Here is a 57,671-nt window from a genome sequence, read left to right as displayed (position 1 = left end):
GATCCGCTGCTCGATGCGCGGGGTGCGTCGATCACCTTTACCCAGCTTGTCGGCCAGGTCGAGCAATATCGTTCCGAGGCGCTGTTCGCTGTCGACGGTCAGCAGGTCCGTTATCGCCTGCTGCTGTTCGGACAGCCGGTGGGACAGGTAGGCGACAAAATCGTCGATCAATCCCACTTCGGTGATGGTGCTGATGAAGCGCGAGTACGGCACCCGGTACATGACGCAGTCCTGCATCGCAATGGTCGACTCCTCGCGCGCCATCCCCCATGCGCCCTGTTCCCCGAACATTTCACCCGGAGAACATATGCGCAGCAGGCACTCTTTTCCGCTGCGTGAGAACGTGACCGTCTTGAGCCGTCCACTCTCGAGGAAGTAGATGTTCTGATCGATGTCGCCGCAGCTGTAGGCGTAGTCGTTCTTCTCGAGTGTGAGGCGCGTGCCGACCAGAGGTCCGTCCACCAGGAGATCTCTCAGTCCGCTCATGAACTCGGCGGACGTCGGGAGGGCATGCGCGGTGCTCATCGGTCGTGTACTCCCCGTGCAACTCAAAGCAGTTGGATGAGCCGACTGCGTTCTGTGAATCATGTCCGCGCCGGGTCGGCGGCTCCGCGTGCCGAGAAGTCCGGATGTGCCGGATCTTTTCGTGATGCAACGGCGGGAGCCGCCGTGCCGCAGTGGCGGGAGTATTTACTCACGGGGTTTAGCTTAGCCAACTCGGCAACTGATGTGTAGTCGCCATCTATGTGCCTTCCGGGAGGGCGGACGAGCGCCTGTTCCTGGTCGGTCACTCACTGCGCGGAATGGGAATGCGGAAGGATTCGATGCCGTCAGGGTTTCACCATGCGATCGACAGCTGCTGGGGGCCGCGGAACAACATGCCCGTCTTCCACGGGATCTCCTGAGCCGGCACGCTCAGGTGTACATCCGGGAAGCGTTCGAGCAGCGTGCCGATCGCCACCTGCAGCTCCATGCGCGCGAGCTGGGCGCCGAGGCAGTAATGCGCTCCATGGCCGAGTGTCAGGTGCGGGTTCTTCTCCCGGGTGATGTCCAGCCGGTCCGGATCGGTGAACACCCGGGGGTCACGGTTGGCGTGGGACACGGGTGCCAGGACCCCCTCACCGGCACGCACCGTGCCGCCGCTCAGCTCGACGTCCTCCGTCGCGATACGGGCATTGACGATGCCGATGCCGAGCGGAACGAAGCGCAACAGCTCCTCCACCGCGCGCGGCAGCAGCTCGGGCTGCTCGCGGAGCAGGGTCAGCTGGTCCTCGTGGGTGAGCAGAACGTAGATCATGTTGGCCAGCTGATGAGCCGTCGTCTCGTGCCCGGCGATGAGCAGCGTGACCGCGAAGGTGATCAGCTCCTCCTCGGAGAGGCGGTCCTCGTCGTCCCTGGCCGCCACGAGGACCCCCAGCAGGTCGTCGTGGTGGGCCGCCCGGCGCGCCGCCACCAGGTCCGCCAGGTAGCAGTAGAGGGCGAAGTTGGCCGCCGCCACCTCCTCCTTGCTGTACGTCGTGGAGGACATGATCATCTCGGACCAGTGCTGGAACCTGCCCCGGTCCTCGTAGGGCACGCCCAGCAGCCGGCAGATCACCGCGACGCTGAACGGTTCGGCGAGGTCCTTCACGGCGTCGGCCGGCGGCCCCTTGCGCGCCATGTCGTCGATGAGGCCGGAGGCGAGCTCCTCGAGCCAGGACTGCATCTCGCCGATCCGCCGCGGGGTGAACGCCTTGGACACCAGGCGGCGAAGGCGGGTGTGGTCCGGGGGATCGATGCTGAGGATGTTCTCGCTGCGCAGGCTCAGCGGCGTGGTGCGCGGAGTGTCCTCACCCACCGAGGCCCGGCTGAAACGCGGGTCCGAGTTGACGATCTTGACATCGTCGTGACGAGCGACCAGCCAGCCCTCGGCGCCGTACGGAAGCTGCACCCTGGCGAGAGGTTCCTGCTCCCGGAGTTCGGCGACCCGCGGATGGATCTCCAGCCCGTTCGTCGGTCCCTGGAAGGGGTAGCTGTACACCCGTCCTGTCTCGGTCATGCCGTCCCACTCCTTCTGCTCCTGCCCGCGGCCGGGCCGGACTTCCCCCGTGGGCCGAAGGCCCGCGTGAAGCTCTTTTGCTTCGGAGCCTGATCGAACGGTCCCGCCAGGTCTGCTCACTGTTGAGCAGTGAGCGCTTCTTGCCGGAAGCTCCGGGTCCGTGGGCGGTGTGAGAAGAACGGTGCGGTGCCGAACACCCCGTGGCGCACGGTCCGCCGGTGGTCGGCCGGGGGCACGGATGGGGGAGCGGGCCATCCGTGCCCGTCCCGGCCGGACTCCTCGGCCCGGGCGTGCGCAGCCGGTTCACCCCCCCCGGCAATTTGCCGATCTCCACGTGGTATCCGCGGGGGCCCGGACGGTGCGGACCGCCGCTCGCGGGGAGCGCGCCGCCACCCGCACCGCCGGGCCGCTCCCCTCCCGGGTGCGGCTTCCGTCAGAGCCCCGTCACCCGCGCCACCGTGAACGGCGTCTGCGGTACCCCCGAGCCCATCGGGCCGCCCTTGTCGAACTGGGAGCGGACGACCAACAGGCCTTCGCGGGTGTGGGCCAGGGTGGTCGGAATCTGGAGCGCGGGGTCGGTCAGACGGCGGCGGAGGCGGGCCGTGGTGCCGTCCGGGGACAGCTCCCAGCGGGTGAGGGTGTTGGTGGCGTTGTGCGCGGCCCACAGCGTGCGACGGTGCACTTCCAGGCCGTCGCCGTTGACCAGGTCACCTCCTTCCAGGGTGACTTGACGCACCGAGCCGGTGCCGGTGTGCACGCGGTAGAGGCCGCCGCCCGTCATGTCGACGGCGAACAGCAGGCGTCCGGTGGGGTCCGCGGCGATGCCGTTGAGGGTGTACGCGCCGGACTGGTGCGGGGGCACGGCGCTGCTCAGGTCGTAGCGCTCGGTGAGCGGTGCGCGGCCGCCGCGGGCGCGGGTCACCTCGTCCGGGGTGACGCGGTAGATCACCGGCCGCACGCTGTCGGTGGCGTAGGCCGTGCCGTCCGCGGTGATCACGAGGTCGTTCACGAAGCGCGCGGCGCCGGCCGGGACCTCGAAGCGGGCGGCGAGCGAGCGGTCGCGCAGGTCGTAGACGTCGATCCCGGCGGTCGAGTCGATGACCCACAGGCGGCCCGCCCGGTCGACCTTCAGTCCGTTCGCCGTCGTACGGCCGTCCGCGCCCGCGGGGAGGAAGACCTCTGCCGTGCGGCGTCCGGCGGCGGCACGGTAGACGGCGCCGGTGGTGTAGGAGCCGACGTACGCGTCCCTCGTGCGTGCGTCGAGAGCGATGCCCTCCGGGTAGGCCCGGTCGCCGGGGAGGGCGAAGGCCGTGGAGATGCGGGGGCCGGTGGCCGCGACCGCAGCGGGGGCGGTGGCGGCGACGGCCAGGGCGGCCGCGCCGGTCAGGAAGGTGCGGCGGTGGATCGAACGGGACACGTCAGTGCCTCTCGGTTCGGGTGCTCACTGTATGACGAATTCGAATCTAGATTAGACCTCTAATCATCGCCAACGGATTAACCTGTCGCGGGTGACCTCCATGCCCGCCTCCGAGCGCCTCGGCTCCCACCTCAAGCGGGCCGAGCAGGCCCTCAACGCGACCAAGACCGCGGTCCTGAAGCCGGCGGGCGTGACGGTCGCGCAGTACGGCGCCCTGCTGCACCTCGCCGGCAACCCCGGCATCTCGGCCGCCGCCCTGGCCCGGCTGTGCGGGGTCACCCCGCCCACCATGAACACGGTCCTGAAGAACCTCCAGGACCGCGACTACATCGCCCGCACCCCGCACGAGTGGCACAGGAACGTCCTGGAGACCCGTCTCACCGAGGAGGGGCGCGCGGTCCTCGCCGACGCCGACGCCCGTGCCGTACGCGTCGAGCGGGCTCTGTCCGCCGCGTTCACCGACGAGGAGCGGGACACCCTGACCGGGCTGCTCGCCCGCTGTGTCGGCGTGCTGGAGGAACAGCGCCCCGCGGCCCCCTGACGGCCGTTCATGTCCCTCGCGGCAGCCCCCTCGGGCCCTTTGACGGGCTCATCGGGCCCTTTGACGGGCCGTGGGGCTCGTGACGGCTCCCCGGGCCCCTGACGGGCTCGTCAGCCCCCTGACGGGAGGCCGCCCACCCCCATGGCGGGATACGGTGCCGGGTCCGTCACCCAGCCCGCCATCAGCACCAGCCGCGACTCGCGGTCGACCGCGAGGAAGCCGAAGGGGCGGTCGAAGGCCACGCGGACGACCGTTGTCTCGTAGTGGTACTGCGGGGCGGCGCCGGCCGGCACCGGCATGACCGCGGTCACCGCCGCCGCCCGGAAACCGAGCGCGCCGAACCGGGCGAGGGCGGACTGGCGGGCCGCACCGATGGCCAGCGGGAAGGGGCTGACGCCGGGGAAGTGGGCCTGGCGGACGTCCTGGGCCGCGCCGAGCCCGAAGAGGCCGGGCAGCGCCAGCAGGTCGTGGTCGGCCCGCACCTCGTACGCCACCGTCCGCACGTCCAGCGCGATCGGCTCCGGCGCGGTGGCGGGCTGCTTCTCCACGTGCAGGCCGGGGCCGACGTGCCCGAACGGCAGCGCGCCGCCGCCGGTGACCGCGAACGCGCGGTCCACGACCCCGACCCCGGCGCCGAGCACCTGACCGGGCGTCATCCGCTCCTCGCCGAGCACCAGATGGACGTCGACGCCGTTGTCACCGGGCACCGTCAGCGCGGTGACGAAGCCGTCCGGCGTACCCGCCACGCCGACCCGGTCCGGCCGTACGCTCCTGCGGTGCAGCCCGAGCAGCGAACGGCCCTGCCAGGGCCCGGACTCCGGGCGCAGCACCGTCTCGGTGAACGGCTGGCGCCAGTCCGTGCGCAGGGCGAGGGCACCGGCCAGCACCATGCGCGCGTCCCGGGTCAGCGTCACCGGCATGCGCTCCACGAGCCCGCCGGTCCGCTCGGCCGCCCAGGAGTCCAGCTGCTCCTGTGCGGTGACGAGGTCGTCGCCGAACATCCCGTGCGTCCGGGCCGGCAGCCCGGCCCGCCATTCCTCCCGCAGCTGCAGCGTGTGGTGCGTCCACAGGCCGAGGGCCGAGTCCAGACCGGAGACCGCGTCCAGCGCGGACAGCAAGTCCCGTGCGGCGGCGGCCGCCTGCTCCGCCGGCACGCCGAGCGCCCCGGCCAGCTCCGCCCGCGCGGCCCCCGTCGCGCCGTCGGCCAGGAAGGCCAGCAGGGGCCAGACCCCGGCCGCCGAGAAGGCCGTGCCCTCCGCGGGCGTCTGTGCCGCCCATCGTGCGGTGAGCCCGTTCACTACCCGCACGGTGGCGCCGTCCACCCCGTTCCCCGCCCGGTGTTCCACCCTCATTCCGCCCCCACTCGTGCCCCGCTTACCATGCGGCCAGTCGTACGTCAGTCAGTCGCCGGGCCCTCGCCCGTCCTGTGCTGCCGCCGCCCTACCCAGGAGCACGGTACCGGTGTCCATACCCCCGCCCCCCGGCCCCCATCAGCCAGAAGACCCGTACCGGCCACCTCAGGCTCCCTATCAGCAGGGGCCGTTCGCGCCGCCGGCGTACTCGCAGGGCGGGCAGAACCCGTACGGGCCGCCGGCGTATCCGCAGGGCGGGCAGAACCCGTACGGGCCGCCGGCGTATCCGCAGGGCGGACAGGACCCCTACGGGCCGCCGGCGTACCAGCCGTGGGCGCAGGGCTACAGCCCCTACAACCGGCCGGCGCCCGTCAACGGTCTCGCCGTCGCCTCCCTCGTGCTGGGCGTGCTGTGCTGTGTGCCGGGCGTGGGGCTGGTGCTCGGGCTGGTCGCGCTGCGCCAGATCCGCCGGCGGGGCGAGCGCGGTACGGGGCTGGCGGTCGGCGGCTCGGTGCTCTCCGGGATCGGGCTCGCGCTGTGGGCGCTGATGCTCGCCACGGGCGGCGCGTCCGACTTCTGGGAGGGAGTCAAGGACGGCGCGCACGACGGCGCGAGCATCTCGCTGGCCAAGGGGGAGTGCTTCGATGCACCCGGCGGTTCGCTGAGCGGCACGACGTACGACGTCGACAAGGTGCCCTGCTCCGGGGAGCACGACGGCGAGGTGTTCGCCTCGTTCCGGCTGAAGGGCGGGGTCTACCCCGGCGACGACTCGGTGACCGGCACCGCCGACGAGCGCTGCTACGGCCTGCAGGACAGCTACGCCATGGACGGCTGGGCCGTCCCCGACGACGTCGACGTGTACTACCTCACGCCCACCGGGGGCAGCTGGTCCGCGGGCGACCGTGAGGTCACCTGTGTGTTCGGCAGCGTGTCCGAGGGCGGGAACCTGACCGGTTCCCTGCGCAACGACGAGACCGTCCTCGACGCCGACCAGATCGCCTATCTGAAGGCCGCGCACGTCCTCAACGCGGCCCTGGAGTCCGCCCCGGACGCGCAGTACGTCGAGGAGGACCTGCCCGGGCACAAGGCGTGGGCGGGCCGGGTGTCGACGGCGCTGGCCGAGCAGGCCCGGATGCTGCGGGGGCGCGAGTGGCCGGCCGGCGCCCGCACGCCGGTCACCGCGCTGGAGGCAGACCTGGACCAGGCGCGGGCCCAGTGGGCGAAGGCCGCGAAGGCGAAGGACGCGGACGCCTTCTACCTGTCCTACGGCGCCGGTCTGCGGCTGCTGGACCCGAAGGAGGCGGTGCCCGCGCGCAAGGCCCTGGGCCTGAAGACCACCCCGCCCGCGCGTGACGGCCGTGACAGCGGTGACGGCGGAGCCGGCGGCGGCAGCGGAGGCGACCGTCTGGAGGTGTGATCGCGGCCATAGCGGGGAGAAAGCGCCTGGTAAAGCCCTCCCCGGCCACTTGTCATCACATCGAGTGATTCTCTGGCCTTTGCTTGCATGGCACAACCCACGGTTGCCAGGCTGTTGCTGTCTGTACAACCTGATGGGAGCGGCCAGTGACTTTCGGTGAGCAGCCGGCGTACCTGCGCGTCGCGGGTGATCTCCGCAAGAAGATCGTCGACGGTTCACTGCCTCCGCACACCCGGCTCCCCTCCCAGGCCCGCATCCGCGAGGAGTACGGCGTCTCGGACACGGTCGCGCTGGAGGCCCGCAAGGTGCTGATGGCCGAAGGCCTGGTCGAGGGCCGCTCCGGCTCGGGGACGTATGTGCGCGAGCGGCCGGTGCCCCGGCGCGTGGCCCGTTCCGGGTTCCGTCCGGCCGCGGGCGCCACGCCCTTCCGGCAGGAGCAGGCCGACGCCTCGGTGCGCGGCACCTGGGAATCGAGCAGCGCGCAGGCCGAGGCCGGGGCCGTCATCGCCGAGCGGCTCTCCATCGAGCCCGGCGAGCGGGTCATGTGCACCAAGTACCTGTTCCGGGAGGCGGGGGAGCCGATGATGCTCTCCACCTCCTGGGAGCCCCTCGCCGTCACCGGACGGACCCCCGTGATGCTGCCGGAGGAGGGCCCGCTCGGCGGCATGGGAGTCGTCGAGCGCATGCGGGCCATCGACGTCATCGTGGACAACGTCACCGAGGAGGTCGGAGCCCGCCCCGGCCTTGCGGAGGAACTGCACGTCCTGGGCGGCGTCCCCGGCCATGTGGTCGTGGTCGTCCAGCGCACCTACTTCGCCTCGGGCCGCCCCGTGGAGACCGCCGACGTCGTGATCCCGGCCGACCGCTACCGGGTCGCGTACCACCTCCCCGTGAAGTAGCGCACACCCTGGCACGCCCTCGGGTGGCACCCTCGTTGCGGTACCCCTGCCCCGGCTCCCGGCCGTCCGCCGCAATCCGGCCGTTCTCGCAGGTGATCCCGGGTCCGTCCGATATGCCCCCGGTGCACGACATCGGCCTGGTGGACGGCGCGTTCGCCATCGTGCGCCCCCTGGGTTCTGGCTGGTTGCGTACCTCTTTGTGAAAAGGCGTATTCGCTGCGTGAAGGTAGGGCGTACGCTCGGGCATATGCGGATTGCGGTTTCCTTAGGCGGGGCACGGCGGAGGCCCGGGACGGGTCGGGGGTCCCCCTGCGGCGGAGGTCCCTCCCGTACGAGCGCAGTCGAGCGTGGGGGAGCGGCCGGGAGTGGGGGAGGGCGGGGCAGTGCAAGAAGGAACGGTGGGGGCGATGAGTGAGGGCACGGTCTCCCTGCCCTGGATCGTGATACGGCAGGACGACAACGGCAATCGCTACCGTGTGGGGCGGTACGCGACCCGGGCCGAGGCGCAGAAGATCGCCGACAGCCTCGACGACCGCGGCCACAAACAGCTCTACTGGGTCGAGCGCATCGTCCAGAACGGGGACGGCTCTCAGAACTGACCCTCAAACGGGGACGGCAGCGCCCGGAACTGACCCCTCGTGCGCTCCCGTAGGCTCCGCTCCATGACCGAACGGATCGTGGTGGTGGGAGCCGCTCTGCTCGACGCCGGCCGGCTGCTCGCCGCCCGTCGCAGCGCGCCCCCCGAACTGGCCGGGCGCTGGGAGCTGCCCGGGGGCAAGGTCGAGACCGGAGAGCGGCCCGAGGACGCCCTGGTGCGTGAACTGCGCGAGGAACTCGGCATCGACGCCGAGCCGGTCGAGCGTGTGCCGGGGGAGTGGCCCCTGGGATCCCCGTACGTCCTGCACGTGTGGACCGCCCGCCTGCGCCCCGGTTCGGCCGATCCCCGCCCTCTCCAGGACCATGACGACCTGCGTTGGCTCACCCCCGACCGGCTCTGGGAGGTGCCCTGGCTCGACCAGGACGTCCCGGCGGTCCGTGAACTCGCCGCGCGCCTGGGTGCCGGGGCGCACTGAGCGGGCTCATCGGTGCGGAACTGGAGCGCACCGATGCTTCCGTACGCCGTTCGTGCCACAGTGCGCCGCCGTTTACGGTAATGCACCACTGATACCGGGTATGTCCCCATTAACCCCATGAAACCGGACATGGGTGGGCTCACCGGCCTGGGAAGTGATCGGCGTGATCGACACCGAAGGCGACTGCGCCGAGTGGACCTTTCCCGCGGAACCCGGCGCCGTGCGCAGGGCCCGCACCGCGGTCCGGGAGCAGTTGCGCGGCTGGGGCCTCGACTCTCTCTGCGATCTGGCGGCCTTGCTGGTCAGCGAGTTGGTGACCAATTCGCTGCGGCACGCCACCGGCCCCATCGGTCTGCGGCTGGTACGCCCCGCCGGGCTCGACGACGTGCTACTGGTCGAGGTGTCCGACCCGCTGCCCGACCCGCCGCGCGAACGCGTCGCCCACCCCGAGGACGAGAGCGGCCGTGGCCTGCAACTGGTCGCCGACTCCTCGCGCCGCTGGGGCACCCGGCCCGGACGCTCCGGAAAGACCGTCTGGTTCGAGCTTGCGGTGCCCGGGTGAGCCCGCTGTACATCCCGCCCCATGGCGTCCACCGTGCGCCCCTGACCGCCGACCGGGGCGAGGGTGTGTGATTCGCGGGCGTGTTCCCTGGTTAGAAGACTGGATGTGTTCTCGCGGCTCGGTCCGAAAAACGCCTGGACCGAGCTGTGATCGTGAACACCGTGTCGTGCGGCGCCGTAGTGCTGGATACTGCGGGCAGCCGCCCCCGGTGACCGGTGCCGGGCGCGGTGAGCTGGAGGGGACGGTTCGCGTGAGCGAGATACCAGCGAAGGCCACGGAGTCCGCGGACCCGTCGGGCGGCGCGAGGGACCAGGCAGTACCGGCCGCAGACGCGCCCGGTGACGCCATGTGGCAGAGCAGCCCGCCCGGCTCGATCTACGACTACATCAAGGTCGCCTCCTTCTCCATCGGCCCCGGCGGACTGGTCGACCAGTGGAGTCTGCGCGCCGAGCAGCTCTTCGGCATCCCCGCCGAACGGGCCGTCGGCATGGACCCCATAGAGGCCTTCATCGACCCCGACCTGCGCGAGCGCGGCCAGCACAAGATGGCCGAAATCCTCGACGGGCGGGAGTGGACGGGGGTGGTTCCCTTCCGGATGCCGGACGAGCCGGACGGGACACGCGGTGAGGAGGGGCTCGCCGAGGTCTACGTCATGCCCACCCGGACCGCGGAGGGAGAAAAGGCCGCCGTCTGTATCGTCGTGGACGTCCGCACCCTGCGCAGCATCGAGACCGACCTCGCCGCCTCGCAGGCGATTTTCGGTCAATCGCCCTTCGGCTTCCTGCTGATCGACCCCGACCTGCGCGTCCGCCGCGCCAACATGCGATTCGCCTCCACCTTCGGCGGAACCCCGGACGACCATCGGGGCAAGGGAGTTCACGACTATCTGGCCCGCGGCGAGGCCGAGCGGATTTCGGCCACCCTGCGCCGGGTCCTGCAGAGCGGCGACTCGATCACCGACATGCATGTGACGGGCTTCGTCCCCGGCTCCGAGGAACGACGGCACTGGTCCGTCAACCTCTACCGCGTGCACGGCGGCACGGGCCGTCCCATCGGCATCGCCTGGCTCGGCACCGACATCACCGCCCGCCGCGCCGCCGCCCGCGAGGCGGCGGCCGCCCGGCGCAACCTCGCCCTGCTCAACGAGGCCGGTGCCCGCATAGGAAACTCCCTCGACCTGGAGACCACCGCCCGCGAACTGCTCGACGTCGTCGTCCCCGGCTTCTGCGACCTCGCCACCGTCGACCTCTACCAGGGCCTGCTCGCCGGCGACGAGACCCCGCCCGGCCTCGCCGACGGCAGCGCGGAACTGCGCCGCGTCGCCTTCGCCAGCGCCGTCTCGGACGCACCCTTCGCCGCCTCCGGCGAGCCCGTCGCGGTCGGCGCGGTCCACCACTTCCCGTTCAACTCGCCCTGCGCGGACGCCCTGCGCACCGCCCGCCCGCAGCGCGTCCCGGCCGAGGACGGCGGGCTCGTGCAGTCCACGCTGGCCGTGCCGATGGTCGCCCACGACACCGTCGTGGGCCTCGCCCAATTCTCCCGCACCAAGGGCAGCGAGCCCTTCGGCGACCGCGACCGGGACCTCGCGGTCGAGCTGGCCGCACGCGCCGCCGTCTGCATCGACAACGCCCGCCTGTACCGGCGCGAGCACGAGCGCGCCCTCATCCTGCAGCGCTCCCTGCTCCCGCCCGGCGACCCCGAGGCCTCCGGCCTGGACATCGCCTGCCGCTACCTGCCCGGCAACGCGGCCACCGAGGTCGGCGGCGACTGGTTCGACGTCATCGAACTCCCCGGCCACCGCACGGCCCTGGTGGTGGGAGACGTCATGGGCCGCGGCCTGCGCGCCGCCGTCGCGATGGGCGAACTCCGCACCGCCGTGCGCACACTGGCGCTGCTGGACCTCGAACCGGCCGAGGTCCTCTCCGCGCTGGACGAGATCGCCCGTGGCCTCGGCACCCCCGGCGGCGTCCAGCAGGCCACCCGCGCGGCCCGCCAGCCGCGCGACGCCGACCTCTCCGAGGTCTACCTCGCGACCTGTGTGTACGCGGTCTACGACTCCGTGACCAGACGCTGTACGTTCGCCAACGCCGGCCATCTGCCCCCGGTGCTGGTGGAACCCGGCGAGGCGGCCCTGATGCTCGACGTGCCGCCGGGGATGCCACTGGGTGTCGGCGGCGAGCCCTTCGAGGAGGTGGAGGTCGAACTCCCGGAGGGTGCCCTCCTCGCCCTCTACACCGACGGCCTGGTGGAATCCCGCGACCATCCCCTGGACGAGGGCCTGCAGGCCTTCGTGGGCGCGCTGGCGGATCCCTCCAGTCCGCTGGAGGACGTCTGCGACCACGTCCTCAACACCCTTGACACTCATCACGGCGAGGACGACATCGCCCTGCTGATGGCCCGTGTGCAGGGGTTGCCCGCGGACTCCGTCGGTGACTGGACGCTGCCGCGCGAGCCGCGCAGTGTGGGGCGGGCGCGGGAGTACGCACGGGCGCAGCTGGTCAGCTGGGACATGGAGCCGCTGGTCGACACGACGGAGCTGCTCGTCAGCGAGCTGGTGACCAACGCGCTGCGGTACGGCGAGGGCGAGATCAGGCTCCGGCTGCTGCTGGACCGCACGCTGGTGTGCGAGGTGTGGGACGCCGGTCTGGTGCAGCCTCGGCGGCGGCGGGCCCGGGACACGGACGAGGGGGGCCGTGGGCTGCAGCTGGTGGGGCTGCTCAGTGCGGCGTGGGGGTCGCGGCGGACTCCGCGGGGCAAGACGGTGTGGTTCGAGCTTCCGTTGCCCGGCGGCGAGCGTGGTCTGGCGGACCCGGCGGAGGCGTTGCTGAGCCTCTTCTGACCCCTCCCCGGGGGCTCCGCCCCCGGCCCCCGGTTCTTCGCCCACCCGCCCACCCGACTCGGTCGGTTGCGGGGGTGCTGTCGAAGGTGGGTTCTGCCTGTCGGTATGGGTTGGGTGTGGGTGGGTTTCGCGATTTCGCCTGCCTGCCTGCCTGCCTGCCCGCCTGCCTGACTCGGTCGGTTGCGGGGGTGCCGTCGAGTGCGGGGTCTGCCTGCCGGTGTGCGGCGGGTGCGGGTGAGCCCTGTGGGGCGGTGGGGCGCCGCGGGGATGTTGTCGTCGGTGCCGGGGTGCAGTCATGGGTGGTGGCGGCGGGCGTGGGTCGAGGGGCCGCCGAAGCTGGTCGGGGGGCCTCCGTCCGGTTCCTCGGCCAGGAGGATGCCGCCCAGGACGGCGCCCGCGAGGCCGACGGTGGAGCCGTCCGCCGCGGCGTAGGGGTTCCCGTGCGCCCGTACGTCCCGTTCCGCCAGCTCACGGGCCTGGCGGGCCAGCGTGTCCGCCTCGTCGTCGGCGCCGGAGCCGAGCGCCCGGCCCGCCTCCGCCAGCCGTGCCCGTGCCTTCGCACCCACCGCCCCCCGGTGCACGGCGACGAAGTCCTCCGCCCCGCCCACCGCACTGCGCGCCACGAGCAGCGCGCCCGCCTGCACCACCCCGGCACGCCCCGCCTCCAGCCGCTCCACGGCCCCGGCGATGCGCCGCAGCGCGTCCAGCGGGTCGTACGGCCCCCCGGTCAGCTCGGTGCGCACGGCGGCGAACACGCCGTCGGCGTGGGCGAGCCGGGCGTGCAGTTCCCCGGCGGTCAGAGGGGTCCGCCCGCTTCCCTTGCGGGCCTCGGCGATCTTCGCCTCCCCGCCGGTCAGCGCGGCCGGCACCAGTGCGGCCGCCTCCCGCAGCTGTACGGAGAGCCGCTCGACCCCGCCGACGAGCACACCGGCCTGGGCGACGGCACCCTCGGCCGCACGCAGCTGCCGGGCGGTTGCCGCCCCGTCTCCCGAATCGGCGGCCTGGCGCGCTTCGTTGAGCCGTGAGGTGGCGAACACCAGCCGGTCCTTGGCCTGTTCGACATACCCGGTGACCGGGGCCGAGGCCGCGGGCGCGTACCGCCGGTGCAGTTCCTCCGCCGTGGTCTGCGCCGCCGCGGTCCGTGCTGTCAGCTCCCGGAACCGCCCCTCGGCGGCCTCCAGCGCCGCACCCGCGTCCTGCTCCAGCCCTCGCAGCCGGTCCAGCGCCGTCGCCTCGGCGTCCAGCCGCCGCCCCGCCTCCGCACACCGCCCGATCACCCCCACCAGCGCCTGCTGCCGCGCACCCTCGTCCCCCGGAACCCCCTCCTCGTACCGCCGCCAGATGGCGAACGCGGCCGAAAGCTCGGTCTCGGCGGCCTGCAGTGCGTGCACGAAGGGCTCGACCGCCTCCGGCTCGAACAGCTCCTCGACGAAGGAGAGTTCCTCCTTGCTGCCGCGCACGCAGTCGTCGGCCAGCACCAGCGCGGCACGGGCCTGCCGCTCGGACTCCTGCGACGTCGGCACGGGCGGCGCCGCCGACACCCTGCCCGGTGTCGTCCGGGTCCGGGCCCGCCGGGTGCGGCGCAGGTACCCGTACCCGGCCAGAGCCCCGGCCGCGCCGAGCGCGAGGAGGGGCATGACCAGGTCGGTCGCGGACGTCCCGTCGTGCGGTGCCGCGGCGGCACTCGCGACCGGCCCGACCGGGCCGACGGGAACCGGATCCCGGTCACCGACCGTCATCACGGGCAACATCAGCCACCCGGCCCCCACGAGGAAACCCAGCACGGCATGCGCCACCCGCACCCGTATGTGGGCCGTGGCGCGCCGGGGCCGGCCCCGAATCAGGGAGGACGTCACATTTTGGAGCGTATGGGCAGGTAGGCGCCTTCGCGAGCGGGGTGGATACGGGTGGGGGAACAGACGGACAGGGGGACAGAAATGGACGAGAAGACCAGTCAACAGCAACCGAACCCGACACCCCCCGAGACCGAAGAGCCCTCACACGGCCGTCCCGCACCGTCCGGGACCGAGGAGCCGACGTGCGACCGTTCCGCACTGTCCGGGACCGAGGAGCCGACGTGCGACCGTTCCGCACCGTCCGGGACCGAGGGCGACAGGTCGCCGGGCGACTGCCTCGTGGCCGCCGACGGCGAGGACGCGGCACAGGGGCCGCCCGCACCCGACGACGAGAGCCGCACGGGTGGTGCGGGTGGGAGCACGACGGCCGACGGCGAAGCCGGGGCGAAGCGCCCCCGCCCCGGCACCCGCCCCCGCCGACGCCTGCGCCGCCGTACGATCCTCGCCACCGCCCTGATCCTCCTCCTGCTCCTTCCCCTCCTCACCGCCGAGGCGGCCCTCCGCCTCAACTACACCGGCACCCCGAAACCCGGCACCCTCACCCGCCACAAGGACGCCCTCTGGCTGGGCCACGCCTGGGTGGACGGCCGTAAGACGGCCGAGGACGTCCGGTCTCTCGCCCGCCGCCTGAACGACACCGGCGTCCGCGACCTGTACGTCCACGCGGGCCCCCTGGAGGACGACGGCACCCTCCCGAAGTCCGCGTACCCCAAGGCGCGTTGGCTCATATCGGCCCTGCACGACGCGGCACCCCGCGTCCGCGTCCAGGCCTGGCTCGGCGACAAGCTCGCCAGTGAGAGCCCCCACGGCCTGCACCTGGAGCGCGGCGCCACCCGCACCGCGATCGTCACCTCGGCCGGCCGGATCCTCGCCGCCGGCTTCCAGGGCACCCACTTCGACCTGGAGCCCCTCCACTCCGGCGACCGCGACTACCTCTCCCTCCTGGACGACCTGCGCACCCTCACCCGCGCCCACCACGCCCTGCTGTCCGTGGCCGCCCACCAGATCGACCCGCTGCCGGCCTTCCATTCCTTCTGGGGCGCGACCACCGGCCACCCCAAGTGGTGGTCCCAGGCGTACTTCGGACAGGTGGCCCGCCGTGTGGACCAGATCGCCGTCATGTCGTACGACACGATGCAGCCGCTGGAGAGCCTGTACGGCGGCTATGTCGCCCAGCAGACGAGTCTGGCCCTGGAGGTCACCCCGGAGACCACCGACCTCCTGATGGGCCTGCCCTTCTACCACGACGACACCGTCGGCCACTGGGCCCGCGCCGAGACCGTCCCGGCCGCCGTGCGCGGCGTCCGCCTGGGGCTGTCCCGCACCGACGCCGACCGGTCCCGCTTCGGCGTCGCCCTGTACGTCGACTTCGCGGCGACGGAGGCGGACTGGCGCGCCTACCAGAAGGACTGGGTCAATCAGGTGGCGCGAACCCGACGCCGGTGACACCATCCCCGTCATGCACATGTTCATGGTGGTGGCGGCCTGGCTGGCCGTGGCGCTGTTCGCGGCGGGAGGCATCGCGGGGATCCGGGCGGACTGGGTGCCGCCGTGGCTCCGCCACCGGGTGGTGCGGCCACGGCTGTGGGGCTACGGCGCCCTCCTGATGACGCTCGGCCTGAGCCTGCTCCTGCTCACGGGGCCGCTCCACGTCACCCGGTTCGGCGGGTTCGGATTCTTCGCGTGGTCCGTGGTCTTCCTGGCCGGGGCGCTCCTCCAGGTCCTCTCCCAGAGCCCCGGCCGGAACACTACGAAGACCTCCTCCTGATCTTCGCACCCAGCCACACCAGCGGGTCGTACTTGCGGTCCACCGCGCGTTCCTTCAGGGGGATCAGCGCGTTGTCCGTGATCCGGATGTCCTCCGGACAGACCTCCGTACAGCACTTGGTGATGTTGCAGTAGCCGAGGCCGTGTTCGTCCTGGGCCGTGCTCTTGCGGTCCAGGCCGCTCTCGGCGGCCGCGTCCAGCGGATGCATGTCCAGCTCCGCCACCCGCATGAGGAAGCGCGGGCCGGCGAACGCCTTCTTGTTCTCCTCGTGGTCGCGCACGACATGGCAGGTGTTCTGGCACAGGAAGCACTCGATGCACTTGCGGAACTCCTGCGAGCGGTCCACGTCCTCCTGGAACATGCGGTACTCGCCGGGGCCGAGCCCGGGAGGCGGGACGAAGGCCGGGACCTCCCTGGCCTTCTGGTAGTTGAAGCCGACGTCCGTCACCAGGTCGCGGATCACCGGGAACGCGCGCAGGGGTGTGACCGTGATGGTCTCGTCGCGCGTGAACACCGACATGCGGGTCATGCACATCAGCCGCGGGTGCCCGTTGATCTCCGCCGAGCACGAACCGCACTTGCCCGCCTTGCAGTTCCAGCGGACGGCCAGGTCGGGCGCCTGGGTGGCCTGGAGGCGGTGGATGATGTCCAGCACCACCTCGCCGTCGTTGACTTCGACCGTGAAGTCCTCCAGGCCGCCGCCCTCGACGTCACCCCGCCACACCTTGAAGCGGGCCTCGTAGCTGCTCACTCGTAGAGCTCCTCTTCGGCGAGGTACTTGACCAGCTCCTCCTTCTCGAAGAGGGCGAGCAGGTCCGGGCGGATGGGATCGGTGGTCTCGCGGGTGAGACGGATCTGGCCGCGGCCCGGGTCGGTCGCCGCGAGGCCTCCGGTGGGGTCGGCCAGTGCGCACAGCAGGTTCACGTTGCGCCAGGTGCGGTCCATCGGCGGGTGGTCCTCGCGGGTGTGCCCGCCGCGCGACTCCGTGCGCTCCAGGGCCGCCCGGGCCACGCACTCGCTGACCAGCAGCATGTTGCGCAGATCCAGGGCGAGGTGCCAGCCCGGGTTGAACTGGCGGTGCCCCTCGATGCCGGCCCGGCGGGCGCGCACCCGCAGCTCGGCCAGCTTCTGCAGGGCCTGCTCCATCTCGCCCTCGCGGCGGATGATGCCGACCAGGTCGTTCATGGTCTGCTGGAGTTCCTGGTGGAGGGTGTACGGGTTCTCCGGCGGGCCCGCCTCGCCCTCCGTCCCCGCGGAGAAGGGCCGCAGGGCCTCCGCGGCGGCCGTGTCGATCTGGGCGTCGGCGACCCCGGGGCGCTCACCCCCGCCCGCCGCGAACTCGGCCGCGTGCCAGCCCGCGCGGCGTCCGAACACCAGCAGGTCGGAGAGCGAGTTGCCGCCGAGCCGGTTGGAGCCGTGCATGCCGCCCGCGACCTCACCGGCCGCGAACAGCCCCGGCACCCCGCGCGCCGCCGCCGTGTCGGAGTCGACCGCGATGCCGCCCATCACGTAGTGACAGGTCGGCCCGACCTCCATGGCCTCCGCCGTGATGTCGACGTCCGCCAGCTCCTTGAACTGGTGGTACATGGAGGGCAGGCGGCGCCGGATGACCTCCGCGGGCATCCGGGTCGACACGTCCAGGAAGACCCCGCCGTGCGGCGAGCCGCGGCCCGCCTTCACCTCGGAGTTGATCGCCCGGGCCACCTCGTCGCGCGGCAGCAGTTCGGGAGGCCGCCGGTTGTGGTCCGGGTCCTCGTACCACCGGTCGCCCTCCTCCTCCGACTCGGCGTACTTCTCCTTGAAGACGTCCGGGACGTAGTCGAACATGAACCGCTTGCCCTCGGAGTTCCTGAGCACCCCGCCGTCCCCGCGGACCGACTCGGTGACGAGGATGCCCTTGACCGACGGCGGCCAGACCATGCCCGTCGGATGGAACTGCACGAACTCCATGTTCAGCAGCGGCGCCCCGGCCAGCAGCGCGAGGGCGTGCCCGTCGCCGGTGTACTCCCACGAGTTCGAGGTGACCTTGAAGGACTTGCCGATCCCGCCGGTCGCGAGGACCACCGCGGGGGCTTCGAGGACGAAGAAGCGGCCGGACTCGCGGTCGTAGGCGAAGACTCCCGAGACGCGCTCGCCCGCTCCGGAGCCGCCGTCGGGCCCGGTCTTCAGGATCCGGGTGACCGTGCACTCCTGGAACACCTTCAGCCGGGACTCGTAGTCCCCGGTCTCCCTCTTGTCCTCCTGCTGGAGGGCCACGATCTTCTGCTGGAGGGTCCGGATCAGCTCAAGGCCCGTACGGTCGCCGACATGGGCGAGGCGCGGGTACTCGTGGCCGCCGAAGTTGCGCTGCGAGATCCGGCCGTCCTTGGTCCGGTCGAACAGCGCGCCCCAGGTCTCCAGCTCCCACACCCGGTCCGGGGCCTCCTGCGCGTGCAGCTCGGCCATCCGCCACTGGTTGAGGAACTTGCCGCCGCGCAGGGTGTCGCGGAAGTGGACCTGCCAGTTGTCGTGCTCGTTGGCGTTGGCCATGGCGGCCGCGATGCCGCCCTCCGCCATCACGGTGTGCGCCTTGCCGAACAGCGACTTGCAGATCACCGCCGTACGGGCGCCCCGCTCCCGTGCCTCGATCGCGGCCCGCAGCCCGGCGCCGCCCGCACCGACCACGACGACGTCCCACTCCTGCCGGTCCACCACGGACATCAATCAGTTCCTCACTAGAAGAAGCGCGGATCGTCGAAGACCCCGGATGCGACGAGATAGACGTAGAAGTCGGCGAGCGCCACGCTCAGCAGGGACGCCCAGGCCAGCTGCATGTGGCGGGCGTTCAGCCTCCCGACGAACTGCCATGCCCTGTAGCGCAGGGGATGCTTCGAGAAGTGCTTGAGCTTGCCGCCGACGATGTGCCGGCAGGAGTGGCAGGAGATCGTGTAGGCCCAGATCAGGACGATGTTGACCAGGAAGACGACCGTGCCGAGGCCCATGTGGCCCCAGCGGTAGTGCGTGTCACGGAAGGACAGCACGGTGTCGTAGGTCAGCACGCCGGCGACCAGCAGGGCGGCGTAGAAGAAGTACCGGTGGATGTTCTGCAGGATCAGCGGGAAGCGGGACTCGCCGGTGTACTTCCCGTGCGGCTCGGCGACCGCACAGGCCGGCGGGGAGGCCCAGAAGCTGCGGTAGTACGCCTTGCGGTAGTAGTAGCAGGTCAGCCGGAAGCCGAGCGGGAAGATCAGGATGATGATCGCGGGGGAGATGCCCCACCAGCTGCCGAAGAGGTCGGCGTTCGGCCCGCTGTGCATGGTCCTGCAGTTCTGGGCCAGGCACGGCGAGTAGAACGGGGAGACGTACGGCGCCGCGTAGTAGTGCGCGTTGGCGAAGGCCCGCCACGTCGAGTAGACGACGAAGGCGAACAGACCGGCCGCGGTGACGGCGGGCGCCAGCCACCAGCGGTCGGTCCGCAGATGTGGGGCGGAGATCGCGGCGCGCGTACGGCTGTGTACGCCGCCGCTGTTCTGTTGATGTTCCGTACCAGTGGCCAAGGGAGCACTCCGGTCGGTTCAGGGTTCGGGGGCGTGCCGGTCGCACGCGCCCTTCAGGGGGCGTGCCGGTCGCGGGCGCCCAGTCCCTCGTCGTCCGAGTCCGTCCACAGGCTGATGTCGTAGGGCGTGTCGGAGATGGTGACGAGGTCGGGCCGGTGCGGGGCGGCTCCGGTGGCCGCTGCTTCCCGCAGCAGCGCCACGCTCTCGCGCAGATGGTCGGAGTCCGTCCGGACCCGGCGCATCTCCAGGCCGCCGCTGCCCAGCTGGCTCTCCAGGCGTCCGAGCGACCGGTGGAGGTCGTCGAGACAACGCTGGACCGATGTCAGTTCGTCGTGCACGGACATGACTTGCCCTCACTTCCACGGGTCTTGCGGGCCCTGGGCGGCAACGTTCATGCGCCTTGGAGTGTTGCGCCTCACACCTGCTGCTGTGAAGAGATGTGCACCGATTGGCCGAGGCGTACGGATGCACATTCGGGTGTATTGCGCCGCACGGGTGGCTTACCGTCCGTCGTCGCCGTGTCGCCCGCTCTCGCCGGATCCTTTCCTCTTCAGTGGGCGCATAGATCTGATCAGCTCCATATACCGCCAAAAGTGATCATAACGCCCGCGGCTCCCCGGAGGTAGCAGAGATGTCCCACGACGGCGTCGGACTGCGCGCGGTGATGCGCTCGGTCGCCTTCCTGACCGCGGGGGCCCTCGCGGTGCCCTTCCTCGCGGGCTGCGGTTCCGACGACGACGCAGCGGGACACCCTCTGGCCAAGCAGGACATCGCCCCCGTCGCCCGCGACCAGGTCGCCGCGGGCGGCACCCTGAAGTGGGCCGTGGACGCCGTACCGGAGACCCTGAACACCTTCCAGGCGGACGCCGACGCGGGCAGCAGCCGCGTCGCCCAGGCCGTACTGCCGTCGATGTTCCGCCAGGACGCCGCGGGACGGCCGGTGGCCAACCCCGCCTATCTGGAGTCCGCCGAGGTCATCGAGACCGAGCCGCGCCAGGTGGTGCTGTACAAGCTGAACCAGCAGGCCGTCTGGAGCGACGGCCGGGAGATCGGCGCCGCCGACTTCGTCGCCCAGTGGCGCGCCCTGTCCGGCCGGGACAGCGCCTACTGGACCGCCCGCAACGCCGGCTACGACCGCATCGAGAAGATCGAGCGCGGCGCGAACGACCTCCAGGTCCGGGTCACCTTCTCCCGCCCCTACGCCGACTGGAAGTCGCTGTTCTCCCCGCTGTACCCGAAGGACGTCATGGGCACCCCGGACGCCTTCAACGACGGTGCCCGCCGCAAGCTGAAGGTCACCGCGGGCCCCTTCAACCTGGCGAAGGTCGACACGGCCGCGAAGGACGTCGTCCTCACCCGCAACCCGCGCTGGTGGGGCAAGCCCGCCAAGCTCGACGAGATCGTGCTGCAGGCCGTACCCCGCGAGAAGCGGGTGGCGGCGCTCGCCGACGGCAGCGTGGACCTGGCCGAGATCGACGCGTCCGACGCCGAGCGGATCAACCTCGCCGCCCACCAGCAAAGCAACGGCGCCCCGCTGCAGGGCGCCGGAAAGACCTCCGCCAGGAGGCTGCGCACCTGGGCGATCGCGCACGGCCTCGACTCCGACGAGGTGCACGCAGGCAGGAAGAAGCTGCGCAAGGCCATCACCCGGTACCTGGAGCAGCAGCAGGAGCTGCGCGCCTTCGACGTCCGCAAGTCGCTGGAGCCCGCCTACACCCAGCTGGCCCTCAACGGCGCCGGTGGCCCCCTCGCCGACGACCGGGTCCGCCGGGCGGTCGCCCGCGCCCTGAACCGCGAGGAGCTGGCCAAGGTCGTGCTGACCCCGCTGGGCCTGCCCGCGGCCCCGGTCGGCAGCCACCTGGCCCTGTCCGGGCAGGCCGCCTACGCCGACGGCAGCGGCGCGCTGGGCGGCCAGGACACCCAGGAGGCCGCGTCGCTGCTCGCGGACGCCGGCTGGGTGGCCGGGGGACCGGTGAAGGAGGAGAAGAAGAAGGGCGAGAAGGCGGCCGGCGCGCAGCGCGGCAAGCGGGACAAGGACAAGGAGGAGGAGTCCGAGGGCGGCCAGGACGGCGAGTACATCGTCGGTGAGGACGACAGCAAGGGCAAACACCACGAGTCCGCCGAGGAGAAGCGGGAGAAGAGCGACGAGGGGGGCAAACATCTCGCGCAGGACGGCAGGCAGGACCTGAAGCGGGGAAGCGCGCCGGGCGCGTACGCGCCGAAGGGCACGGCGGCCCCGGCCGGCGCCGTGAACGGGCAGCTCGCCAAGGACGGCAAGGCGCTCGCGCTGCGCTTCGTGCTGCCGTCGGGGCCCGGGTCCGAGACGCTCAACACGGTGGCCGAGCAGATCTCCGGGATGCTGGAGAAGGTCGGGATCCGCACGACGATCATCAAGGTCTCCGACGAGAGCTACTTCAAGGACCACATCGCCGCCGGCGACTACGACCTCGCCCTGTACTCGTGGCCGTCCACCGCCTTCCCGGCGACCGACGCGCGGCCGATCTACGCCAAGCCGGTGCCGGCGGCGGACGGGTCGGTGAGCGTCGAGCAGAACTACACGCGGGTCGGTACCGACCAGGTCGACCAGCTCTTCGACCAGGCCGCGGGGGAGCTGGACGAGGACGAGGCCCATGACCTGATCCGGAAGGCGGACTCGCGGATCTGGGCGGAGGCGGGGTCGATTCCGCTGTATCAGCGGCCCCAGCTGGTGGGAGTGCGGAAGGATCTCGTCAACGCCGGGGCGTTCGGGTTCCAGACGCCGATCTACGAGGACATGGGCTTCCTGAAGAAGGGGGCGAAGGTCGCGCCGGGTCCGAGCAAGGGGTAGGAGCGCGCCGGCTTCGTGGTCCGGCACGGGTGAGCGGGGGCTTCGTGGCCGGGCGCGCATGAGCGGGGTCTCGTCGAGCCCGTGCGGCGGAGCGGCACGCCCCCCGGCCGGCCCCCGTTTGCAAGCCCATGAGCCCCCTGAACTGCGCAGACCCATCCCGGCGAGCCGCATCCGCAGCGGCCACGTACCATGGGGTGAGGCCGTGGCGTGTCAAGCCCGGCAGGCCCGCGTCACCCGGACGTACGCAGCAGGGCCTTCTCACCACTCTGGGAGTTCGCCGCACTATGGCCACGCGCCACGACATCCGCAACGTCGCCATCGTCGCCCACGTCGACCACGGCAAGACCACCATCGTCGACGGCATGCTGAAGCAGGCCGGTGCCTTCGCCGCCCACCAGCTCGAAGGCGTCGACGACCGCATGATGGACTCGAACGACCTGGAGCGTGAGAAGGGCATCACGATCCTCGCCAAGAACACGGCGGTGAAGTACCACCCCAAGGATGGCGGCGACCCGATCACCATCAACATCATCGACACCCCCGGCCACGCCGACTTCGGCGGCGAGGTCGAGCGCGGTCTGTCGATGGTGGACGGCGTGGTGCTCCTCGTCGACGCCTCCGAGGGCCCGCTGCCGCAGACCCGCTTCGTGCTGCGCAAGGCGCTCCAGCAGCGTCTGCCCGTCATCCTGTGCATCAACAAGACGGACCGTCCGGACTCCCGGATCGACGAGGTCGTCAACGAGACCTACGACCTCTTCCTCGACCTGGACGCGGACGAGGAGCAGATCGAGTTCCCGATCGTCTACGCGTGCGGCCGTGACGGCGTCGCCTCGCTGACCAAGCCGGACAACGGCACGGTCCCGTCCGACTCCACCAGCCTGGAGCCGTTCTTCTCCACGATCCTGGAGCACATCCCGGCCCCGACCTACGACGAGGCCGCCCCGCTCCAGGCCCACGTCACCAACCTCGACGCGGACAACTTCCTCGGCCGTATCGCGCTGCTCCGCGTCGAGCAGGGCGAGCTGCGCAAGGGCCAGACGGTCGCCTGGATCAAGCGCGACGGGTCCATCAGCAACGTGCGCATCAGCGAGCTGATGATGACCGAGGCCCTCACCCGCAAGCCCGCCGAGAAGGCCGGCCCGGGTGACATCTGCGCCGTCGCCGGTATCGCGGACATCATGATCGGCGAGACCCTCGCCGACACCGAGAACCCGATCCCGCTGCCGCTGATCACGGTCGACGAGCCCGCGATCTCCATGACCATCGGCACCAACACCTCGCCGCTGGTCGGCCGTGGCGGCACCGGCAAGGGCGCCGACAACAAGGCGGCCGTCAAGGACCGCAAGGTCACCGCCCGCCAGGTCAAGGACCGCCTGGACCGCGAGCTGATCGGTAACGTCAGCCTCCGGGTCCTGGACACCGAGCGCCCCGACGCCTGGGAGGTGCAGGGTCGTGGCGAGCTGGCGCTGGCCATCCTGGTCGAGCAGATGCGCCGCGAGGGCTTCGAGCTGACCATCGGCAAGCCCCAGGTGGTCACCAAGGATGTCGACGGCAAGACGTACGAGCCCGTCGAGCGCATGACGATCGACGTGCCCGAGGAGCACATGGGCGCGGTCACGCAGCTCATGGGCGTCCGCAAGGGCCGGATGGACAACATGTCGAACCACGGCTCCGGCTGGGTCCGCATGGAGTTCGTCGTGCCGTCCCGCGGTCTGATCGGCTTCCGGACCGAGTTCCTGACCCAGACCCGCGGCACCGGTATCGGCCACTCGATCCACGAGGGCTTCGAGCCCTGGTTCGGCACCCTGCAGACGCGTAACAACGGCTCGCTGGTCGCCGACCGCTCCGGTGCCGTCACCGCCTTCGCGATGACGAACCTCCAGGAGCGCGGCGTGCTGTTCACGGACCCGGGCACCGAGGTGTACGAGGGCATGATCGTCGGCGAGAACTCCCGCTCCGACGACATGGACGTCAACATCACCAAGGAGAAGAAGCTCACGAACATGCGGTCTTCCTCGGCCGACTCGTTCGAGGCGATCGTGCCGCCGCGTAAGCTCTCGCTGGAGCAGTCGCTGGAGTTCTGCCGTGACGACGAGTGCGTCGAGGTGACCCCGGAGGCCGTTCGCATCCGCAAGGTGAACCTGGACGCCCGTGAGCGCGCCCGCGCCGCGAGCCGCGCCAAGCACGGCTGAGCGAGGGCCGGATCCGGGCCCATAACACGGCCGGACCCGGCCCCATAGCACCTCACTTGAGCCCGGGTGCCCCCACGTTGGGGGCACCCGGGCTTTGTGCAACCCATTTTCCGGCGGCGGGTGTCCGTAATGCGGAGATCCCGGACCGATACCTATGTAACACGTCCGTTTCGCGGCCTTCACCCAGCGAACAGTTTGTCCAGTTTTTGGAAGTTGTCTGCGTCAGCTGTGACTGAATTGAGATTTACAGACGGTGGTCGGCACCTTGCTCATGGCAGATAGTTAGCCGCGTAGCGCTCGGGTCAATGGGTCTCGCGCTGTGGGGACAGCGCCGACTCGCGAGCACCAGGGGGTGTCTGACCCTCCGTCAGGGGTGTCGGAGGGAAGACGGAAACCCTCTCCTGTTGGTGAACACGTGAAGTCATGAGGAGGAACCCCCATGCGCGGTGTCACGAACACCAGATGGGTCAGTTCGTCGCTTCCAGCGGTGTGATTCGGCCGTAGAACTACGCGCGTCCGGCTGCGGCCACGCGCGTTCTCGGAGTACCCGGACACCTCTCACACCCATATCTGTGAAACGGACGAACCGTGACAAGTCCTATCGACATCGAGGGCGGCGGGACTTCGGTCGTCGTCGACGGCGAACCAGGGCCGGAGACGCACCCCGAGGCCAGGAAGCTCCAGGGCCGGTCACCCGGCCAGCTGATGTGGATCCGCTTCAAACGTGACCGTACCGGCGTCATCTGTGCCGTCGTGGTCATCGGCTACTTCGTCGTCGCCCTGCTCGCCCCGCTGCTGGTGAAGCTCCCGGGCACCGATCCGTACACGCTGTACGGCCAGGATCCCACCTACGCCGACAAGCCCGTGCTGGACCAATTCGGCCTGCCGCTCGGCTACTTGGGCGGTGTCTCGGGCGACCACTGGTTCGGCGTCGAGCCGCAGTACGGCCGCGACCTGTACGCCATGCTGCTGTACGGCATGCGGACCTCGCTGTACATGGCGCTCGGCATCACCGTCCTGGTCATGGTCACGGGTGTCGTGGTCGGCCTGATCGGCGGCTACTTCGGCGGCCGCACGGACTACTGGATCGGCCGCGCCACCGACTTCTTCCTCTCCTTTCCGCAACAGCTGTTCTTCATCGCCTTCATGCCCGTGGTGACCTCGTTCTTCGTGGACCCGCGGGAGGAGACCCCGACATACTTCCGTGCCCTGGCCATGCTGATCGTCCTGTGGCTGCTGGGCTGGATGGGCATGGCCCGGCTGGTCAGATCCACCGTACTGTCCCTGCGCGAACGGGAGTTCGTCGAGGCGGCCAGGGTCTCGGGCGCCTCGCCCTGGCGGATCGTGCGCAAGGAGATCCTGCCGAACGTCGTGACCCCGATCCTGGTGCAGTTCACCTACACACTGCCCAGCACGATCCTCAGCATCGCCTTCCTCTCCTTCGCGGGCGTCGGGTTCGTCGAGCCGACGCCGGACTGGGGACGCCTCTTCGCCGCCGGCGCCCGGTACGCCGAGCAGGACCCGGCGTTCATGTTCTTCCCCGGAATGGCACTGGTGATCTTCGTCCTGAGCTTCAACCTCCTCGGGGACTCCGTACGGGACGCGTTCGACCCCAAGTCCGGGCGATAGGCCGTCCGTTGGGTGGGGGTGGCTGCCGCCCCCCGGCCGGCCCGACCGGCCGGCGCCCGGCAGAACTCACGGATAACAACACCGACAGGTAGGTGGATTCGCCACATGTTGTCTCACAGCTCACGCAGAGCGCGCGCCGTCGTGATAGCCCTCGCGGCCGGCTCCCTGGTCCTGACGGCGGCCTGCTCGAAGAACACGGGCGGGAAGTCCGGCACGGACTCCAAGAAGGACCAGAAGCAGGCGGCGGTCCAGTCGAAGGCGGTCACCTATGTCGACGCCGCCGGTTCGACCGGCCCCGCCAAGGACGTCCCCGGCGCCCGGAGCGGCGGCACCATCACGATCTACCAGGAGGCCGGCCTCTCCCACCTGGACCCGGGCCAGATCTACGTCTCCGACGCCGGCCAGGTCGCCAACCTGCTCTTCCGCCGCCTGACCCAGTTCCAGGAGGACGACAAGGGCAACGTCTCGGTCGCCGGTGACCTCGCCACCGACTCCGGCAAGTCCTCCGACGGCGGCAAGACCTGGACCTTCACCCTGAAGGACGGCATCAAGGACGAGAACGGAAACCCCATCACCTCGGCCGACGTCCGCCACAGCATCGAGCGCCTGTACGCGAAGTTCATCTTCGACGGCCCGACCTATCTGCAGACCTGGCTGAGCGGCGCCGACTACCGCAAGGCGCTGCCCGGCGGCGGCTTCGACGGCAAGCACCTGCCGGCCAAGGTGCTGGACACCCCGGACGACAAGACGATCGTCTTCCACTTCGACACACCGCGTCAGGACCTGCCGCAGACGCTCGCGATGGCCGGTTACGCCATCGTCCCGGCGAAGGCCGACACCAAGGAGAAGTACGAGAAGAAGCCGGACGCCACCGGCCCGTACAAGATCGCCGAGAACAAGGCCGGCAAGCTGCTGAAGCTGGTCAAGAACCCCAACTGGGACCCGAAGACCGACTCCGTGCGCCACCAGTACGTCGACGGCTTCAACATCCAGTTCGGCGTCACCGAGTCGACCCAGACCAAGCGTCTGATCGCCGACGAGGGCGACAACAAGAACGCCATCCAGCTCACCAACGGCGTCGAGGCCACCCAGATCCAGGACGTCATCAACAACCCCGAGGCCAGCAAGCGCACGGTCAAGGGCTACCAGCCCTACGTCATGCAGCTGACCTTCAACCTCGACCGGGTCAAGGACATCAAGGTCCGCAAGGCCGTCGCCTACGCGGTCAACTCCAAGTCCCTCATCGCCGGCGAGGGCGGTGCCTACGGCGGCGACGTCGCCCCGAACTACTTCGCCCCGACGCTGCCCGGCTACGAGCCGGCCTACGACCCGTACGGCAGGCTGAAGACCCCGCAGGGCAACATCGCCAAGGCCAAGGAGATCCTCAAGGACGTCCCGGCGTCCGAGAAGAAGCTCGTCTTCGCCTACGGCAACAGCGAGAACGGCCAGAAGCGCAAGGTGGCCATCGAGGACGCGCTCACCAAGGTCGGCTTCAACGTGGTCTCCAAGGAGATCGACGCCGCGAGCTACTACGAGCAGATCGGCAAGCTCAAGAACCCGTACGACATCTACATCAGCGGCTGGGGCCAGGACTGGCCGTCCCCGGCCACGGTCGTCACGCCGATCTACGACGGCTCGCAGGTCTTCGACGGCTCCGCGAACTACTCGCACGTCAAGGACCCGAAGGTCGACGCCCTCATCAAGAAGGCGCTGACCGAGCAGCCGACCGAGGCCGCCAAGACCTGGAAGGAAGCGGAGCACTACCTGCTGGAGAACGTCGTCCCGTCGGCTCCGCTGTGGTACACGAAGCAGTTCCAGATCTCCGGTTCCAACGTGGGCGGTGCCCGCTACGGCTCGGTGTCCAGCCTCATCGACGTCACCCGGCTGTACCTGAAGTCGTGACCCGGGGCTGACCACGGGGGCACGCACCAGGCGAGCGTGCCCCCGAGTCCGGGCCCTGTCACCGGCCCCGTCTCCGGGCTCCGCGCCCGGGCCCCGCGTCCGGCGCACCCTCCCCACCGTCCGACCAGAGAGCAGCCAGCCCGCCATGCTTCAGTTCATCATCCGGCGCACGGTCGGCGCCTTCGTCACGCTCTTCCTCATCGGGGCGGCGACGTTCTTCCTGTTCGTGGCCGCACCGTCCGACTACGCGTCCCTGGCCTGCGGCAAGGACTGTACGCCCCAGCGGCTGGCGGACATCCGGGACGCCCTGGGCCTCAACCTGCCGCTGGCCCAGCAGTTCTGGGACTTCATGTCCGGCATCGTGACGGGCCGCGACTTCCCGACCGGTCACTGCTCGGCCCCGTGTCTGGGCGTGTCGTTCTACTCGGGGGACATGGTCTGGAGCACCATCATGGACCGGTTCCCGCTGACCCTCACCCTGACCGTCGGCGGGGCGATCGTCTTCCTGGTCCTCGGCATCGGCGCGGGCATGATCGCCGCCTACCGGCGAGGGACCGTGGTGGACAAGGTCGCCACGGGCGCGTCCATGGTGCTCAGTTCGTTCCAGATCTACTTCCTCGGGCCCATCGTGCTGACCGTCCTCGTCTACAGCACGGGCTGGATGGAGGACCCGAAGTACGTCCCCATCACGCAGGACCCGGTCGGCTGGTTCGTCGGCATGTCGATCCCGGTGTGCGTGATGGCGACCATCTTCACCGCGCAGTACACCCGTATGGCCCGCTCCTCGATGATCGAGCAGCTGGCCGAGGACCATGTGCGCACCGCCCGCGCCAAGGGCATGTCACGCAAGTACGTGTTCTTCCGTTACGCCTGGCGCGGCTCGCTCATCCCGATCGTCACCGTGCTCGGCATCGACCTCAGCGCGCTGCTCGGCGGTGCCGTCGTCACCGAACTGACCTTCTCCCTGCAGGGAATCGGCCGGCTCGCGGTGGACGGCGCGGTCAACAAGGACCTGCCGCTGACGATGGGCGTCATGCTCTTCGGCGCCTTCTTCATCCTGATCCTGAACATCCTGACCGACATCACCTACGCGTGGATCGACCCGCGCATCCGGCTCTCCTAGGAAGAACGAGCATTGTGACCACCATGACCAAGGCCGCGGGCGAACCGGCCCCGGCGGGGCCGGACGGCTTCCTGTCGGTACGCGACCTGCAGGTGACGTTCTCCACGGAGGACGGCCCGGTCAAGGCCGTCGACGGGCTCTCCTTCGACCTGCACCGCGGGAAGACCCTCGGCATCGTCGGCGAATCGGGTTCCGGCAAGTCGGTCACCAACCTGACCGTCCTGGGGCTGCACGACCCCCTGTTCACCACGATCGACGGCGAGATCCTGTTCGACGGCAAGGAACTGATCACCGCCACCGAGAAGGAGATGGAGAGGCTCCGCGGCAACCGGGTGGCGATGATCTTCCAGGACCCGCTGACCGCGCTGTCGCCCTTCTACACGGTCGGCCGGCAGATCGCCGAGCCGTACATGAAGCACCGGGGCGTCTCCAAGAAGGCGGCCTGGGAACGCGCTGTGGAGATGCTCGCCAAGGTCGGCATCCCCAACCCCAGGGAACGGGCCCGGGACTATCCGCACCAGTTCTCCGGCGGCATGCGCCAGCGCGCGATGATCGCCATGGCGCTGGTGTGCAACCCGGACCTCTTGATCGCCGACGAGCCGACCACGGCGCTGGACGTGACGGTGCAGGCGCAGATCCTCGATCTGCTCAAGGACCTCCAGCAGGAGTTCGGCTCGGCGATCGTCTTCATCACCCACGACCTCGGTGTCATCGCCGACATGGCCGACGACATCATGGTGATGTACGCGGGGCGGGCGGTGGAGCGCGGCGCGGTCGACGAGGTCCTCCGGTCCCCGCAGCACCCTTACACCTGGGGCCTGCTGAACTCGATGCCCCGGCTGGACTCCGACCTCGGCACCCCGCTCTCGCCCATTCCCGGTGCCCCGCCGAGCCTGCTCACCCCGCCGTCCGGCTGCCGCTTCCATCCCCGGTGCACCTTCCCGGAGCGGGTCGGCGGCACCCGCTGCGCCACCGAACGTCCCCTGCTGGCACCGGACCGCTCCTCCGCTTGCCATCTGACAGCGGAACAGAAGCGGACCATCTTCGTCGAAGAGATCAGGCCCCGACTGGGCTAGGAGGACACATGAAAGAGGACCTGGTCCTCCCCGCGAGCCATGAGGCCGCCGAGGGCACGGCCACCGAGCCGCTGCTGGAAGTCTCGGCCCTGACCAAGCACTTCCCGGTCAAGGGCGGCTTCCCGATCCGCCGTACGGTCGGCCATGTCCAGGCCGTCGACGGGATCGACCTGACCGTGCACGTCGGCGAGAGCTTCGGCCTGGTCGGCGAGTCGGGCTGCGGCAAGTCGACCACGGGCCGGCTGATCACACGGCTGCTGGAGCCGACGTCGGGTTCGGTCTCGTACCGCGGCCGGGACATCAGCCACGCCACCCGCAGGCAGCTGGCGCCGATCCGCTCCGAGATCCAGATGATCTTCCAGGATCCGTACTCGTCGCTGAACCCGCGGCAGACGGTCGGCAAGATCATCTCCGGTCCGATGGAGATCAACGACATCAACCCGCCCGGCGGCCGCGAGAACCGGGTCCGGGAGCTGCTGGAGATCGTCGGCCTCAACCCCGAGCACTTCAACCGCTTCCCGCACGAGTTCTCCGGCGGCCAGCGCCAGCGCATCGGCGTGGCCCGCGCGCTGGCCCTGGAGCCGAAGCTGATCGTCGCCGACGAGCCGGTCTCCGCCCTGGACGTCTCGATCCAGGCCCAGGTCGTCAACCTGCTCCAGAAGGTCCAGAAGGACCTCGGCATCGCGTTCCTGTTCATCGCCCACGACCTGGCCGTCGTACGGCACTTCTCCCAGCGCGTCGCGGTCATGTACCTCGGCAAGATCATCGAGGTGGGCGACCGCGCGTCCATCTACGAGCGCCCGCGCCACCCCTACACCCACGCCCTGCTGTCCGCGGTGCCCGAGGTGAACCTCACGGAGGACGACGCGCCCGGGCACGAGCGCATCCGCCTGGCCGGCGACGTCCCGTCCCCCATCAACCCGCCCTCCGGCTGCCGCTTCCGCACCCGCTGCTGGAAGGCCCAGGACAAGTGCGCGAGCGAGGAGCCGCCGCTGGTGCAGATCTCCGGCAACCGCTCCGGTCATCTGACGGCGTGCCACTTCCCGGAGGAGCCGACGACCGAGGCCCGGGACGAGGACATCGTGCTGGACCCGGCGCTGGCGGCACTGGAGGAGTCCTCGGAGGGATAGTCAGGCCCGCCGGGCCACGGTGACGATCTCCGGGCCGGCGGGGGTGACCGGCCCCCGCGCCCAGTCCCCGTACTGTTCCACGACCGTCAGACCGGACTCGGCGAGAAAGCGGGAGACGGCCTCGCCGTCCAGGAAGCGCAGGGTCGCCGTGCTGACCCGGGGCCGGTCCCAGCCCTCGCGCTGGAAGGACTCGGTGAAGGTCACCCGGTCCCCGACGGGGCCGTCCCGGACCTCGTGCCAGACGCGTACGGCCCTGCCGTCCGTGTCCGTCACCTCGTGCACCCGGTCCGGGGTCCAGCGCTCCCAGGCCCGGGCGGCCGGATTCCGCGTCTCGAAGACGAAGCGCCCGCCGGGTGCCAGCGCGTCCCGCACGGCGCCCAGACAGATGCGCAACTCCTCGTCCGAGAGAAGCACTTGGAAGACGTGCCCGGTCATGACGACGAGGTCGAAGTCCGGCTGCCAGCGCCGCGAGCGCAGATCCCCGAGCACCCATTCGATGCGCGGTTCGGCCTGCCGCCCCTGCACGAGCATGGCGGCCGCCGGATCGAGGCCCATCAGCCGCCCCTGGTGCCCTTCGGCCCGCGCCTGCCGCAGCAGCTGACCGGTGCCGCAGCCGACGTCCAGCACGGAGCCGGCGGATCTCACCAGCTCCAGGTAGAAGTCATCACCCGGGCCCCAGGGATTGAGGCTGTCGTAGAGCGAGGCGAGCGAGAGATCGGCGAACGAGTGATCTACCACCGCGGCAGTTTGACACACGATGTTGAACGGCGCGTCAGGAACGGGCGCACTTCATGAACGAGTTTCATCTTCCCGGGGCTCGGGAGCTTCGGCCGTGCTTCGGCCGCCCGTCGCGCCCAGGCCTGCGACGAGGAGTGCGACCAGCCGGCGGGCGTCGTACCGGGAATCGCTCTCCGCGCCGACGCAGAGGTTCCCGACGCCGCGCATGAGTTCGTAGGCCTGCAGGCCGGAGCGGATCTCGCCGGCCGCGTCCGCGGCCTGGAGCAACCGGGTGCACACGGGCACTAGGCGGTCGAGGAAGTAGGCGTGCAGCGCGTCGAAGCCGGCGTTGTCGGACTGCAGCACGGCGGCGAGCCCGTGCTTGGTGACCAGGAAGTCGACGAACTGGTCGATCCACTGCTGCAGCGCCGCGAAGGGGCTTGCGCTGCTCGCCAGCAGCGCCGGTCCGGCCTCGGCGCAGGCGTCGACCTGGTGGCGGTAGACGCCGATGATGAGGTCCGCCCGGGTGGGGAAGTGGCGGTAGATCGTGCCCACTCCGACCCCCGCCCGCGCCGCGATGTCGCGCACCGGTGCGTCCACGCCCGACGTGACGAAGAGCGCGGCAGCCGCATCCAGCAGGTTCTCCTTGTTGCGCCGGGCGTCCGCCCGCTTGGACCGGGCCGCCGGCCCCGCGTCCTTGTCGCCGTCGCTCACCGCGCCGCTCCCTCCACCGTCGGGGGTTGTGAAAACGGAACCGTGTTCCGTATCGTCGTTAGCGGAACGAGGTTCCGCTTGCTCATGATGTCAGAGCAGGGACCCGGCACCAAGCCATGCCCGGTCACGGTCGTCATGCCCGGTCACCGGCGTCATGCCTGGTCATCGCCGTGTCTGGTCACCATGGATCACCCCGCAATGGAGGAACACGGTCATGCAGTACCGCACCCTGGGCCGTACCGGCGTACAGGTCAGCTCCCTCGCGCTCGGCGCGATGAACTTCGGCCGGATCGGGCGCACCGGCCAGGACGAGGCCACCGCCCTCGACGCGGTCGACACGATCGTCGCCCCCGGTACCGACCTCGCCGCGCACGAGAAGTCGGACACCCCGCCCGCGCTGCTCGACCCGTCGCTGCGCCGCCGCTGACCGACCGGGAAGACCGGTCCGGCCCTCCATGAACCAACCCTTTGAAGGGACAGAAACATCGTGAACGCATCGACCGACACACCCGACACCTTCGGCCCGCCCACTCCCGTCCTCTCCCTCAGTCCGGTGGTGCTGCCGTCTCCCGGCCGGGCCGTGGACCTTCAGGTGCGCGTCTCCGCGCCCGTGACCGGGAGCGACCTGCCGGTCATCCTCCTCTCGCACGGCCAGGGCTACTCGAACCACCTCTCCTCGCTGAACGGCTACGCCCCCCTCGCCGACTTCTGGGCGGCGCGCGGCTTCGTCGTGATCCAGCCCACCCATCTGAGTTCAAGGACGCTGAGCCTGGATCCCGATACTCCCGGGGCGCCTCTGTACTGGCGATCACGGGCCGAGGACATGAAGCGCATCCTCGACCGGCTCGATGTGATCGAGGCCGCCGTGCCGCAGCTCCTCGGGCGTCTGGACCGGAGCAAGGTCGCCGTGGCCGGGCACTCGATGGGCGGCCACACCGCGAGCCTGCTGCTGGGCGCCCGGCTCACCGATCCGGACGACGGAACGGAAGTGAACCTGGCCGAGCCCCGGATCAAGGCGGGTGTCCTGCTGGCCGCGCCCGGCAGGGGCGGCGATGCCCTCACCGAGTCCGTGGCCGAGAATCTCTCCTTCTTCCTGACCACGGACTTCTCCGAGATGACGACGCCCGCGCTCGTGGTCGCCGGCGACAAGGACGCCTCCGCCCACCTGACGGTCCGCGGTCCGGACTGGCACGCCGATCCGTACGTCCTCTCCCCGGGCTCCAAGTCTTTGCTCACCCTGTTCGACGCGGAGCACGGACTCGGTGGGGTCTCCGGATATGACGTCGCCGAGACCACGGACGAGAACCCCGAGCGGGTGTCCGCGGTCCAGCGGCTCACCTGGGCCTATCTCCGCACCCAGCTCTATCCCGGGGATTCCGCCTGGCAGGCGGCGTGCGACGCGCTGGCGGCCGGGCCCCGTCCGCTCGGACGGGTCGAGTCCAAGTAGCCGGCCCTCAACTCCGAGCGGACTGAGGATCTTTCAGGGCTTCGATGAAGGGGGCAAAGGCCTCGACCGGGAAGGTGAGGGTTGCCCTGGCCGGGGCTTTGGAGTCGCGGACGGCTATGTGGGCGGGGCGCGTCGCGACTTCCACGCAGTTGTTCCCGTCGCCGCTTCCCGAGAAGGACGACCTAAGCCAGTTGTCAGGGGCCACGGTGTGCCTCACAGCTCTTTCGACAGCTTGTGGATGAACTCACGCGACCGCTCGGGGTCGAGTGACACAGCCTCCACCTTACGGAAAAGCGTTCGAAACGCACCGAGTTGGGCTTCGGAGTCGATGAACCCTGCACCATGAGGGGCATCTCGCACCGCTGTGTCCAACCTGGGGACGGCACCACCTACGTACATCATGGCGCTCGTGGCTCCGGCGAAGCCGTCCAAGTCGTATGGGATGACCCGCACTGTGATGTGGGGCGCTTCGGAGAGCTGCAGGATGCGGTCGAGCTGAGCGCGTGCGGCTGCGCGGTCTCCGACCCTGATACGCAGCGCCGCCTCGTGGATCACTGCCTCGTACGGGGTGCAGGCAGGCTTCTCGATGATGACCTTGCGTCCCATCCGATGACGGACGCGCAGCTCCAGTTCGCTCTTGGGTAGTTCGGGGACTCGGTACGAAAAGATGGCGCGGGCATAGTCGTCCGTCTGGAACAAGCCTGGTACGTGCAGGAACTCCACGTCGAGGCGATACGAGGAGTGGTATTCCAACTCGGCGAGATCGAGGAACGACGTTGGCAGCAGCCCCCGGTACTCCTCCCACCAGCCTGAGGTCCGGTCGGTCGCCATCACCGCCAACGCCTCGATCAACTCGGTGTCCGTGCAGGAGTACTGAGCGGCAAGTCGCCGCACACGCTCCTCGCTCACGCCAGCCGTACCGAACTCGATCTGGCTGATCTGAGCGGAGTCCGTCCCTAGCAGTGCGGCGGCTTCGAGTCCTTTGAGCCCTGCGGCCTCGCGTAGCTTCCGCAGCTCAGAACCCAAGCGCATCTGGCGTGCCGTCGGCTGCTTTCTGCGCGCCATGTCTTCCTCCTTGCCCTCAACTCCGCTGAAACGGGTCCTCGTTCGAGGGGCAGATTACGGCAACGACTTGCACGGTCCCAAATTATGGCTCTACCGTCGGTGACGCAACGCACACACAGCGGAAGCGCACCGCTCCGTCGTGCCGTGACGGCTGCGGCAATGCCACCGTGCGTGAAATCCCTGCCACCGAACTTGGAGCTGACGCATGCCCGAAACCTGGGACTACACGCTCTACATCCCCAACGACCTCAGAGCGGTCACGGTGTGCCGTCGCACACTGCGTCTCATCTTGACGTTGCACGGCCTGATCAGTCTGGTCGATACAGCGGAACTCCTCGCGACGGAGCTGGTCTCGAACGCGGTGCGGCACACGAAGGGGCCGGCCGCGCTCAGGGTGCGGCGGACGGTGGAGGGGGTGGTGTGGATCGGGGCGTGGGACACGGATCCGGCGCCACCGGAGCCACCGCAACCCTGTGCTTCGGTGGGCGAGTCGGAGGAGGCGGGGCGGGGATTGGGGCTGGTGGTGGCCTGCGCGGACTACTGGGGGTGGCAGCCCTCGGCGAGGTTCGGGAACCGGGGCAAGTACGTGTGGTGCGAACTTGCGGCGGCATAGCTCGTTGATCACGTCGTACGGAAAGGAGAGCTGATGGTCGGCTCGTCGCATGAGGCGCTGCACCGGATCTTCCAGAAGGATCCGGCGCTGCTGACGCGGGCGTTACAGAAGGTGCTGGATGTCCCGTTCCCGGAGCCTCGCGAGATCGCTGCGCTGAACGTGGACCTGACGGAGATCGAGCCGGTCGAGCGTCGCGTGGACACGCTGCTGCGGGCGGAGACGGACGAGGGCACGTATCTGCTGGTGGTGGAGTCGCAGGGGAAGGTGGACGACCGCAAGCGGGGCAGCTGGCCGTACTACCTCTCCTACCTGTACGAGAAGTACCGCTGTGAGCCGGTGCTGATCGTGATCACGCAGAGCAGCGCGACGGCCCGGTGGGCCTCGCGCCCCATCCAGCTCGGCTTCCCCGGCTGGGATTCGCTGACGGTACGGCCCCTCGTCCTGGGCCCGGACAACGTGCCGGTGATCGCGGACGAGCGGCAGGCGGAACGCGATGTCCCCCTTGCGGTGCTCTCGGCGATGACACACGGGCGCGGCCCGGGCGCCGCCGCCATACTGGAATCCCTGGCATCCGCCCTGGGGACCATCGACCCCGACAGTGCCGCGGTCTTCGTGCAGTTCGTCGACTCGTGCCTGGCCGACCCCCAGGCGAAGCAGATGTGGAGGGACCTGATGACGGCGATCCAGTACTTCTGGCGACACCCGCTCGCAGAGCAGGTACGCGAGGAGGGTCGAGAGCAGGGCCTGGAGCAAGGTCTTGAGCAAGGTCGCGAAGAAGGTCGTATCGAGGACCGCCGTGAGATGGTCCTCGGCATCCTCGGATGGCGCAGCATTCCGGTGACCGACGCTGTCCGAGAGCGCGTGGAGGCCTGCTCGGATCTGGATCAGCTGGAGGCCTGGGCCCAGCGGGCGGTGCATGCAACGGATGCGGCGGAGCTGTTCTCCGAGGAGTGAGTATGTGACCGCCGGGCCGCCTCGCTTCATTTCCCTGTTGAAGCCGGGCGGTCCCGGGTCCGCCGTTTGATCGGTCTGGCGAGCTGTTTCGCCGGAATATCACTTCATGGCGAAGCGAACGACAACCGGGCTCTCCCTCATTCAGCCGATCATCGCGGGTAATACGCTCCTCGCCGCCTACTCTGTGAGCGGATCAGTGAGCGGCCGAAACCGGCCGCGACTGCCGCTTGTCCATGCATGGGCAGGAATCCGAGCGGTGCTTGCGTGGTCGGAGGAGAAACATGAATGACTGCAGGGGTTCTGGCGGATTGCCTCGGCGTCAATTCTTCGCACTCTCCGGCGGAATTGGTGCGGCGGCGCTCGTGGCCGGTGCGGGAGCAGTCGGGAATGCGGCGGCGGTGGCCCGCCCCGCACACGGAGGGCTCTCGTCGGACCCGTGCCCGTGCTCCCGGCCCGGTGGGGGACCAGGTGTAAGCCCAAGCCCCTGCCCCCCTGCCCACCTTCAGTCCGTCTGCGGCAAGACCACCGACAACGACGAACTGTGGAATGACGTCCAGTACTGCACCCGCAAGATTCCGCCACCGCCGCCGCAGCAGCCGCCCAACTGCTTGAAGACAACCCCGAACTATGTCGTGTTGCATGGAAAACCCGAGACCATGCACAATTATCTGCTCCTGCCCAGCTGCCGCATCACGGGTATCGAGTGCCCGTTCATCGAGACCCCGCAGGCGGCGAACTACTGGAACGACGCCTGGGAGAACGCGCGGCAGGGAGGCGCCGTCCCGGTGCAGTACCGCTACATCGGATTGGGAATCAATTCGATGGGTGCCCGGCACTACCATCAGATGCACATCCACATGGCCGGCGTCCGTGACAGCACGCAGCTGCGACTCCAGGACCTCGAAAAGATGGGCCGCCTCGCCACCAGCCCGTCACATTGGAACAATCCGCAGTACCAGGTGGCCATCACGGGAAGCATGGGGGACCGCACGTACCGGGCACTCGTGCTGCCCGACCTCACGCGGAATCTCTTCGCCCTGGTGGACCGATATGTCGTGGTGCCGTCCGGGCTCAACATGGCGGACCAGACGCTGATCGTGGTGCCGAAGATGACGGCCGCGGGGTTCGCCGGGGCTTTCTATGCCCTGAGCAGCGACCATTCGATCCATGACGGCACGAACACGTGTGACGAACTGCTGGTGTACACCTGAGGCCGCAGCTCACGAGAAGGGCCCGCACATCCGGAGATGTGCGGGCCCTCGCTCCCCCGGAGCGGACGTTCATGGGCTCGGGTCAATGGGCCGAGAAAGTCCGTTCCACAAGGGGGCGGCTGACGGAAAGGGGTGTGTCAGGCCGCCGCCTCGGGGTCCTTGGAGAGGCGCGGGGCCGGGATGGTCTCCGTCGTCTCAGGGTAGTGGCAGGCGGTCAGGTGGCCGGGCTTGTTGCCGTCCGCCTGGACCAGCGGCGGGGCCTCCGTCGCGCACTTCTCCGTCGCCTTCCAGCAGCGGGTGCGGAAGCGGCAGCCGGAGGGCGGGTTGATGGGGGAGGGCACGTCGCCGACCAGGCGGATGCGCTCGCGCGGCTCCTCGTCCACCGTGGCCTCGGGCACGGCGGAGAGCAGGGCCCGCGTGTAGGGGTGGCGCGGGTTGTCGTACAGGTCCTCGCGGTCGGCGATCTCGACGATCTTGCCGAGGTACATGACCGCGACGCGCTGCGAGAAGTGCCGGACGATCGCGAGGTCGTGGGCGATGAACACGAACGCGATGCCGAGTTCCCGCTGGACCTTCTGGAGCAGGTTGACGACCTGGGCCTGGATGGAGACGTCGAGGGCCGAGACCGGCTCGTCGGCGACGATGAGCTTCGGCTCCAGGGCGAGCGCGCGGGCCACGCCGATGCGCTGGCGCTGGCCGCCGGAGAACTCGTGCGGGAAGCGGTTGAAGTGCTCGGGGTTGAGGCCGACGATCTCCAGCAGCTCCCGGACCCGGTTCTCGCGGCCGCCGGGCGGGTTGATGCCGTTGATCTCCATCGGACCGGAGACGATCTTGCCGACCGTCTGCCGCGGGTTCAGCGAGGCGTACGGGTCCTGGAAGATCATCTGGATCTCGGAGCGGATCGGCGCCAGCTGCTTGCGGCCCGCGTGCGTGATGTCCTCGCCGCGGTAGGTGATCTTGCCGCCGGTCGGCTCCAGCAGGCGGGTGATCAGCCGGCCCGTGGTCGACTTGCCGCAGCCCGACTCACCGACGAGGCCCAGGCTCTCGCCCTCGGACACCTGGAAGTCCAGGCCGTCCACGGCCTGCACCGCGCCGACGGTGCGCCGGATCGGGAAGCCGCCCTTGATCGGGAAGTGCTTGGTCAGCCCCGAGACGTCCAGGAGGGGGGTTGTGTTGCTCATGGTCGTGAAGTCCCGTCTCGTGTCCGTCAGTTGTGCCGGGTTGCGGCGAAGTCGGCGAAGAGTTCCTGCTTCTGCTCCTGGGTGAGGTGGCAGGCGGAGCCGCGGCCCTCGATGACCTCAAGGGTCGGGCGCTCGCTGGAGCACGCCCCGCCGGACACCTTCTCGGCGAAGGTGCAGCGCGGGTGGAACCGGCAGCCGGACGGCGGGTTGAGCAGCGAGGGCGGCGAACCGGGGATCGGCGTCAGCGGCACGTCCACGGGCCCGTTCAGGCTCGGCATCGAGTTCAGCAGGCCGACGGTGTACGGGTGGTCCGGGGTGCGAAGCACCTCCTTCTTGGTGCCCCGCTCCACGCACCGGCCGCCGTACATCACCAGGACGTCGTCCGCGATGTCGGCGATGACGCCGAGGTCGTGGGTGATGAAGATGATGGCGGTGCCGAACTCCTGCTGGAGGTCCTTGAGCAGGTCCATGATCTGGGCCTGCACCGTCACGTCGAGGGCCGTGGTCGGCTCGTCCGCGATCAAGAGCTCGGGGTCGCAGACCAGCGCCATGGCGATCATGGCGCGCTGGCGCATACCGCCGGAGAACTGGTGCGGGTAGTCGTCCACCCGCATGTCCGGCTGCGGGATGCCGACCCGGCGCAGCATCTCGATCGCGCGCTTGCGGGCCTCGGCCTTGGAGGCGCCCGTGTGCTTGCGGTAGGTCTCGCTGATCTGCGCGCCGATGGTGTGGTACGGCGACAGCGAGGCCAGCGCGTCCTGGAAGATCATGGCCATCTTGTTGCCGCGCAGCCGCTCCAGCTCCCTCTCGGAGGCGGTGAGCAGTTCCTTGCCGTCCAGCAGGATCTCGCCCTCGATGGCGGTGTGGGCGCGGTCGTGCAGGCCCAGGATCGTGAGGTTGGTGACGGACTTGCCGGAACCCGACTCGCCCACGATGCCGAGGGTCTGACCCTTGGCCAGGTCGAAGCTGAGACCGTCGACGGCCTTGACGATTCCGTCCTCGGTGGAGAAGTGGACCTTTAGGTCCTTGATGGAGAGGAACGGCTGCTGATCGGTGCTCGTCACGGGGACGCTCCTGAGGGGGGTGATGCGAGGGTCGGGGATGGGGCGGAGGTCAGGCGAGCCGGATCCGCGGGTCGATGAGGGCGTAGACGGCGTCCACGATGATGTTGAAGATCACGATCGCGCCGGCGGACAGCAGGGTGACGCCGAGGACCATGGGCAGGTCGCTCTGGTCCACGGACTTCAGCGCGAGCCGGCCGACGCCCTGGAGGCTGAAGACGGACTCGGTGATGATCGCGCCGCCGATGAGGGTGGCGAGGTCGATGCCGAAGATCGTGACGATCGGACCCATCGCGCCGCGCCAGGCGAACCGGAAGAACACCTTGCGCCGGGAGAGTCCCTTGGCCCGTGCGGTGCGGACGTAGTCCTCGCTGAGCGTCTCGACCAGCTGGGAGCGCGCCATACGCGTGTAGTTGGCGGTCCAGATCAGGGCCAGCACCAGCCACGGCAGCAGCAGGCCGGAGGCCCACTGGACGGGGTCGTCGGTGATGGGGGTGTACGACGGGTTGTCGAGGATGCCGAGCTTCGCGACGAGGAAGTACATCGCGATGTAGCCGACGAAGTAGATCTGCAGCGAGGAGGCGATCAGCGAGCCGGAGCTGGCCACCTTGTCCTGCCACTTGCCCTGCTTGACCGCCGCGAGCATGCCCGCGCCGACACCGAAGAAGAGGAAGACGACGGCGGAGCCGAAGGCGAGCGAGAGGGTCAGCGGGAGCCGGTTCATGATCGTGCCGAGGACGGGCTCACGGTTGGCGAACGAGTACCCGAGGCAGGGCGCGTTGCAGTTGCCGAAGTCGCCGTAGCTGCGCCCGACGAAGATGCCCTTGAGCCAGTACCAGTACTGGACCGGGACCGGGTGGTCGATGCCCAGGTTGTGCCGGACCTGCTTGAGCATGTCGGGCGTGCAGTTCCTGCCGCAGGACATCATGGCGGGGTCACGCGGGATGGCGTAGAAGAGCCAGAAGGTGACGGCGCTGATGATCAGCAGAATGACCAGCGCGCCGAGAACTCGGCGGACAAGGAAGCGGAGCATGGGGCGTGACTTTCCGGACGGGGCGCCGTCGCCGGGGGTAGGGGGGTGGGCCGTAGGGGGCGGCCAGGTCGTGGCCGCCCCCGGAGGATCTAGCGCGCTTACTTCATCGCGTAGAGCTTGCAGAGCGCGACGCAGGTGTTGCCGGCGTCGTAGACGACGTTGCCGACCTTGGACCCGTGCATCCAGTTACGGATCGAGTGGTAGTCCGGGACCACCGGCGCCAGCTCCATGATCTGGCGGTCGATGGCGCCCCAGGCCTTGTTGGCGGCGGCGACGTCGGCGATCTTGGCGGCCGCGTCGATCGCCTTGTTCACGCTCGGGTCGTTCAGCTGCGCGTAGTTGCTGCGGCCGTCACCGATGTTCTTGCCGCTCCAGCAGGGGTAGAAGACCGAGTAGCCGTTCGGCCAGTCCGGGCTCCAGCCGGCCGCGAACAGGTCGAAGTCGTTGTCGATCTTGCCGATCTGCGTGTAGAAGGTCGTCTTGTCGACCTGCTTGTTGACGACCTGGAAGCCGGCCGCCTCAAGCGAGTTCTTGATCTGGACGGCCTGCTTCACCGCGTTGTCGGACTGCTGGTAGGCGATGACCAGCTTCTGGCCGATCTTGCCGGCCTCCTTCAGCAGCGCCTTGGCCGCGGCCGGGTCGCCACCGGGCTTCTTGTCCGTGCCGTAGAGGTCGAACTTCTCGTAGCCGGGGGTGACCGGGCTCAGGATCGTGGTGGCCAGCTCGCTGGTGGAGGCGCCGCCGCGGATGGTCTGCAGCTGCTGGTGCGGCCAGGCCAGGTTGATGGCCTTGCGGACCTTGACGTCCTTGATGCGGGTCATGTTGATCGGCCAGTAGTAGGTGACCGTGTCGACCTGCGTGAGAACGCGCTTCTTGAGCGTGGCGTTGGTCATGACCTGCGCGACGCGCTCGGGCGCGACCTCGTTGAAGATCGACATCGCGTACTGGTCGTTGCCCTTGTCCGCGACGTAGCGGTCGGTGGAGGCGACGAGCTCGAAGCCGAACTGGAAGACGTACTGGTCCGGGTAGGCGTTGCGGATCGCGTCCGTCTTCGGGTCCCAGTGGTCGTTGCGCACGTAGGTCAGCGACTTGCCGATGTCACGGCTGCCGATCTTGTACGGACCCAGCGCGAACGGGCGCTTGTCGTACTTCTCCTTGGTGTCGTGCTTCTTGTTGACCAGGCTGTAGCCCGCCATGGCCAGCGTGTAGTTGAAGTCGGTGCGCGGCTCGGTGAGGTGGAAGGTGACGGTCTTCCCGGAGATCTCGATCGAGTCGAGCTTCTTGCCGTCGTACGGGCCCTTGTACTTGTCGCCGCCGACCATCCACTGCTGGACGTAGCGCGGACCCTCGGTCACGAAGGAGGCGAAGAGGCGCTCGACGGTGTGGCGGACGTCGTCCATGGAGAGGTCGGAACCGTCCTCCCACTTGATGCCGTCCTTGATCGTGAACGACCAGGTCTTGCCGCCGTCCTTCATGGTGCCGGCGTCGGTGGCGACGTCGCCGACGAGCGTGCAGCCACCCTTCTCGTCGATCTTGTAACCGGTCAGACCGCGCAGGATCGGGCGCGTGATGGCCTGCTCGGTCGAGACGTAGATCTGCGCCGGGTCAAGGTGGTCCATGTCGAACTGGTCGAGCGAGTAGATCGTCCCGCCCTTGACCGCACCGGTGACCTCGGGGGCCGGACCCGCCGAGTCGGCCTTGGTGCCGACCGGGATGTTCATGGTCTTGGCCTTGCTCACCGACGGGATGTTCTTGTCGGTGGAGCTCTTGCCGCTGCTGCAAGCGCTCAGCACGGTCGTGGAGGCCGCGGCCACACCGGTGGCGATCAGGAAGTTTCTACGAGAAAAGGACATGCTGAGCCTGCCTATAAGGGTCGATTCTGACGGTCGGGACCAGTCGGACACCATCGAGCCGGACCGGGTGGAAAGGAAGTGCTACCGCTTGGACTTGGGGTCGAGCGCGTCGCGCACGGAGTCGCCGAGCAGGTTGAAGGCGACGACGAAGATCACCATCGAGATGCCCGGGAAGAGCATGAAGGTGATGTCCTGGGAGTAGAACTGCGAACCTCGGGCGATCATGACACCCCAGTCCGGGGTCGGGTCGATGATGCCTACGCCGAGGAAGGACAGACCGGCTTCGGTGGTGACGAGCGCCGGGAGCAACAGCGTGGACTGGATGATGATCGGTGTCCACAGGTTCGGCAGCAGTTCCTTGAACACGATGCGCATCGGGGATGCGCCCGTGACCTTGGCCGCCTCGACGAACTCGCGCTCGCGCAGGCCGAGGACCTGACCGCGCAGCAGACGCGCGATGGAGGCCCAGCCGAACACGGTCAGTACCACGATCAGGGCGAGGGCGCGCAGCCACGTCGGGATGTTGTCGTCGGGGGCGACGAAGAGGCCGTAGACGACCGGCATGAAGGCGATGAAGAAGAGCGTCGACGGGAACGACAGCAGGATGTCGATGACCCGGCTGACCAGGTAGTCGGTCTTGCCGCCCAGGTAGCCCGCCGTGACGCCGACCACGACGCCGAGGACCACGGTGAGGATCGTGGCGGCCACGGCGAGGCCGAGTGATGTCCGGATCCCGTACAGCAGGAAGGTGAAGACGTCCCGGCCGAGCTGGGGCTCGATGCCGAACCAGAAGTCCGAACTCATGCCACCGTTCGGGCCCGCCGGGTAGGCGAAGGGGTCGAGCAGGCTCGGGTCCTGGCTCGCGTAGGTGGTGTACGGGTCCTTGCCGTACAGCTTCGCTATGAGCGGTGCTGCTATCGCGATCACGAAGAAGAAGATCACGACGTAGGCGGATATAACGCCCGTGCGGTCACGCTTGAACCGCTTCCAGGCCAGTCGGCCCGGGGAGCGGTTCTCGCTGCCCTTCGAGCCGCCCGAAGTGGTCGACTTCGTTGCGGTCTCGTCGGTCACCTCAAGCGGGGCAGCCGCAGATGGAGTTGGGGGGGTCATGGTGCTCCTGGCCCAAGGGAGGGTCTGATGACTCCGCAGGGCGCTCCCCTACGGGCTACGCCGGACTTTTTCAACGCAATTCATTCAAGGTCAATAAATTCTCGACCGCCTTGGTTGTCTATTTACCTTCTTTACTCGCCCTTGACCGTTTTGTAGCTACGCGGGTAGCACGCCGTAATCAATCCGTGCTTCACATCGGACTAATTGGACCAATCAGGCAAGGAGTTCGATATGCGGACGGTGGTGTGTCGACATGCGTACATCGACCCGTCGCAATCCAACGTTTCGGCATCGTTGCGCGGAGATCCATTGCATCGCGGACCCAAGATCGTCCTGGTGTACTCCAGAGGTCGCCCGCATTCGGATGACGTGTCCCTCTAAAGGCTGCTCAATCAGGCAGCGGGCATGCGGTATGTCTCCTTTCGGCCGATATTGACCGGTAATGAGTCAGTGGTCACCGAGGAGGCACGCCATGCGCGGAACCACGCACGCCCGATGGGCCGCCGGCGCGGCGGCAGCGGCGCTCGTGGCGACCGGCTGCGGGGGCGGCGGCTCGGGCGGCGGGGGCGGCGCCGGTGTGCTCAGCTCCTCCTGGGGCGACCCGCAGAACCCGCTGGAGCCGTCCAACACCAACGAGGTCCAGGGCGGCAAGGTCCTCGACATGGTCTTCCGGGGCCTGAAGCGCTACGACCCGAAGACCGGCCAGGCGAAGAACATGCTCGCGGCGAGCATCGACACCAAGGACTCGCAGAACTTCACGATCAAGGTCAAGGGCGGCTGGACCTTCTCCAACGGCGAGAAGGTGACCGCGAGGTCCTTCGTGGACGCCTGGAACTACGGGGCGAGCCTGAAGAACAACCAGAAGAACGCCTACTTCTTCGGTTACATCGAGGGTTACGACAAGGTCCACCCCGCCGGCGGCTCGCAGAGCGCCGACATGCTGTCCGGCCTGAAGGTCGTGGACGACCACACCTTCACCGTCAAGCTCAACCAGAAGTTCTCCAGCTTCCCGGACACCCTCGGCTACGCGGCCTTCGCCCCGCTGCCCCGCACCTTCTTCACCGATCACTCGGCCTGGCTGAGCAGGCCGGTCGGCAACGGGCCCTACAGCATCGAGTCCTATACGAAGGGCTCGCAGATGGTCCTGAAGAAGTGGGACGGCTACCCCGGCGAGGACAAGGCCCAGAACGCCGGCGTGACCCTGAAGGTCTACACCGACAGCAACACCGCCTACACCGATCTGCTGGCCGGCAACCTCGACCTCGCCGACGACATCCCCGCCTCGCAGCTGAAGAACGTCAAGGGCGATCTCGGCGGCCGGTACATCAACACCCCGGCCGGCATCATCCAGACCCTCGCCTTCCCCTATTACGACCCCGCCTGGAACAAGCCGGGATCGGACAAGGTCCGCACGGGTCTGTCCATGGCGATCAACCGCAAGCAGATCACCGACACGATCTTCCGCCGGACCCGTACCCCGGCCACCGACTGGACCTCGCCCGTGCTCGGCGCGGCCGGCGGCTTCAAGGAGGGGCTGTGCGGCCCGGCGTGCGACTACAACCCCAGCCAGGCCAAGAAGCTGATCCAGGAGGGCGGCGGGCTCCCCGGCGGCCAGGTGAAGATCACGTACAACGCGGACACCGGCTCGCACCGGGAGTGGGTCGACGCGCTGTGCAACTCCGTCAACAACGCGCTCGGCAACGACAGGGCCTGCGTCGGCAATCCGGTCGGCACGTTCGCCGACTTCCGCAACCAGATCGGGCAGCACAAGATGAGCGGCCCGTTCCGGGCGGGCTGGCAGATGGACTACCCGCTCATCCAGAACTTCCTCCAGCCGCTCTACTACACCGACGCCTCCTCCAACGACGGCAAGTGGTCCGACAAGGACTTCGACAAGCTGGTCGACCAGGCCAACGCGGAGACGGACACCGCCAAGGCGGTCTCCACCTTCCAGCAGGCCGAGAAGGTCGTGCGGGACAACATGGCCGCCATCCCGCTGTGGTACCAGAACGGCAGCGCGGGCTACTCCCAGCGCCTGTCCAACGTCGCGCTGAACCCGTTCAGCGTCCCCGTCTACAACGAGATCAAGGTCAGCTGAGCGGCCATGGGGCGCTACGTCGTCCGGCGGCTGCTCCAGATGATCCCGGTGTTCGTCGGGGCCACGCTGCTGATCTTCCTGATGGTGAACGTGATGGGCGACCCCATCGCGGGGCTGTGCGGCGAGCGGGCGTGCGATCCGGCGACGGCCGCGCAGCTGAAGAAGGAGTTCGGCTTGGACAAGCCGCTCTGGCAGCAGTACCTGACCTATATGGGGAACGTCTTCACCGGAGACTTCGGTACGGCGTTCAACGGCCAGCCGGTCACCGAGCTGATGTCCACGTCGTTCCCCGTCACCATCCGGCTGACCATCGTGGCCATCCTCTTCGAGATCGTCATCGGGATCACGCTCGGCGTCCTGACGGGCCTCAGACGCGGACGTCCCGTCGACACGGGCGTGCTCCTCGCCACCCTGGTCGTGATCTCCGTACCCACGTTCGTCACCGGTCTGCTGCTCCAGCTGCTGCTCGGTGTCCAGTGGGGCTGGATCAAACCGTCGGTCTCCCCGGACGCGGCCTTCGGTGAACTGATCGTGCCCGGCCTGGTCCTCGCCTCGGTCTCGCTCGCCTACGTCACCCGGCTGACCCGCACCTCCATCGCCGAGAACCGGCGGTCCGACTACGTCCGAACGGCCATCGCCAAGGGCCTGCCCCGCCACCGGGTCATCACCCGGCACCTGCTGCGCAACTCCCTCATCCCCGTGGTCACCTTCATCGGCGCCGACATCGGCGCGCTGATGGGCGGCGCCATCGTCACCGAGCGGATCTTCAACATCCACGGGGTCGGCTTCCAGCTCTACCAGGGCATCGTGCACCAGAACACCCAGACGGTCGTCGGCTTCGTGACCGTCCTCGTGCTGGTCTTCCTGATCGCCAACCTGCTCGTGGACCTCCTGTACGCCGTACTCGACCCGAGGATCCGCTATGCCTGAGCAGCCGTACGAGTCCGACCGGGCCATTGCGGGGACGGGGGCGGGCGGCGCCATGGACCTCGCGACGAGCGAGGCGCAGACGCTGGAGAAGATCCCCGGAGGACCCGAGGGGACCGGTCCGGCCGGCAAGCCGCGCAGCCTCTGGTCCGACGCCTGGCGGGACCTCAGGCGCAACCCCGTCTTCCTCGTCTCCGCCCTCGTCATCCTCTTCCTGGTCTTCATCTCGCTGTGGCCCGCGGCGATCGCTCCCGGCAGCCCCCTCAAGTGCGACCTGTCCAAGGCCCAGGACGGGCCCGGGCCGGGTGCTCCCTTCGGCTACGACGGCCAGGGCTGCAACGTCTACACGCGGACCGTGTACGGCGCCCGTACGTCCGTCACGGTGGGCGTGTGCGCCACGCTCGGGGTCGCTCTCCTCGGGTCCGTGCTCGGCGGGCTCGCGGGCTTCTTCGGAGGCGTCTGGGACTCGCTGCTGTCGCGGACCACCGACATCTTCTTCGCCATCCCGGTCGTCCTCGGCGGTCTCGTCCTCCTCTCCGTGGTGACCAGTAATACGGTCTGGCCGGTCATCGGGTTCATGGTGCTGCTCGGCTGGCCGCAGATCTCCCGTATCGCGCGCGGCTCGGTCATCACCGCCCAGCAGAACGACTACGTGCAGGCGGCCCGCGCCCTCGGCGCCTCCCACTCCCGCATCCTGCTGCGGCACATCGCGCCCAACGCCGTGGCGCCCGTGATCGTCGTGGCGACCATCGCCCTGGGCACCTACATCGCGCTGGAGGCGACCCTGTCCTACCTCGGCGTCGGACTGAAACCGCCGAGCGTCTCCTGGGGCATCGACATCTCCGCCGCCTCCCCCTACATCCGCAACGCCCCGCACGCGCTGCTGTGGCCGTCGGGCGCGCTGGCGGTCACCGTCCTGGCCTTCATCATGCTCGGCGACGCGGTGCGCGACGCCCTCGACCCGAAGCTGAGGTGACGGCGCCATGCTGCTCGAAGTGCGCGACCTGCACGTGGAGTTCCGCACCCGGGACGGGGTCGCCAAGGCCGTCAACGGGGTGTCGTACGCCGTCGACGAGGGGGAGACCCTGGCGGTGCTCGGCGAGTCGGGTTCGGGCAAGTCGGTCACCGCGCAGGCCGTGATGGGGATCCTCGACATGCCGCCGGGGCGGATCACCGGCGGGGAGGTCCTCTTCCAGGGCAAGGACGTGCTGAAACTGAAGGAGGAGGAGCGGCGCAGGATCCGGGGCGCGGGGATGGCGATGATCTTCCAGGACGCGCTGTCCTCCCTCAACCCCGTGCTGTCCGTGGGCGACCAGCTCGGCGAGATGTTCGTCGTGCACCGGGGCATGTCGAAGAGGGACGCGCGGGCCAGGGCGGTCGAGCTGATGGACCGGGTGCGCATCCCGGGCGCGGCCCAGCGGGTCCGGGACTATCCGCACCAGTTCTCCGGCGGCATGCGCCAGCGCATCATGATCGCCATGGCGCTGGCGCTCCAGCCGGCGCTCATCATCGCCGACGAGCCCACCACGGCCCTGGACGTCACCGTGCAGGCCCAGGTCATGGAGCTGCTCGCGGAGCTGCAGCGCGAGTACCGCATGGGGCTGATCCTCATCACCCACGACCTCGGTGTCGTCGCGGACGTCGCCGACCGCATCGCCGTGATGTACGCGGGGAAGATCGTCGAGTCGGCGCCCGTGCACGACATCTACAAGGCGCCGGCCCACCCCTACACCCGCGGCCTGCTGGACTCCATCCCGCGCCTGGACCAGAAGGGGCAGGAGCTGTACGCCATCAAGGGTCTGCCGCCCAACCTGATGGACATCCCGCCCGGCTGCGCCTTCCACCCCCGCTGCCCGATGGCCCAGGACGTGTGCCGCACGGACGTGCCGCCGCTGTACGAGGTTGCCGAGGAACGCGGCAGCGCCTGCCACTTCTGGAGGGAGTGCCTGCATGGCTGAGCCGATCCTGGAGGTCAGCGGCCTCGTCAAGCACTACCCGCTGATGCGGGGGATCCTCTTCAAGAAGCAGATCGGTGCGGTGAAGGCGGTCGACGGCGTCGACTTCACCCTCGCCAAGGGCGAGACCCTGGGCATCGTCGGCGAGTCGGGCTGCGGCAAGTCGACCGTGGCGAAGATGCTGTGCCACCTGGAGCGGCCGACGGCGGGCTCGATCCGGTTCAAGGGCGAGGACATCACCGGGCTGTCCGGCAAGGCCCTCAAAGCCGTCCGGCGCAACATCCAGATGGTCTTCCAGGACCCGTACACCTCCCTCAACCCGAGGATGACGGTGGGGGACATCGTCGGGGAGCCGTACGAGATCCACCCCGAGGTGGCTCCCAAGGGCGACCGGCGGCGCAGGGTGCAAGAACTCCTGGACGTGGTCGGCCTGAACCCCGAGTACATCAACCGCTACCCGCACCAGTTCTCCGGCGGCCAGCGCCAGCGCATCGGCATCGCCCGGGGGCTGGCGCTGCGCCCCGAGGTGATCGTCGCCGACGAGCCGGTGTCGGCCCTGGACGTCTCGGTGCAGGCGCAGGTGATCAACCTGCTGGACCGGCTCCAGTCGGAGTTCGACCTCTCCTACGTCTTCATCGCGCACGACCTGTCGATCGTCCGGCACATCTCGGACCGGGTCGGGGTCATGTACCTGGGCCGGATCGTGGAGATCGGCAGCCACGCCGAGATCTACGACCACCCCACGCACCCCTATACACAGGCGCTCCTGTCGGCGGTCCCGGTGCCCGACCCCGCGGCCCGCGAACACCGCGAGCGGATCATTCTCACCGGCGACGTGCCCTCCCCGACGGCAATCCCCTCCGGCTGCCGCTTCCGCACCCGCTGCTGGAAGGCCCAGGAGCGCTGTGCCCGGGAGGTGCCGGCGCTGGCGGTCCCCGAGGAGTTCCGGCACACGGGCGGTCCCGCGGCCCATGACTCGGCCTGCCACTTCGCGGAGGAGAAGAGGGTCGTGGCCGCCGAGGAGCCGCCGAAGCCCGCACGGAACGGCAACGGGCCGGGATGACACGCGAACGGCAACGGGCCGGGACGACACGCGGAACGGCAACGGGCCGGGACGACGTACGGACGGCAACGGGCCGGGACGACATGGCGCGTCCCGGCCCGCTCACGGCACCCGCACGGCCGTACGCTGTTCAGACTCGCGCGTCCGTATATCGGTGCCGCTTCCATGAAGTTGCCTGCGTGTAAACGCAGTTCAGGGCGGTTTGCGGGCTATGCCAGGGAACGCTTGAGGAAGTCCACCTGGAGCAGCAGCAGGTTCTCGGCGACCTGTTCCTGCGGGGTCATGTGGGTGACGCCGGACAGGGGGAGCACCTCGTGCGGCCGGCCCGCGGCCAGCAGCGCCGAGGACAGGCGCAGGGTGTGGGCGGCCACCACGTTGTCGTCGGCCAGGCCGTGGATGATCATCAGGGGGCGGTCCGGTCCGGCGGGGGAGGACAGGCCGTCGTCGGTCACCAGCGAACTGCGGAGGTAGGCCTCGGGGTCCCGGCCCGGGTCGCCCAGGTAGCGCTCGGTGTAGTGGGTGTCGTACAGGCGCCAGTCGGTGACCGGGGCGCCGGCGATCCCCGCGTGGAAGACGTCGGGGCGGCGCAGGACGGCGAGGGCGGCCAGGTAGCCGCCGTAGGACCAGCCGCGGATGGCCACCCGGGACAGGTCCAGCGGGTAGCGCTGCGCGAGGTCCTGGAGGGCCTCGACCTGGTCGTCCAGGGAGAGCGTGAAGTCGCCGTGGACGGCCTTCTCCCAGGCCGGTGAGCGCCCGGGGGTGCCCCGGCCGTCGGCGACGATCACCGCGAAGCCCTGGTCGGCGAACCACTGCGAGGTCAGGTGCGCGTTGTGGGCGGCCACCACACGGGCGGCGTGCGGGCCGCCGTAGGGGTCGAGCAGCACCGGCAGGGGAGTGTCACCGGGGTAGTCCGTAGGCATAAGCACGGCGCACGGAATTCGGCGTGCGCCCCCCTCGGTGAGCGTCACGCCGGTGGACAAACCAGGATCTTCGGCGTACGACCGGACAGTCGCCGCCGGTTTTCCGTCACGCAGCACCTGGGCACGCGTGCCCGGCCTGTCGAGCGTGGCGGACACCAGGACCGTCACGTCCCCGGCCCGCACCGCCGAGTGCACACCGGGCTCCTGCGACACGCGCTCCACGCCGAGTTCGTTCACCCGGTAGACATGGATCTCGCCGGTCTGCGGGGACTCCGCCTCCTCGCCCGCCGAGGCCGTGACCAGCACATCACCGGGGCTCACGTCCAGCACTGCACGGATGTGCAACTGCGGGCCCGTCAGCGGACGTTCGCCGACCGTCAGCACCCGTGCCCCGCCCTCGTCCGCGATCCGGACGAGCTGTCCGGACGGATTCCAGCACGGTACTCCGGCGAAAAGTTCCAGCCATGTTGGATCTTCATCCGCGTGCACCATCCGGGTCGCCCCGGAGTCCGGGTCCACCGCCAGGAACAGCTGGCTGCGCTGGTCCCGCGCCTGCACCAGGAGCAGCGGCGCCCCCGCCTCTGACCAGTGCACTCGCGCCAGATACGGATAGCGCGCACGGTCCCAGACGACCTCGGTGCGGGCGCCTTCGAGACCGATGACGAACAGGCGCACGTCCGCGTTCTCCGTGCCCGCCGCAGGGTAGGCGACGTGGTCTGGCTCACGCTCGGGGTGGGCCGGATCCGCGATCCACCACCGCCGCACCGGCGTGTCGTCCACGCGCGCCACGAGCAGCCGGTCCGACTCCGGGGCCCACCAGAACCCCCGCGAACGCGACATCTCCTCGGCCGCGATGAACTCGGCCAGCCCGTAGGTGACCGCGTCCGACTCCGGCCCGGCCAGTGCCCGGTCGTCCTCGCCCTCGGCGCCCACCACCCGCAGGGCACCCTGCGCGACGTACGCCACGTGCCGCCCGTCGGGCGCGGGCCGCGGGTCGATCACCGGCCCGGGCGCCGGGAGTTCGCGTGCCGTGCCGGCGCGCAGCTCGGCCGTGAAAAGCCGCCCTGACAAGGCGAAAGCCGCCAACTCCACGGCCGCGTCGGTGGCATAGCCGACGATGCCGGCGCCACCCTCCCGGCTGCGCTCCCGGCGTGCCCGCTCCTCGGGCGAGAGCTCTTCCGAAGCGCCGTGCAGGAGGGCGTGCGGGGCGGCGGCGATCCGCTCCGTGCCGCTCACCGGATCGAGAATCCACAGGGAGTTGGCCCGGTCCGTGCCCGAACCGGAACGCAGGAACGCGACACGCGAGCCGTCGGGTGCCACGGTGAACGCACGCGGCGCGCCGAGCGTGAACCGCTGCGTGCGGGCGTGCCGACGGGGGAAGGAGTCAGCCTCGGTCGTCATACCCCGACCATATTGGCCATGCGCCCCCTTGTGCGGCCGTGCGCCGAGCGATGCGCGAGCACGGATAGTTATGATCACTACCGCTGAGTGGGTATGAACCTGCTGGCGCGTGCATGGATTTGATCTACCGATCTACAACCGAGTCACAACCCCCATAGTCCGAACCCCCCGTGTACCTGGGATCTTTGGAGGTGAGCCGCCGTGGCACTCTCGATTTCGGCGGTGGTGCTGCTGGCGATCATCGTCTTCCTGCTGATCAAGAAGTCAGGGCTGAAGGGCGGCCATGCGGTGGTCTGCGTCCTGCTCGGCTTCTATCTCGCCTCCTCGACGGTCGCTCCCACGATCAGCGAGCTGACGACGAACGTCGCCAGCATGATCGGAAGCATCAAGTTCTGAGACGGCCTCCCCACGGTTGGATAGTTGCACTATCTTCCAGGCGTGGACCAGTTGATCGTCGATGATCCGACCCGCATAGGCCCGTACCGTCTGATCGCCCGGCTGGGCGAGGGCGGCATGGGCCTCGTCTATCTGGGGCGTGACGAGGGCGGACGCACCGTGGCCGTGAAGGTCGTGCAGGCCGAGTACGCCGGGCACCACGAGTTCCGCAGGCGCTTCGCCCGTGAAGTGGCCGCCGCGCGGCGGGTGGACGGGAGCTGGACGGCGGCCGTGCTCGATGCCGATCCCGAGGCGGCCGTCCCCTGGGTGGCCACCCGGTACATCCCGGGACCCGACCTGCACACCGTGGTGGCCGAGGACTTCGGCCCGTTGCCCGAGTACTCGGTGCGCGTCCTCGCGAGCCGTCTTGCCCTCGCTCTGCAGGCCGTGCACGAGGCGGGCCTGATCCACCGTGACCTCAAGCCGTCCAACGTCCTCGTCACCGTCGACGGCCCGCGCGTCATCGACTTCGGCATCGCACGGGCGATGGACAGCCTCGCCGGCGACAGCCTGCACACCCGCACCGGCATGCTGATCGGCTCTCCCGGCTTCATGTCGCCGGAACAGGTCCGCGGCCTCGAACTCACCCCCGCCAGCGACGTGTTCTGCCTCGGCGCCGTCCTCGTCTACGCCGTCACCGGGCGCCTCCTCTTCGGCGCCACGGAAACCGGCCTGAACGCCCACCTCTTCCGGGTCGCCGAGGAGGAGGCGGACCTGACCGGCGTGCCGGAGCCGCTGGTCGATCTCGTCCGCGCATGCCTGCACAAGGACCCTGCCGAGCGGCCCACCCCTCGGCAGGTGGCAGAGCGCACGGTGACGGACGGGGCCGAGGAGTGGCTTCCGGGCTCGGTACTGGCCCAACTCGGCCGCCATGCGGCCCAGTTGCTGGACTTCGCCCCCGCGCCACGCGCCGAAGCCCCGGCGGATGCCTCCGTGGATGCCCGCGCCGCACAGCCGGACCCGCGCATCGCGCTCGCCCAGGCCCAGATCCAGGCCCAGGCCCAGGCCCAGATCCAAGCCCCGGCCCAGGCGCAGCTCCAGCCATCGGCTTCGCCGCCCCCGCCCCCCGCGTACGCTCCGACGGCTCTCGTCGCGGAGGTCGAGTCGCCCCCGGGCCCGCACCCCAGGCGCTGGTGGGGTCTGGCGGCGATCGTGCTGGCGCAGCTGACGGTGCTGTTCGGAACGTCCACCGTCGACCTGGCGATGCAGTTCATCCAGGCCGAACTCCACCTGGACGCCGACGGCCCGGTCGGGATACCCCAGCTCTACGGGATCGCATTCGGCGGTCTGCTGCTGCTCGGCGGGTACCTCGCGGACCTCGTCGGGCGCAGACGGACACTGATCGCCGGCCTGTTCGGATTCGCGGCGGCCGCCGTACTCGGCGGTTCGGTCGCCACCTCCGGCATGCTGGGCGCGGCCCTCATCCTGCAGGGCGCCTTCGCCGCGCTGCTCACCTCGTCCGCGCTCGCCCTGGTGAGCACCGGCTTCACGGACCCGAAGGAACGCCGCAGGGCCTTCGGGATCTACGTCGCGGTCAGCATCGGCGGTACGCCGCTCACGATGCCCGTGGCCGGAACGCTGCTGGACTGGCTGAACTGGCGTGTGTGCGAGTACGCCGTCGTCCCCCTCGCCGCGATCGCCCTGGTCGGCGTCCTCACGCTGGTGCACGACCGCCCCGGCCGAACCGGCGCCTCCTTCGACCTGCCCGGGCTGCTGCTCGGCTGCGGCGCGGTCACCGCGCTCACCTTCGGCCTCGGCGGGACCCGGTCGCCCAACCACCTGGTCGTGGTCCTGCTCGTCGGCGGCTCTGTCCTGCTCGTGACCTTCCTGTGGTGGCAGACGAGGACGTCGAGCCCGCTCGTCGCGCCGTACGTCCTGAAGGACCGCAGCCGTATCGGCGGCCACCTCGTCATGATCCTGTCCGGCGCCGCCGTCTTCACCCTCGTCGCCGCTCTGGACTCCTACTTGCGATACGTCCGCGGCTATTCCCCGGAGATGATCGGGACGGCCTTGCTGCCCCTGGGCCTCGCGGTCGTCATCGGCGCCACCCAGGTCTCCGCACGGCTGCTGCACCGCGCCGCACCGCGTGTCCTGATCGTGGCGGGCCTGCTGACCACGGCCTGCGGGCTGGTGCTCCTGACCGGCCTGACGGCGGACGGAGGCTATGCGACCCAGGTGCTGCCGGGCATGCTCCTCGGCGGCCTCGGTATCGGCATGGCCTTCATGCCGGTCTTCGTCCTCGCGACGGACGCGGTGGCCCCGCAGCACTCCGGCGGGGCGTCGGCAGCCGTCACCACGACCCAGCACCTGGGCGCAGCGATCGGCTCGGCGCTGGTCTCCGCGGTCCTCGGCACCGGCCTGGACTCCTGGTCGCCGGGCGGAGCGCCCGGTGTCTACACCGCCGCCTTCTGGGGCGCGGCCGCCGGCGCCGTGCTCGCGGCCCTGGTCGCCGGCCCGCTGGTCACGGCGCGGAAGGCCGCGACGGGGTAGCCGGCCCGCCGGTCCGGCTTCCGCAGGTCCGCCCCTGGTCGCTGCCGGGACTGCCGAACCGGTCGTCCGGGGCCATCGGCATGACCGCCGAACCGGTCGTGCGAGGCCGTCGGCATGATCGCCGAACCGCTCTTTCGGGCCCGCCCGGCACGACCACCGGCGCCGTCGTCACCGTCCTGGTCGTGCCGAACGCAGCGAGAAGCGGTCGGGAGGTGGCAGGCAGCAAGCAGGGCGCCTCGTAGGGTGGTCCCATGACGGAATTGCCCGCCCGGCGTCTGCTGCTGGTGCACGCACACCCGGACGACGAGTCGATCAACAACGGCGCGACCATGGCCCGGTACGCGGCCGAGGGCGCCCATGTGACCCTGGTCACCTGCACCCTCGGTGAGCGAGGAGAAGTCATCCCGCCCGCGCTGCGGCATCTGACCGGCGCCGCCCTGGGCGCGCACCGGCGCGGCGAGCTGACCGCCGCCCTGCGTGAGCTGGGCGTCGAGGACGCCCGGCTGCTCGGCGGCGCGGGCCGCTACGGCGATTCCGGGATGATGGGCATTGCGGACAACGAGGATCCGTCCTGCTTCTGGCAGGCCGACGCGGACGCCGCCGCCGCCTCTCTCGTGGAGGTGATCCTGGAGGTCCGCCCCCAGGTCCTCGTCGCCTACGACGACAACGGCGGCTACGGCCACCCCGACCACATCCAGGCGCACCGCGTCGCCATGCGTGCCGTGGAACTGGCGGCCGAGCAGGGGCACGAGATCGCCAAGGTCTACTGGAACCGGGTCCCGCGCTCCGTCGCCGAGGCCGCCTTCGCCCGTCTGGAGGACGAGCTGCCCACACTGCCGTTCGAGAAGAGCGGCTCGGTGGCCGACGTGCCGGGCGTGGTCGAGGACGAGCGGATCACCACCGCCGTGGACGGCACCGCCCATGCCGCCGCCAAGGCCGCCGCGATGCGCGCCCACGCCACCCAGATCGAGGTCGCCCCGGACCGGCCGTACTTCGCGCTCTCCAACGACCTGGCCCAGCCGCTGTTCACCACCGAGTACTACGAGTTGGTGCGCGGGACGGGGCGGCCCGGTGAGACCGACCTGTTCGCCGGCATCGAGGAGGCGTGATGAGCGACGCCGGACGCGGCTCGATGCTCGCCCAGCCGCTGCAGCGTCCCCCCGCCGGGCGGATGGCCGCCTATGTCGGACTGTTCCTGCTCGGCGCGCTCGTCGGACTCGCCGGGAGCCTGGTGCAGGCCGCCTGGTTCCCGGGCGGGCTGCTGCTCGCCCTCGCGGGTGCGGCCGGGACGTTCGTCGGCGGGGCGTACGCGCTCGGCGGCCGGGGCGGGGCGGTCGCGCCGGTCGTCGGCTGGATCATCGCCGTCATCATGCTCGTCAACAGCCGCCCGGAAGGCGATTTCCTGTTCGGCGCGGGAGGCGGCTCCTACCTCTTCCTGCTAGGCGGCATGGCCCTGGCTGTGATCTGCGCCACCCTTGCTCCGGGGCGGCAACCCCGCGACGGCTCTGCCCGACTTGGCAAGTGACGTACCACTTCGCCGTGCGACGCACGTGCGAGTCCGGTGTGGGTTTCCTCGGCGGTCATGGGATGCGCGCCAGACGCGGACAGTATGGTGGTGCGCGCCGCCGAGCTGCCCGCCGAGGACGTAACGGGCGGTGGAGCCAACCGGGAGAACCTGCCTTGAGTCGTGAAACTGACACTCCGTCCTCCGGGCCCAACGGGCGCGGCGGAGCCGCATACCCTTCGGGGACGCCCCCGTACGGCACCCCCATGGCTTCCGACGCCGGTACGGACGGGGGCCGTTCGGCCACCCAGCCGGAGGAACGCAAGACCGAGACCACGCTGACGACCCGGATCCGGATCAACATCCCCGGATCCCGGCCCATCCCGCCGGTCGTCGTGCGCAAGCCCGTCTCCGACGGCGAGGCCGCCGCGGACGAAACGGGCGCCGAGACGCGGCCGGCCCCGGCCCCCGCGCCGCCCAAGAGCGCCGCCGCGCCGCCCGCCGAGCCCGCGCCGCAGGCCGAGGAGAAGGCCAGCGACTGGTTCGCGCCCCGCAAGTCCGGCGCGCCCAAGGGCGGTCCGGGCGGCGGCGGCACGAACGGCGCCGGGACGCCCGGCGGTTCCGCGGCCGCCCCGAGCACCCCGAGCCCCCTGCCGGGCAGCCCGGCAGGGTCCGGTGCCACCGGTGCCCGCCCCGGCGGCGGACGCCCCGGCGGGGTGGTCGGCTCCATGGGCGCGCCGGG

Annotated in this window: 48 protein-coding genes and 2 pseudogenes (1 of these 50 running past the window's edge); 31 read left to right on the top strand and 19 right to left on the bottom strand. The window is 69.7% G+C overall.

Annotation, left to right across the window (positions count from 1 at the left end; genetic code table 11):
* The 3 genes from AB0H32_RS14155 to AB0H32_RS14145 all read right to left on the bottom strand — a co-directional run.
* Positions 1–525: the 5' portion of a Crp/Fnr family transcriptional regulator gene (locus AB0H32_RS14155; protein WP_361119178.1), read on the bottom strand. The gene continues 162 nt to the left of window position 1, outside the view; only the first 525 of its 687 coding nucleotides appear in the window; its start codon is at positions 523–525; its stop codon lies beyond the left edge, outside the window.
* Positions 526–838: 313 nt separating this feature from the next.
* Positions 839–2,038, bottom strand: coding sequence for a cytochrome P450 (locus tag AB0H32_RS14150; RefSeq protein ID WP_361119176.1), 1,200 nt, complete (start codon positions 2,036–2,038; stop codon positions 839–841).
* Positions 2,039–2,471: 433 nt separating this feature from the next.
* Positions 2,472–3,455 carry a superoxide dismutase gene (locus tag AB0H32_RS14145; RefSeq protein ID WP_361119174.1) on the bottom strand — a complete coding sequence of 328 codons (984 nt, stop codon included), beginning with the start codon at positions 3,453–3,455 and terminating at the stop codon, positions 2,472–2,474.
* A 100-nt stretch (positions 3,456–3,555) separates the two neighbouring features.
* On the opposite strand from AB0H32_RS14145, the gene AB0H32_RS14140 reads away from it, so the two are divergent.
* Positions 3,556–3,996, top strand: a complete 441-nt coding sequence (locus tag AB0H32_RS14140; protein WP_361119205.1) for a MarR family transcriptional regulator — start codon at positions 3,556–3,558, stop codon at positions 3,994–3,996.
* A 110-nt stretch (positions 3,997–4,106) separates the two neighbouring features.
* Here the strand turns inward: AB0H32_RS14140 and AB0H32_RS14135 are convergent, their stop codons facing one another.
* A complete protein-coding gene (locus AB0H32_RS14135) occupies positions 4,107–5,348 on the bottom strand; it encodes a serpin family protein (RefSeq protein ID WP_361119172.1) in 1,242 nt (413 codons plus the stop codon).
* Positions 5,349–5,457: 109 nt separating this feature from the next.
* Here AB0H32_RS14135 and AB0H32_RS14130 point away from each other — a divergent pair, with 109 nt between their 5' ends.
* The 6 genes from AB0H32_RS14130 (at position 5,458) to AB0H32_RS14105 (ending at position 12,138) form a co-directional block, all read left to right on the top strand.
* Positions 5,458–6,765, top strand: coding sequence for a DUF4190 domain-containing protein (locus AB0H32_RS14130; protein WP_361119170.1), 1,308 nt, complete (start codon positions 5,458–5,460; stop codon positions 6,763–6,765).
* 146 nt (positions 6,766–6,911) lie between these two features.
* Positions 6,912–7,664, top strand: a complete 753-nt coding sequence (locus AB0H32_RS14125) for a GntR family transcriptional regulator (RefSeq protein ID WP_361119168.1) — start codon at positions 6,912–6,914, stop codon at positions 7,662–7,664.
* Positions 7,665–8,071: 407 nt separating this feature from the next.
* The gene (locus tag AB0H32_RS14120) at positions 8,072–8,263 is read left to right on the top strand and encodes an SPOR domain-containing protein (RefSeq protein WP_361119166.1); all 192 of its coding nucleotides are present in this window, start codon (positions 8,072–8,074) and stop codon (positions 8,261–8,263) included.
* A gap of 63 nt (positions 8,264–8,326) precedes the next feature.
* A complete protein-coding gene (locus AB0H32_RS14115; protein ID WP_361119164.1) occupies positions 8,327–8,737 on the top strand; it encodes a (deoxy)nucleoside triphosphate pyrophosphohydrolase in 411 nt (136 codons plus the stop codon).
* A gap of 133 nt (positions 8,738–8,870) precedes the next feature.
* Positions 8,871–9,299, top strand: a complete 429-nt coding sequence (locus AB0H32_RS14110) for an ATP-binding protein (protein WP_361119162.1) — start codon at positions 8,871–8,873, stop codon at positions 9,297–9,299.
* Positions 9,300–9,549: 250 nt separating this feature from the next.
* Entirely contained in the window at positions 9,550–12,138 is a 2,589-nt protein-coding gene (locus AB0H32_RS14105; RefSeq protein WP_361119161.1) for a SpoIIE family protein phosphatase, read from the top strand.
* A gap of 293 nt (positions 12,139–12,431) precedes the next feature.
* Here AB0H32_RS14105 and AB0H32_RS14100 read toward each other — a convergent pair whose 3' ends face one another.
* Positions 12,432–13,994: a hypothetical protein gene (locus tag AB0H32_RS14100; protein WP_361119159.1), complete on the bottom strand. Its 1,563-nt coding sequence runs from the start codon at positions 13,992–13,994 to the stop codon at positions 12,432–12,434.
* A gap of 81 nt (positions 13,995–14,075) precedes the next feature.
* On the opposite strand from AB0H32_RS14100, the gene AB0H32_RS14095 reads away from it, so the two are divergent.
* Positions 14,076–15,440: a hypothetical protein gene (locus tag AB0H32_RS14095; RefSeq protein ID WP_361119157.1), complete on the top strand. Its 1,365-nt coding sequence runs from the start codon at positions 14,076–14,078 to the stop codon at positions 15,438–15,440.
* 13 nt (positions 15,441–15,453) lie between these two features.
* A complete protein-coding gene (locus AB0H32_RS14090; protein ID WP_361119155.1) occupies positions 15,454–15,762 on the top strand; it encodes a hypothetical protein in 309 nt (102 codons plus the stop codon).
* Here the strand turns inward: AB0H32_RS14090 and AB0H32_RS14085 are convergent.
* From AB0H32_RS14085 to AB0H32_RS14070, 4 genes are read right to left on the bottom strand one after another with little or no spacing between them, the layout of a single operon-like run.
* Positions 15,743–16,513: a succinate dehydrogenase/fumarate reductase iron-sulfur subunit gene (locus tag AB0H32_RS14085; RefSeq protein WP_361119153.1), complete on the bottom strand. Its 771-nt coding sequence runs from the start codon at positions 16,511–16,513 to the stop codon at positions 15,743–15,745. The two genes, AB0H32_RS14090 and AB0H32_RS14085, sit on opposite strands and share 20 nt — an antisense overlap.
* A complete protein-coding gene (locus tag AB0H32_RS14080; RefSeq protein WP_361119151.1) occupies positions 16,510–18,462 on the bottom strand; it encodes a fumarate reductase/succinate dehydrogenase flavoprotein subunit in 1,953 nt (650 codons plus the stop codon). The genes AB0H32_RS14085 and AB0H32_RS14080 overlap by 4 nt, the downstream gene beginning before the upstream one ends.
* Before the next feature lie 14 nt (positions 18,463–18,476).
* Positions 18,477–19,298, bottom strand: a complete 822-nt coding sequence (locus tag AB0H32_RS14075) for a hypothetical protein (protein WP_361119149.1) — start codon at positions 19,296–19,298, stop codon at positions 18,477–18,479.
* Positions 19,299–19,351: 53 nt separating this feature from the next.
* Complete coding sequence (locus AB0H32_RS14070; protein WP_361119148.1) at positions 19,352–19,642, bottom strand: hypothetical protein; 291 nt, start codon at positions 19,640–19,642, stop codon at positions 19,352–19,354.
* A gap of 287 nt (positions 19,643–19,929) precedes the next feature.
* On the opposite strand from AB0H32_RS14070, the gene AB0H32_RS14065 reads away from it, so the two are divergent.
* From AB0H32_RS14065 to AB0H32_RS14035, 7 genes are all read left to right on the top strand, one after another.
* Positions 19,930–22,125 carry an ABC transporter family substrate-binding protein gene (locus AB0H32_RS14065; RefSeq protein WP_361119146.1) on the top strand — a complete coding sequence of 732 codons (2,196 nt, stop codon included), beginning with the start codon at positions 19,930–19,932 and terminating at the stop codon, positions 22,123–22,125.
* Positions 22,126–22,409: 284 nt separating this feature from the next.
* Positions 22,410–24,317: a translational GTPase TypA gene (typA, locus tag AB0H32_RS14060; protein ID WP_361119144.1), complete on the top strand. Its 1,908-nt coding sequence runs from the start codon at positions 22,410–22,412 to the stop codon at positions 24,315–24,317.
* A gap of 588 nt (positions 24,318–24,905) precedes the next feature.
* On the top strand, positions 24,906–25,946 hold the full coding sequence (locus AB0H32_RS14055) for an ABC transporter permease (protein WP_361119142.1): 1,041 nt from the start codon (positions 24,906–24,908) through the stop codon (positions 25,944–25,946).
* Positions 25,947–26,051: 105 nt separating this feature from the next.
* Entirely contained in the window at positions 26,052–27,848 is a 1,797-nt protein-coding gene (locus AB0H32_RS14050) for an ABC transporter substrate-binding protein (protein ID WP_361119140.1), read from the top strand.
* A 145-nt stretch (positions 27,849–27,993) separates the two neighbouring features.
* A complete protein-coding gene (locus AB0H32_RS14045) occupies positions 27,994–28,971 on the top strand; it encodes an ABC transporter permease (protein ID WP_361119138.1) in 978 nt (325 codons plus the stop codon).
* 14 nt (positions 28,972–28,985) lie between these two features.
* Complete coding sequence (locus AB0H32_RS14040) at positions 28,986–30,047, top strand: ABC transporter ATP-binding protein (protein ID WP_361119136.1); 1,062 nt, start codon at positions 28,986–28,988, stop codon at positions 30,045–30,047.
* An 8-nt stretch (positions 30,048–30,055) separates the two neighbouring features.
* A complete protein-coding gene (locus AB0H32_RS14035) occupies positions 30,056–31,177 on the top strand; it encodes an oligopeptide/dipeptide ABC transporter ATP-binding protein (RefSeq protein WP_361119135.1) in 1,122 nt (373 codons plus the stop codon).
* Here AB0H32_RS14035 and AB0H32_RS14030 read toward each other — a convergent pair whose 3' ends face one another.
* Together AB0H32_RS14030 and AB0H32_RS14025 are read right to left on the bottom strand one after the other, a co-directional pair.
* On the bottom strand, positions 31,178–31,915 hold the full coding sequence (locus AB0H32_RS14030; RefSeq protein WP_361119133.1) for a methyltransferase domain-containing protein: 738 nt from the start codon (positions 31,913–31,915) through the stop codon (positions 31,178–31,180).
* A 51-nt stretch (positions 31,916–31,966) separates the two neighbouring features.
* Positions 31,967–32,608, bottom strand: a complete 642-nt coding sequence (locus tag AB0H32_RS14025) for a TetR/AcrR family transcriptional regulator (protein ID WP_361119131.1) — start codon at positions 32,606–32,608, stop codon at positions 31,967–31,969.
* A 214-nt stretch (positions 32,609–32,822) separates the two neighbouring features.
* On the opposite strand from AB0H32_RS14025, the pseudogene AB0H32_RS14020 reads away from it, so the two are divergent.
* Positions 32,823–32,933, top strand: a pseudogene (locus AB0H32_RS14020) (aldo/keto reductase); the annotation flags it as partial.
* Positions 32,934–33,095: 162 nt separating this feature from the next.
* Positions 33,096–34,055: a chlorophyllase gene (locus AB0H32_RS14015; RefSeq protein ID WP_361119129.1), complete on the top strand. Its 960-nt coding sequence runs from the start codon at positions 33,096–33,098 to the stop codon at positions 34,053–34,055.
* Positions 34,056–34,062: 7 nt separating this feature from the next.
* Here the strand turns inward: AB0H32_RS14015 and AB0H32_RS14010 are convergent, their stop codons facing one another.
* Positions 34,063–34,260 carry a DUF397 domain-containing protein gene (locus AB0H32_RS14010; RefSeq protein ID WP_361119203.1) on the bottom strand — a complete coding sequence of 66 codons (198 nt, stop codon included), beginning with the start codon at positions 34,258–34,260 and terminating at the stop codon, positions 34,063–34,065.
* A gap of 8 nt (positions 34,261–34,268) precedes the next feature.
* Positions 34,269–35,120: a helix-turn-helix transcriptional regulator gene (locus AB0H32_RS14005; RefSeq protein ID WP_361119127.1), complete on the bottom strand. Its 852-nt coding sequence runs from the start codon at positions 35,118–35,120 to the stop codon at positions 34,269–34,271.
* Positions 35,121–35,325: 205 nt separating this feature from the next.
* On the opposite strand from AB0H32_RS14005, the gene AB0H32_RS14000 reads away from it, so the two are divergent.
* The 3 genes from AB0H32_RS14000 to AB0H32_RS13990 all read left to right on the top strand — a co-directional run bounded on the left by AB0H32_RS14000 (position 35,326) and on the right by AB0H32_RS13990 (position 37,898).
* The gene (locus AB0H32_RS14000) at positions 35,326–35,733 is read left to right on the top strand and encodes an ATP-binding protein (protein WP_361119126.1); all 408 of its coding nucleotides are present in this window, start codon (positions 35,326–35,328) and stop codon (positions 35,731–35,733) included.
* A 33-nt stretch (positions 35,734–35,766) separates the two neighbouring features.
* A complete protein-coding gene (locus AB0H32_RS13995; protein ID WP_361119124.1) occupies positions 35,767–36,687 on the top strand; it encodes a hypothetical protein in 921 nt (306 codons plus the stop codon).
* Positions 36,688–37,226: 539 nt separating this feature from the next.
* Positions 37,227–37,898 carry a CDP-diacylglycerol diphosphatase gene (locus tag AB0H32_RS13990; RefSeq protein WP_361119201.1) on the top strand — a complete coding sequence of 224 codons (672 nt, stop codon included), beginning with the start codon at positions 37,227–37,229 and terminating at the stop codon, positions 37,896–37,898.
* Between the two features lie 137 nt (positions 37,899–38,035).
* Here the strand turns inward: AB0H32_RS13990 and AB0H32_RS13985 are convergent, their stop codons facing one another.
* The 5 genes from AB0H32_RS13985 to AB0H32_RS13965 form a co-directional block, all read right to left on the bottom strand.
* Positions 38,036–39,079 carry a dipeptide ABC transporter ATP-binding protein gene (locus AB0H32_RS13985; RefSeq protein WP_361119122.1) on the bottom strand — a complete coding sequence of 348 codons (1,044 nt, stop codon included), beginning with the start codon at positions 39,077–39,079 and terminating at the stop codon, positions 38,036–38,038.
* Between the two features lie 26 nt (positions 39,080–39,105).
* Complete coding sequence (locus tag AB0H32_RS13980) at positions 39,106–40,143, bottom strand: ABC transporter ATP-binding protein (protein ID WP_361119120.1); 1,038 nt, start codon at positions 40,141–40,143, stop codon at positions 39,106–39,108.
* Positions 40,144–40,192: 49 nt separating this feature from the next.
* The gene (locus AB0H32_RS13975) at positions 40,193–41,173 is read right to left on the bottom strand and encodes an ABC transporter permease (RefSeq protein ID WP_361119118.1); all 981 of its coding nucleotides are present in this window, start codon (positions 41,171–41,173) and stop codon (positions 40,193–40,195) included.
* Between the two features lie 98 nt (positions 41,174–41,271).
* Positions 41,272–43,026 (bottom strand): ABC transporter substrate-binding protein, encoded by a 1,755-nt coding sequence (locus tag AB0H32_RS13970; protein ID WP_361119116.1) that lies wholly within the window; start codon positions 43,024–43,026, stop codon positions 41,272–41,274.
* An 81-nt stretch (positions 43,027–43,107) separates the two neighbouring features.
* A complete protein-coding gene (locus tag AB0H32_RS13965) occupies positions 43,108–44,097 on the bottom strand; it encodes an ABC transporter permease (RefSeq protein ID WP_361119115.1) in 990 nt (329 codons plus the stop codon).
* Positions 44,098–44,608: 511 nt separating this feature from the next.
* Between AB0H32_RS13965 and AB0H32_RS13960 the strand changes: the two genes are divergently transcribed.
* From AB0H32_RS13960 to AB0H32_RS13940, 5 genes are read left to right on the top strand one after another with little or no spacing between them, the layout of a single operon-like run.
* Positions 44,609–46,234: an ABC transporter substrate-binding protein gene (locus AB0H32_RS13960; protein WP_361119113.1), complete on the top strand. Its 1,626-nt coding sequence runs from the start codon at positions 44,609–44,611 to the stop codon at positions 46,232–46,234.
* 6 nt (positions 46,235–46,240) lie between these two features.
* Entirely contained in the window at positions 46,241–47,164 is a 924-nt protein-coding gene (locus tag AB0H32_RS13955; protein WP_361119111.1) for an ABC transporter permease, read from the top strand.
* Complete coding sequence (locus tag AB0H32_RS13950) at positions 47,157–48,137, top strand: ABC transporter permease (RefSeq protein WP_361119109.1); 981 nt, start codon at positions 47,157–47,159, stop codon at positions 48,135–48,137. Before AB0H32_RS13955 ends, AB0H32_RS13950 begins: the two co-directional genes overlap by 8 nt.
* 7 nt (positions 48,138–48,144) lie before the next feature.
* On the top strand, positions 48,145–49,119 hold the full coding sequence (locus AB0H32_RS13945; protein WP_361119107.1) for an ABC transporter ATP-binding protein: 975 nt from the start codon (positions 48,145–48,147) through the stop codon (positions 49,117–49,119).
* Complete coding sequence (locus AB0H32_RS13940; RefSeq protein WP_361119105.1) at positions 49,112–50,179, top strand: dipeptide ABC transporter ATP-binding protein; 1,068 nt, start codon at positions 49,112–49,114, stop codon at positions 50,177–50,179. The genes AB0H32_RS13945 and AB0H32_RS13940 overlap by 8 nt, the downstream gene beginning before the upstream one ends.
* 209 nt (positions 50,180–50,388) lie before the next feature.
* On the opposite strand, the gene AB0H32_RS13935 is transcribed toward AB0H32_RS13940, so the two are convergent.
* Positions 50,389–52,500, bottom strand: a complete 2,112-nt coding sequence (locus AB0H32_RS13935; RefSeq protein ID WP_361119103.1) for an alpha/beta fold hydrolase — start codon at positions 52,498–52,500, stop codon at positions 50,389–50,391.
* Positions 52,501–52,701: 201 nt separating this feature from the next.
* Here AB0H32_RS13935 and AB0H32_RS13930 point away from each other — a divergent pair, with 201 nt between their 5' ends.
* From AB0H32_RS13930 to AB0H32_RS13910, 5 genes and pseudogenes are all read left to right on the top strand, one after another.
* Positions 52,702–52,896 (top strand): hypothetical protein, encoded by a 195-nt coding sequence (locus AB0H32_RS13930; protein ID WP_161287201.1) that lies wholly within the window; start codon positions 52,702–52,704, stop codon positions 52,894–52,896.
* A gap of 42 nt (positions 52,897–52,938) precedes the next feature.
* Positions 52,939–55,425 carry an MDR family MFS transporter gene (locus AB0H32_RS13925; RefSeq protein ID WP_361119101.1) on the top strand — a complete coding sequence of 829 codons (2,487 nt, stop codon included), beginning with the start codon at positions 52,939–52,941 and terminating at the stop codon, positions 55,423–55,425.
* Positions 55,426–55,676: 251 nt separating this feature from the next.
* Positions 55,677–56,534, top strand: a complete 858-nt coding sequence (gene mshB / locus AB0H32_RS13920) for an N-acetyl-1-D-myo-inositol-2-amino-2-deoxy-alpha-D-glucopyranoside deacetylase (protein ID WP_361119097.1) — start codon at positions 55,677–55,679, stop codon at positions 56,532–56,534.
* Entirely contained in the window at positions 56,534–56,950 is a 417-nt protein-coding gene (locus AB0H32_RS13915; protein WP_361119095.1) for a DUF6113 family protein, read from the top strand. The genes mshB and AB0H32_RS13915 overlap by 1 nt, the downstream gene beginning before the upstream one ends.
* 155 nt (positions 56,951–57,105) lie before the next feature.
* A pseudogene (locus AB0H32_RS13910) lies at positions 57,106–57,671 on the top strand (hypothetical protein); the annotation flags it as partial.

The organism is Streptomyces sp. NPDC020362 (assembly GCF_040642095.1).
GTDB lineage: Bacteria > Actinomycetota > Actinomycetes > Streptomycetales > Streptomycetaceae > Streptomyces.
The sequence above is the reverse complement of the archived record's forward strand: the minus strand, read 5'-3'. Positions and strand labels throughout refer to the sequence as shown.

Bases quoted from the DNA above. Each gene is read 5' to 3' on its own strand.
- AB0H32_RS14000 (WP_361119126.1), top strand. From the start codon at position 35,326: ATGCCCGAAACCTGGGACTACACGCTCTACATCCCCAACGACCTCAGA.
- AB0H32_RS14050 (WP_361119140.1), top strand. From the start codon at position 26,052: ATGTTGTCTCACAGCTCACGCAGAGCGCGCGCCGTCGTGATAGCCCTC.
- AB0H32_RS13940 (WP_361119105.1), top strand. From the start codon at position 49,112: ATGGCTGAGCCGATCCTGGAGGTCAGCGGCCTCGTCAAGCACTACCCG.
- AB0H32_RS14005 (WP_361119127.1), bottom strand. From the start codon at position 35,120: ATGGCGCGCAGAAAGCAGCCGACGGCACGCCAGATGCGCTTGGGTTCT.
- AB0H32_RS14095 (WP_361119157.1), top strand. From the start codon at position 14,076: ATGGACGAGAAGACCAGTCAACAGCAACCGAACCCGACACCCCCCGAG.
- AB0H32_RS14065 (WP_361119146.1), top strand. From the start codon at position 19,930: ATGTCCCACGACGGCGTCGGACTGCGCGCGGTGATGCGCTCGGTCGCC.
- AB0H32_RS13970 (WP_361119116.1), bottom strand. From the start codon at position 43,026: ATGTCCTTTTCTCGTAGAAACTTCCTGATCGCCACCGGTGTGGCCGCG.
- AB0H32_RS14045 (WP_361119138.1), top strand. From the start codon at position 27,994: ATGCTTCAGTTCATCATCCGGCGCACGGTCGGCGCCTTCGTCACGCTC.
- AB0H32_RS13995 (WP_361119124.1), top strand. From the start codon at position 35,767: ATGGTCGGCTCGTCGCATGAGGCGCTGCACCGGATCTTCCAGAAGGAT.
- AB0H32_RS14140 (WP_361119205.1), top strand. From the start codon at position 3,556: ATGCCCGCCTCCGAGCGCCTCGGCTCCCACCTCAAGCGGGCCGAGCAG.
- typA (WP_361119144.1), top strand. From the start codon at position 22,410: ATGGCCACGCGCCACGACATCCGCAACGTCGCCATCGTCGCCCACGTC.
- AB0H32_RS14070 (WP_361119148.1), bottom strand. From the start codon at position 19,642: ATGTCCGTGCACGACGAACTGACATCGGTCCAGCGTTGTCTCGACGAC.
- AB0H32_RS13945 (WP_361119107.1), top strand. From the start codon at position 48,145: ATGCTGCTCGAAGTGCGCGACCTGCACGTGGAGTTCCGCACCCGGGAC.
- AB0H32_RS13975 (WP_361119118.1), bottom strand. From the start codon at position 41,173: ATGCTCCGCTTCCTTGTCCGCCGAGTTCTCGGCGCGCTGGTCATTCTG.
- AB0H32_RS13935 (WP_361119103.1), bottom strand. From the start codon at position 52,500: ATGACGACCGAGGCTGACTCCTTCCCCCGTCGGCACGCCCGCACGCAG.
- AB0H32_RS14135 (WP_361119172.1), bottom strand. From the start codon at position 5,348: ATGAGGGTGGAACACCGGGCGGGGAACGGGGTGGACGGCGCCACCGTG.
- AB0H32_RS13950 (WP_361119109.1), top strand. From the start codon at position 47,157: ATGCCTGAGCAGCCGTACGAGTCCGACCGGGCCATTGCGGGGACGGGG.
- AB0H32_RS14150 (WP_361119176.1), bottom strand. From the start codon at position 2,038: ATGACCGAGACAGGACGGGTGTACAGCTACCCCTTCCAGGGACCGACG.
- AB0H32_RS14080 (WP_361119151.1), bottom strand. From the start codon at position 18,462: ATGTCCGTGGTGGACCGGCAGGAGTGGGACGTCGTCGTGGTCGGTGCG.
- AB0H32_RS14115 (WP_361119164.1), top strand. From the start codon at position 8,327: ATGACCGAACGGATCGTGGTGGTGGGAGCCGCTCTGCTCGACGCCGGC.
- AB0H32_RS14120 (WP_361119166.1), top strand. From the start codon at position 8,072: ATGAGTGAGGGCACGGTCTCCCTGCCCTGGATCGTGATACGGCAGGAC.
- AB0H32_RS13955 (WP_361119111.1), top strand. From the start codon at position 46,241: ATGGGGCGCTACGTCGTCCGGCGGCTGCTCCAGATGATCCCGGTGTTC.
- AB0H32_RS14035 (WP_361119135.1), top strand. From the start codon at position 30,056: ATGAAAGAGGACCTGGTCCTCCCCGCGAGCCATGAGGCCGCCGAGGGC.
- AB0H32_RS13985 (WP_361119122.1), bottom strand. From the start codon at position 39,079: ATGAGCAACACAACCCCCCTCCTGGACGTCTCGGGGCTGACCAAGCAC.
- mshB (WP_361119097.1), top strand. From the start codon at position 55,677: ATGACGGAATTGCCCGCCCGGCGTCTGCTGCTGGTGCACGCACACCCG.
- AB0H32_RS14090 (WP_361119155.1), top strand. From the start codon at position 15,454: ATGCACATGTTCATGGTGGTGGCGGCCTGGCTGGCCGTGGCGCTGTTC.
- AB0H32_RS13960 (WP_361119113.1), top strand. From the start codon at position 44,609: ATGCGCGGAACCACGCACGCCCGATGGGCCGCCGGCGCGGCGGCAGCG.
- AB0H32_RS13915 (WP_361119095.1), top strand. From the start codon at position 56,534: ATGAGCGACGCCGGACGCGGCTCGATGCTCGCCCAGCCGCTGCAGCGT.